This is a genomic window from Pseudomonas sp. NPDC008258, assembly GCF_042956345.1.
GTDB lineage: Bacteria > Pseudomonadota > Gammaproteobacteria > Pseudomonadales > Pseudomonadaceae > Aquipseudomonas.
Genome location: NZ_JBIBGE010000011.1, coordinates 115,343 through 171,374 on the forward strand (window position 1 = coordinate 115,343; position 56,032 = coordinate 171,374).

At 63.3% G+C, this 56,032-nt stretch carries 52 protein-coding genes, 1 pseudogene and 2 riboswitches (2 of these 55 cut by a window edge); of the genes and pseudogenes, 39 read left to right on the top strand and 14 right to left on the bottom strand.

Annotated elements, in window-relative coordinates; genetic code table 11:
- Together sfnR and ACFY9W_RS11445 are read left to right on the top strand one after the other, a co-directional pair.
- Nucleotides 1-5: the end of a sigma54-dependent transcriptional activator SfnR gene (sfnR, locus tag ACFY9W_RS11440; RefSeq protein WP_391129879.1), read on the top strand. 1,096 nt of this gene lie to the left of the window's left edge; 5 of the gene's 1,101 nt are visible here — the last part of the coding sequence; the start codon falls outside the window, past its left edge; its stop codon occupies nt 3-5.
- A 173-nt stretch (nt 6-178) separates the two neighbouring features.
- Complete coding sequence (locus ACFY9W_RS11445) at nt 179-1,111, top strand: RHS repeat-associated core domain-containing protein (protein ID WP_391129882.1); 933 nt, start codon at nt 179-181, stop codon at nt 1,109-1,111.
- A gap of 24 nt (nt 1,112-1,135) precedes the next feature.
- Here ACFY9W_RS11445 and ACFY9W_RS11450 read toward each other — a convergent pair whose 3' ends face one another.
- Nucleotides 1,136-1,765, bottom strand: coding sequence for a glutathione binding-like protein (locus ACFY9W_RS11450; RefSeq protein ID WP_391129885.1), 630 nt, complete (start codon nt 1,763-1,765; stop codon nt 1,136-1,138).
- Between the two features lie 175 nt (nt 1,766-1,940).
- Between ACFY9W_RS11450 and ACFY9W_RS11455 the strand changes: the two are divergent.
- Nucleotides 1,941-2,528 (top strand): annotated as a pseudogene (locus ACFY9W_RS11455) (aldehyde dehydrogenase family protein); the annotation flags it as partial.
- Between the two features lie 105 nt (nt 2,529-2,633).
- Nucleotides 2,634-2,951 (top strand): DUF2388 domain-containing protein, encoded by a 318-nt coding sequence (locus tag ACFY9W_RS11460; RefSeq protein ID WP_391129888.1) that lies wholly within the window; start codon nt 2,634-2,636, stop codon nt 2,949-2,951.
- Between the two features lie 121 nt (nt 2,952-3,072).
- Here ACFY9W_RS11460 and glcC read toward each other — a convergent pair whose 3' ends face one another.
- The gene (gene glcC / locus ACFY9W_RS11465) at nt 3,073-3,837 is read right to left on the bottom strand and encodes a transcriptional regulator GlcC (protein ID WP_391129891.1); all 765 of its coding nucleotides are present in this window, start codon (nt 3,835-3,837) and stop codon (nt 3,073-3,075) included.
- A gap of 194 nt (nt 3,838-4,031) precedes the next feature.
- Here glcC and glcD point away from each other — a divergent pair, with 194 nt between their 5' ends.
- From glcD to ACFY9W_RS11490, 5 genes are all read left to right on the top strand, one after another.
- Nucleotides 4,032-5,531: a glycolate oxidase subunit GlcD gene (gene glcD, locus ACFY9W_RS11470; RefSeq protein ID WP_391129894.1), complete on the top strand. Its 1,500-nt coding sequence runs from the start codon at nt 4,032-4,034 to the stop codon at nt 5,529-5,531.
- Complete coding sequence (gene glcE / locus ACFY9W_RS11475) at nt 5,531-6,583, top strand: glycolate oxidase subunit GlcE (RefSeq protein WP_391129897.1); 1,053 nt, start codon at nt 5,531-5,533, stop codon at nt 6,581-6,583. The genes glcD and glcE overlap by 1 nt, the downstream gene beginning before the upstream one ends.
- A gap of 9 nt (nt 6,584-6,592) precedes the next feature.
- The gene (gene glcF / locus ACFY9W_RS11480) at nt 6,593-7,828 is read left to right on the top strand and encodes a glycolate oxidase subunit GlcF (protein ID WP_391129900.1); all 1,236 of its coding nucleotides are present in this window, start codon (nt 6,593-6,595) and stop codon (nt 7,826-7,828) included.
- A complete protein-coding gene (locus ACFY9W_RS11485; RefSeq protein WP_391129902.1) occupies nt 7,821-8,219 on the top strand; it encodes a heme-binding protein in 399 nt (132 codons plus the stop codon). The genes glcF and ACFY9W_RS11485 overlap by 8 nt, the downstream gene beginning before the upstream one ends.
- Nucleotides 8,220-8,360: 141 nt before the next feature.
- Entirely contained in the window at nt 8,361-10,529 is a 2,169-nt protein-coding gene (locus tag ACFY9W_RS11490) for a malate synthase G (protein ID WP_391129905.1), read from the top strand.
- Between the two features lie 35 nt (nt 10,530-10,564).
- On the opposite strand, the gene nfsB is transcribed toward ACFY9W_RS11490, so the two are convergent.
- Nucleotides 10,565-11,218, bottom strand: coding sequence for an oxygen-insensitive NAD(P)H nitroreductase (gene nfsB / locus ACFY9W_RS11495; RefSeq protein WP_391129908.1), 654 nt, complete (start codon nt 11,216-11,218; stop codon nt 10,565-10,567).
- A gap of 104 nt (nt 11,219-11,322) precedes the next feature.
- Between nfsB and ACFY9W_RS11500 the strand changes: the two genes are divergently transcribed.
- From ACFY9W_RS11500 to ACFY9W_RS11510, 3 genes are all read left to right on the top strand, one after another.
- A complete protein-coding gene (locus tag ACFY9W_RS11500; protein WP_391129911.1) occupies nt 11,323-12,243 on the top strand; it encodes a LysR substrate-binding domain-containing protein in 921 nt (306 codons plus the stop codon).
- 205 nt (nt 12,244-12,448) lie between these two features.
- Nucleotides 12,449-13,240, top strand: coding sequence for a hypothetical protein (locus tag ACFY9W_RS11505; protein WP_391129914.1), 792 nt, complete (start codon nt 12,449-12,451; stop codon nt 13,238-13,240).
- Nucleotides 13,215-14,843, top strand: a complete 1,629-nt coding sequence (locus tag ACFY9W_RS11510) for an ATP-binding protein (protein WP_391129917.1) — start codon at nt 13,215-13,217, stop codon at nt 14,841-14,843. The genes ACFY9W_RS11505 and ACFY9W_RS11510 overlap by 26 nt, the downstream gene beginning before the upstream one ends.
- 67 nt (nt 14,844-14,910) lie before the next feature.
- On the opposite strand, the gene ACFY9W_RS11515 is transcribed toward ACFY9W_RS11510, so the two are convergent.
- A complete protein-coding gene (locus ACFY9W_RS11515) occupies nt 14,911-15,363 on the bottom strand; it encodes a hypothetical protein (protein WP_391129920.1) in 453 nt (150 codons plus the stop codon).
- 168 nt (nt 15,364-15,531) lie between these two features.
- On the opposite strand from ACFY9W_RS11515, the gene ACFY9W_RS11520 reads away from it, so the two are divergent.
- On the top strand, nt 15,532-16,362 hold the full coding sequence (locus tag ACFY9W_RS11520) for an AraC family ligand binding domain-containing protein (protein ID WP_391129922.1): 831 nt from the start codon (nt 15,532-15,534) through the stop codon (nt 16,360-16,362).
- 50 nt (nt 16,363-16,412) lie between these two features.
- Nucleotides 16,413-16,997, top strand: coding sequence for a LysE family transporter (locus ACFY9W_RS11525; protein ID WP_391129925.1), 585 nt, complete (start codon nt 16,413-16,415; stop codon nt 16,995-16,997).
- Between the two features lie 131 nt (nt 16,998-17,128).
- Here the strand turns inward: ACFY9W_RS11525 and ACFY9W_RS11530 are convergent, their stop codons facing one another.
- Complete coding sequence (locus tag ACFY9W_RS11530; protein ID WP_391129928.1) at nt 17,129-18,343, bottom strand: sugar transporter; 1,215 nt, start codon at nt 18,341-18,343, stop codon at nt 17,129-17,131.
- A 205-nt stretch (nt 18,344-18,548) separates the two neighbouring features.
- Here ACFY9W_RS11530 and ACFY9W_RS11535 point away from each other — a divergent pair, with 205 nt between their 5' ends.
- Nucleotides 18,549-19,865, top strand: a complete 1,317-nt coding sequence (locus tag ACFY9W_RS11535) for a hypothetical protein (RefSeq protein WP_391129931.1) — start codon at nt 18,549-18,551, stop codon at nt 19,863-19,865.
- Nucleotides 19,866-20,006: 141 nt separating this feature from the next.
- On the opposite strand, the gene calA is transcribed toward ACFY9W_RS11535, so the two are convergent.
- Complete coding sequence (gene calA, locus ACFY9W_RS11540; RefSeq protein WP_391129934.1) at nt 20,007-21,059, bottom strand: vanillin reductase; 1,053 nt, start codon at nt 21,057-21,059, stop codon at nt 20,007-20,009.
- Between the two features lie 182 nt (nt 21,060-21,241).
- Here calA and ACFY9W_RS11545 point away from each other — a divergent pair, with 182 nt between their 5' ends.
- From ACFY9W_RS11545 to ACFY9W_RS11560, 4 genes are all read left to right on the top strand, one after another.
- On the top strand, nt 21,242-22,147 hold the full coding sequence (locus ACFY9W_RS11545; protein WP_391129938.1) for an AraC family transcriptional regulator N-terminal domain-containing protein: 906 nt from the start codon (nt 21,242-21,244) through the stop codon (nt 22,145-22,147).
- Between the two features lie 79 nt (nt 22,148-22,226).
- Nucleotides 22,227-22,712, top strand: coding sequence for a sigma-70 family RNA polymerase sigma factor (locus tag ACFY9W_RS11550; protein WP_391129941.1), 486 nt, complete (start codon nt 22,227-22,229; stop codon nt 22,710-22,712).
- Between the two features lie 17 nt (nt 22,713-22,729).
- On the top strand, nt 22,730-23,704 hold the full coding sequence (locus tag ACFY9W_RS11555) for a FecR domain-containing protein (RefSeq protein ID WP_391129944.1): 975 nt from the start codon (nt 22,730-22,732) through the stop codon (nt 23,702-23,704).
- A 93-nt stretch (nt 23,705-23,797) separates the two neighbouring features.
- Nucleotides 23,798-26,230 carry a TonB-dependent siderophore receptor gene (locus ACFY9W_RS11560; protein WP_391129947.1) on the top strand — a complete coding sequence of 811 codons (2,433 nt, stop codon included), beginning with the start codon at nt 23,798-23,800 and terminating at the stop codon, nt 26,228-26,230.
- A gap of 3 nt (nt 26,231-26,233) precedes the next feature.
- On the opposite strand, the gene thpR is transcribed toward ACFY9W_RS11560, so the two are convergent.
- On the bottom strand, nt 26,234-26,779 hold the full coding sequence (gene thpR, locus ACFY9W_RS11565) for an RNA 2',3'-cyclic phosphodiesterase (RefSeq protein WP_391129950.1): 546 nt from the start codon (nt 26,777-26,779) through the stop codon (nt 26,234-26,236).
- Between the two features lie 158 nt (nt 26,780-26,937).
- On the opposite strand from thpR, the gene lpxO reads away from it, so the two are divergent.
- From lpxO to ACFY9W_RS11615, 10 genes are all read left to right on the top strand, one after another.
- Nucleotides 26,938-27,837 carry a lipid A hydroxylase LpxO gene (gene lpxO, locus ACFY9W_RS11570; protein WP_391129953.1) on the top strand — a complete coding sequence of 300 codons (900 nt, stop codon included), beginning with the start codon at nt 26,938-26,940 and terminating at the stop codon, nt 27,835-27,837.
- A 120-nt stretch (nt 27,838-27,957) separates the two neighbouring features.
- Complete coding sequence (locus tag ACFY9W_RS11575) at nt 27,958-28,302, top strand: carboxymuconolactone decarboxylase family protein (protein WP_391129956.1); 345 nt, start codon at nt 27,958-27,960, stop codon at nt 28,300-28,302.
- 78 nt (nt 28,303-28,380) lie between these two features.
- The gene (locus ACFY9W_RS11580; protein WP_391129959.1) at nt 28,381-28,950 is read left to right on the top strand and encodes a GNAT family N-acetyltransferase; all 570 of its coding nucleotides are present in this window, start codon (nt 28,381-28,383) and stop codon (nt 28,948-28,950) included.
- 155 nt (nt 28,951-29,105) lie between these two features.
- Nucleotides 29,106-29,314: riboswitch (cobalamin riboswitch) on the top strand.
- A 108-nt stretch (nt 29,315-29,422) separates the two neighbouring features.
- Nucleotides 29,423-31,549: a TonB-dependent siderophore receptor gene (locus tag ACFY9W_RS11585; protein WP_391129962.1), complete on the top strand. Its 2,127-nt coding sequence runs from the start codon at nt 29,423-29,425 to the stop codon at nt 31,547-31,549.
- A gap of 193 nt (nt 31,550-31,742) precedes the next feature.
- Nucleotides 31,743-32,909 carry a heparan-alpha-glucosaminide N-acetyltransferase domain-containing protein gene (locus ACFY9W_RS11590; RefSeq protein WP_391129965.1) on the top strand — a complete coding sequence of 389 codons (1,167 nt, stop codon included), beginning with the start codon at nt 31,743-31,745 and terminating at the stop codon, nt 32,907-32,909.
- Between the two features lie 28 nt (nt 32,910-32,937).
- Nucleotides 32,938-33,137: riboswitch (cobalamin riboswitch) on the top strand.
- Between the two features lie 109 nt (nt 33,138-33,246).
- Nucleotides 33,247-34,257, top strand: coding sequence for an ABC transporter substrate-binding protein (locus ACFY9W_RS11595; protein ID WP_391129968.1), 1,011 nt, complete (start codon nt 33,247-33,249; stop codon nt 34,255-34,257).
- Nucleotides 34,257-35,273, top strand: coding sequence for an iron chelate uptake ABC transporter family permease subunit (locus ACFY9W_RS11600; protein ID WP_391129971.1), 1,017 nt, complete (start codon nt 34,257-34,259; stop codon nt 35,271-35,273). The genes ACFY9W_RS11595 and ACFY9W_RS11600 overlap by 1 nt, the downstream gene beginning before the upstream one ends.
- Entirely contained in the window at nt 35,270-36,058 is a 789-nt protein-coding gene (locus tag ACFY9W_RS11605) for an ATP-binding cassette domain-containing protein (protein WP_391129974.1), read from the top strand. Before ACFY9W_RS11600 ends, ACFY9W_RS11605 begins: the two co-directional genes overlap by 4 nt.
- 17 nt (nt 36,059-36,075) lie before the next feature.
- Complete coding sequence (locus ACFY9W_RS11610; RefSeq protein WP_391129977.1) at nt 36,076-36,510, top strand: pseudoazurin; 435 nt, start codon at nt 36,076-36,078, stop codon at nt 36,508-36,510.
- The gene (locus tag ACFY9W_RS11615; RefSeq protein ID WP_391129981.1) at nt 36,507-37,844 is read left to right on the top strand and encodes an OprD family outer membrane porin; all 1,338 of its coding nucleotides are present in this window, start codon (nt 36,507-36,509) and stop codon (nt 37,842-37,844) included. Before ACFY9W_RS11610 ends, ACFY9W_RS11615 begins: the two co-directional genes overlap by 4 nt.
- 142 nt (nt 37,845-37,986) lie before the next feature.
- Here ACFY9W_RS11615 and ACFY9W_RS11620 read toward each other — a convergent pair whose 3' ends face one another.
- Both ACFY9W_RS11620 and ACFY9W_RS11625 read right to left on the bottom strand, forming a co-directional pair.
- The gene (locus ACFY9W_RS11620) at nt 37,987-38,310 is read right to left on the bottom strand and encodes a hypothetical protein (protein WP_391129984.1); all 324 of its coding nucleotides are present in this window, start codon (nt 38,308-38,310) and stop codon (nt 37,987-37,989) included.
- Between the two features lie 122 nt (nt 38,311-38,432).
- Nucleotides 38,433-38,930 carry a GNAT family N-acetyltransferase gene (locus ACFY9W_RS11625; protein ID WP_391129987.1) on the bottom strand — a complete coding sequence of 166 codons (498 nt, stop codon included), beginning with the start codon at nt 38,928-38,930 and terminating at the stop codon, nt 38,433-38,435.
- 129 nt (nt 38,931-39,059) lie between these two features.
- On the opposite strand from ACFY9W_RS11625, the gene ACFY9W_RS11630 reads away from it, so the two are divergent.
- From ACFY9W_RS11630 to ACFY9W_RS11660, 7 genes are all read left to right on the top strand, one after another.
- Nucleotides 39,060-39,539: a hypothetical protein gene (locus ACFY9W_RS11630; RefSeq protein WP_391129990.1), complete on the top strand. Its 480-nt coding sequence runs from the start codon at nt 39,060-39,062 to the stop codon at nt 39,537-39,539.
- Between the two features lie 59 nt (nt 39,540-39,598).
- Entirely contained in the window at nt 39,599-40,639 is a 1,041-nt protein-coding gene (locus ACFY9W_RS11635; protein WP_391129993.1) for a diguanylate cyclase, read from the top strand.
- 289 nt (nt 40,640-40,928) lie between these two features.
- Nucleotides 40,929-41,705 carry an AAA family ATPase gene (locus ACFY9W_RS11640; RefSeq protein ID WP_391129996.1) on the top strand — a complete coding sequence of 259 codons (777 nt, stop codon included), beginning with the start codon at nt 40,929-40,931 and terminating at the stop codon, nt 41,703-41,705.
- A gap of 167 nt (nt 41,706-41,872) precedes the next feature.
- Complete coding sequence (locus ACFY9W_RS11645; RefSeq protein ID WP_391129999.1) at nt 41,873-42,283, top strand: DUF2946 family protein; 411 nt, start codon at nt 41,873-41,875, stop codon at nt 42,281-42,283.
- Nucleotides 42,284-42,351: 68 nt separating this feature from the next.
- A complete protein-coding gene (locus ACFY9W_RS11650; RefSeq protein WP_391130002.1) occupies nt 42,352-44,502 on the top strand; it encodes a TonB-dependent siderophore receptor in 2,151 nt (716 codons plus the stop codon).
- 249 nt (nt 44,503-44,751) lie between these two features.
- Nucleotides 44,752-45,510 carry a hypothetical protein gene (locus tag ACFY9W_RS11655; RefSeq protein WP_391130005.1) on the top strand — a complete coding sequence of 253 codons (759 nt, stop codon included), beginning with the start codon at nt 44,752-44,754 and terminating at the stop codon, nt 45,508-45,510.
- Nucleotides 45,511-45,662: 152 nt separating this feature from the next.
- Nucleotides 45,663-47,000 (top strand): MFS transporter, encoded by a 1,338-nt coding sequence (locus ACFY9W_RS11660; RefSeq protein WP_391130008.1) that lies wholly within the window; start codon nt 45,663-45,665, stop codon nt 46,998-47,000.
- Between the two features lie 130 nt (nt 47,001-47,130).
- Here the strand turns inward: ACFY9W_RS11660 and ACFY9W_RS11665 are convergent, their stop codons facing one another.
- From ACFY9W_RS11665 to ACFY9W_RS11675, 3 genes are read right to left on the bottom strand one after another with little or no spacing between them, the layout of a single operon-like run.
- Complete coding sequence (locus ACFY9W_RS11665; RefSeq protein ID WP_391130011.1) at nt 47,131-50,277, bottom strand: CusA/CzcA family heavy metal efflux RND transporter; 3,147 nt, start codon at nt 50,275-50,277, stop codon at nt 47,131-47,133.
- Nucleotides 50,278-50,293: 16 nt separating this feature from the next.
- Entirely contained in the window at nt 50,294-51,508 is a 1,215-nt protein-coding gene (locus tag ACFY9W_RS11670; protein WP_391130014.1) for an efflux RND transporter periplasmic adaptor subunit, read from the bottom strand.
- Nucleotides 51,501-52,754 (bottom strand): TolC family protein, encoded by a 1,254-nt coding sequence (locus tag ACFY9W_RS11675; RefSeq protein ID WP_391130017.1) that lies wholly within the window; start codon nt 52,752-52,754, stop codon nt 51,501-51,503. Before ACFY9W_RS11675 ends, ACFY9W_RS11670 begins: the two co-directional genes overlap by 8 nt.
- 205 nt (nt 52,755-52,959) lie before the next feature.
- Here ACFY9W_RS11675 and aroQ point away from each other — a divergent pair, with 205 nt between their 5' ends.
- Together aroQ and ACFY9W_RS11685 are read left to right on the top strand one after the other, a co-directional pair.
- Complete coding sequence (gene aroQ / locus ACFY9W_RS11680) at nt 52,960-53,409, top strand: type II 3-dehydroquinate dehydratase (protein WP_391130020.1); 450 nt, start codon at nt 52,960-52,962, stop codon at nt 53,407-53,409.
- A complete protein-coding gene (locus ACFY9W_RS11685) occupies nt 53,406-54,254 on the top strand; it encodes a shikimate dehydrogenase (RefSeq protein ID WP_391130023.1) in 849 nt (282 codons plus the stop codon). The genes aroQ and ACFY9W_RS11685 overlap by 4 nt, the downstream gene beginning before the upstream one ends.
- A gap of 117 nt (nt 54,255-54,371) precedes the next feature.
- Here the strand turns inward: ACFY9W_RS11685 and ACFY9W_RS11690 are convergent, their stop codons facing one another.
- Together ACFY9W_RS11690 and ACFY9W_RS11695 are read right to left on the bottom strand one after the other, a co-directional pair.
- Nucleotides 54,372-54,908: a redoxin domain-containing protein gene (locus tag ACFY9W_RS11690; protein ID WP_391130026.1), complete on the bottom strand. Its 537-nt coding sequence runs from the start codon at nt 54,906-54,908 to the stop codon at nt 54,372-54,374.
- Nucleotides 54,898-55,173 carry a DUF2790 domain-containing protein gene (locus ACFY9W_RS11695; protein WP_391130028.1) on the bottom strand — a complete coding sequence of 92 codons (276 nt, stop codon included), beginning with the start codon at nt 55,171-55,173 and terminating at the stop codon, nt 54,898-54,900. The genes ACFY9W_RS11690 and ACFY9W_RS11695 overlap by 11 nt, the downstream gene beginning before the upstream one ends.
- 220 nt (nt 55,174-55,393) lie before the next feature.
- Between ACFY9W_RS11695 and ACFY9W_RS11700 the strand changes: the two genes are divergently transcribed.
- Nucleotides 55,394-56,032 carry the 5' portion of a response regulator gene (locus tag ACFY9W_RS11700; protein ID WP_391130031.1) on the top strand. It continues 102 nt past the right edge of the window, so the window shows 639 of its 741 coding nt (coding positions 1-639); the start codon lies at nt 55,394-55,396; its stop codon lies off the right edge, out of view.

Consider the following 56,032-nt stretch of genomic DNA (forward strand, 5'->3'; position numbering starts at 1 on the left):
TCTGAGCCTTGCAGTGCCTGCACTGGCCTCTTCGCGGCTAAAGCCGCTCCCACAGGTACAGTGCAGGGCTCCCGAACCGGGAGGTCTGTGGAGGCAATCCATCCATACCTGCAATTTTTGTCAGTAGTGACTGCAAGCCACGACGTTTTATGCTCAAGGCTCCGAGAGGCATAAAACGATGCGAGTCTTCTACAAACATAATGTGGCAAGCACACGGGTTGATCAGAGCGGCGCCACTCAAGCACTGACTTACGGTCGGCAAACCTTGGCCATCACACAGCTACCCCTGCTTCCTGCCTGCCTTGTTGCCAACAATAGTCTGAATACACCCACAGCCATTGCAAGCTCAGGAAAGATGGCAACCACTGCTTACACGCCCTTCGGTTTTGCCAGGCATGAGCACCAGGCCAGCGTCGGATTCAATGGCGACCCCTGCGACCCACTCACTGGGAATTACGGTTTGGGCCAGGGCTATCGTTGGTACTCGCCGGCCCTCAGGCGATTCCAGGCAGCTGATGACATCAGCCCATTCGGCCTGGGCGGAGTCAACAGCTATGCCTTCACGCATAACGATCCTGTCAACAAGAACGACCCCGATGGCCATCAGGAGCGCAAATATTTCAGAAATCTTTCACTAATCAAACCCAACCCAGCCGAAGGGAAGCGGCTTGGTTTTTTCAGATCCCAGCCCCGGCAAGGAAAACCGTCACTGTTCGTTCACCTGCATAGCGATAAAGAGGCAGTATCGTTCCAGGGGGTTGATTACAACCCCAAACAATTTATCGAGCTGCTGGGCAAACTGAACATCAGCCTTGGCGATTATAAAAAACTTATTTTTACATCATGTTACGCTGGCAACACTTTTGCACCAGAGGTAGCGCGTGCCATCCAAATAACGGTTATGGCCCCCTCGGGCATTCTGACTGCTGCCGTTGACTTCAATAAGAAAAGCGACACCTACAATCTCAGCTACCTCAGCAAACCTCAGGCTGGTTTTTTTCCTCAAGATCAGTTGGCGCCGCCTGAAGATTACGTGTTTGGCTTAATGAAATTCGTCCCCGTACAACACATGTCTCACACTATCAGGGGTTTTGCAGAAACCGGCCGTTGAATGCTCAACGGCCAACATCCTCGCTCACACGGATGCCGTGCGCGGCATCAGGTCATAAGGATGCTTCCACCCGGGCAGCGCCTTTATCCGCGCCTTCCAGGCCTCGATATGGGTGAAGTCGGCCAGTGCAATACCGGTATCCTCCGGCATGAACACATACCCCGCCAGCGACAGGTCAGCGATGGTCAGCCGGCCACCGACCATGAACGGCGTCTTCGCCAGGTGAGCATCAACAATGCGGTAGGCCGCCGTGGCACGCTCACGCAAAAACCGGGTCACGTCCGTTTCGCCGGTGTTCTTCAGGCAGAACAGGAAGCGCAGCGCAGCGTAATAACTGGTGAACTTGTGGTTGTCGAACAGCATCCAGCGCCAGATCTCGCGTTTTTCGTCTTCATCACGCGGGCCGAACTGGCCGGTCTGTTCGGCAAGGTATTGCAGGATCAGCGCAGACTGGGTGAAGGTTTTGCCCGCGTGCTCCAGCACCGGCACCTCGCCCTGCTCATTCACCTCGTCACGCCAGGTTTGCTCACGGGTCTGGCCATGGAAAAAGTCGACGAATACCGGCTGCCAGTCCTGGCCGGTGAGTTCAAGCATGAGCGCGGCCTTGTAGGCGTTGCCGGATTCGGCGAAGCAATGCAGCGTGTAGTCGGGCATGGGCGAACCTTCATTTTCCTTTGAATGATCGTGTTCAGGCCATCCACGGGCAAACCCGCGCCTACAGGCGACGCTAAACCTGTGGGAGCGGGCTTGCCCGCGAAGAGGCCGTAGAGCCGAGCAAATCACGCCCGGCCCGACGCGGTCAATCCATGCCCTCAGGCAATCTGGAACCAGCTCGCGGGTGATCGTGACAGAAGGTATTCACGATGCCTTCGTCGCACGCCTGGCCGAACGTACCCGTGCGTTGAAGGTGGGCGATGCGCTGCAGGCCAGTACCGACATCGGCCCGGTGGTCGACAGCCGGCAACTGGAGCAGAACCTGTCTTATGTAGCCGCCGGTGTTGAACAGGGTGCGAAGCTGGTATGCGGTGGCGAGCGTATCGACAACCAGGCGGGGGCGTATTTCTTTACCCCGGCGCTGTTTACCGGGGTAACGCCGCACATGCGCATCTACCGGGAAGAAATCTTCGGGCCGGTGCTGTGCGTGCTCAAGGTGCGTGACTACGCCGAGGCGTTCGCCGCGGCCGAGGACACGCCGTTCGGCCTGTCCGCTGGCATCGTCACCACCTCGTTGCGCCAGGCCGAGCATTTCAAGCGCAACAGTTCGGCGGGGATGGTGATGGTCAACCTGCCGACAGCCGGCGTGGATTACCACGTGCCATTTGGCGGGAATGGGGCATCGAGCCTGGGCTCGCGCGAGCAAGGCACGCATGCGCGGCAGTTCTTTACCCGGGTCAAAACCACTTACCAGCTGGCTTGATCTTTCCTTTTCGTGAAACCCCCAAGGGAACTACCAGCACCTGCGTGCTTTCTTAACCACTGAGTGGTTTATTCCCTTGGGCTTCACGCTACTGGAGAACACGACATGCGCCACCTACTCATCGCCCCTGCGCTGCTGCTCCTGCTGCCTGCCGGTGCTGCCCTGGCCCGCGTCGATGCGGGCGACGTCGCCACCTCGGCCGGTGTTTCCGCTTCGCTTTACTCGACCTTCAAGGACGATAAACGGATCATCCCGGCCCGTGACGAGCTTTCTGCGTTCGTCGCCAGCGGTGGTGCAATCCGTGGCGCCTATGTGGAGTCTGCGCTGGAACAGGCCCGCAAGGATCACCCTGGGTTGCAGGCCAGTGATGAAGAACTGGCGCAGGCCATTCTGTCCCAGGATGACCGTATAGCCGATCATTGAGGCAATCCGGTACCGGCCTCTTCGCGGGCTTGCCCGCTCCCACAAGCACTGCGCCGCTTTCAAGGGCGGTGCAGTCCCTGTGGGAGCGGGCAAGCCCGCGAAAGGGCCGGCACAGGCAACTTCACCCCCACCCGTCCATGCGCATGGTCGCCCTGACCAACCGCTGCTCTTCCTGCTCGATCTCCCGCAAACTGTCGCGTATGCCGTTGATATGCTCCCGCGCCGCCCGCTGCGCCTGCTCCGGCAGCTGCTCCATCACCGCCTGATACAACCGCGCATGCTGCCGGTCGATCTGGCGCTTCTGCGCCGGCCGGCAATACAGGTTGTTGACCGAGGCAAACACCGTGCTCAGGGTCAGGTCACTGAGCGATTGCAAGGTATGCACCAGCACCGGGTTGTGCGACGCCTCGCTGATCGCCCGATGAAAGGCATGGTCGCGCCGTGCATGCTCGCGGGCATCAAGCGCTTCAGGGGCGTCATGCGCGGCCAGCATCTCTTCGTAGCGGCGGCGAATCAGCAGGCGGTCAACCTCGGTGGCGCGCAGCGCTGCCAGCCGCGCCGACTCGGCCTCCAGCAACGCCCGTACCTCCAGCAAGTCGAACAGCGTGCGCGGCTGCGAGCTGAACAGGTGCATCAACGGTGTGCCGCCCGCCTGCCCTGTCAGGTCAGCGACGAACGAGCCCCGCCCCTGCTCGGTGTCGATGATCCCGCGCCCGCGCAACACGCGTAGCCCTTCGCGCAGGGCCGAGCGTGAACACCCCAGTTTCTCCACCAGCCGCCGCTCCGACGGCAGCGCCTGCCCCACCTTGAGCACACCGTCGACGATCAGCCGCTCGACCCGCTCGGCCACCTGGTCGGCAACCTTGGCCTTGCCATCAGCACCCATCATGCCTCCATCACTGGTAGGACCACTTTGACCACTGGCTCCAATCTAGCCGGGTAAAGCCATCAATAACCAGTACCCGGCACAAAAACTGGTAGGACCAGTGCCAGCCGCACTCGACCACAGCCGCCAGCGGGCGCAGGCTGCAACGGTGACCGCTTTGCCAACAACAACAAAAACCGTTGCCGAGTGAGCCGATGAATATCCTGTACGACGAACGCGTCGATGGTGCGCTGCCCGCTATAGACAAGGCAGCCCTGCTGCAGGCGCTGCACAGTGCCCTGCCAGACCTCGAAATCCTGCACCGCGAAGAAGACCTCAAACCCTACGAATGCGATGGCCTGTCGGCCTACCGCACAGTACCGCTGCTGGTGGTACTGCCCGAGCGCCTGCAACAGGTACAGGCCTTGCTCAAGCTCTGCCACCAGCGCGGGGTGCCGGTGGTGGCGCGGGGTGCCGGCACCGGCCTGTCGGGCGGCGCCCTGCCGCTGGCCAAGGGCATCCTGCTGGTGATGGCGCGCTTCAACCGCATCCTGGAGGTGAACCCGCAGGGTCGCTACGCCCGTGTGCAGCCCGGCGTGCGCAACCTCGCCATTTCCCAGGCCGCCGCCCCCCATGGGCTGTACTACGCGCCCGACCCGTCGTCGCAAATTGCCTGTTCCATCGGTGGCAACGTTGCCGAAAACGCAGGGGGTGTGCACTGCCTCAAGTACGGCCTGACCGTGCACAACCTGCTCAAGATCGACATCCTCACCGTCGAAGGTGAGCACCTGAGCTTGGGCAGCGATGCCCTGGACAGCCCCGGCTTCGACCTGCTGGCGCTGTTCACCGGCTCCGAAGGCATGCTCGGCATCGTCACCGAAGTCACCGTGAAACTGTTGCCCAAGCCTCAGGTGGCGCGGGTGCTGCTGGCCAGTTTCGGCAGCGTCGAGGACGCCGGCCGTGCAGTGGCCGAGATCATCGCCGCCGGCATCATTCCCGGTGGCCTGGAGATGATGGACAACCTGGCCATCCGCGCCGCCGAAGACTTCATCCACGCCGGCTACCCGGTGGACGCAGCGGCCATTCTGTTATGCGAGCTGGACGGCGTGGAGGCCGATGTGCATGACGACTGCGAACGGGTAGCTGCGGTGCTGACACAAGCCGGCGCACGCGAAGTGCGGTTGGCCTGCGACGAAGCCGAGCGCGTGCGTTTCTGGGCCGGGCGCAAGAACGCCTTCCCGGCCGTAGGGCGGATCTCCCCGGACTACTACTGCATGGACGGCACCATCCCGCGTCGGGAACTGCCACGGGTACTCAAGGGCATCAGTGACTTGTCTGCGCAATACGGCCTGCGCGTGGCCAACGTGTTCCATGCCGGCGACGGCAACATGCACCCGCTGATCCTGTTCGACGCCAACCTGCCTGGCGAACTGGAACGTGCCGAAGCCATCGGCGGCAAGATCCTCGAACTGTGCGTGGCGGTGGGCGGCAGCATCACCGGCGAACACGGCGTAGGCCGCGAGAAGATCAACCAGATGTGCGCACAGTTCAACAGCGACGAAATCACCCTGTTCCACGCGGTCAAGGCTGCCTTCGACCCGCAGGGCCTGCTCAACCCCGGCAAGAACATCCCCACCCTGCACCGCTGCGCCGAGTTCGGCGCCCTGCATGTGCACCATGGGCAACTGCCCTTCCCCGAGCTGGAGCGTTTCTGATGAGCATGGACCGCGACAACAGCCAGGCGCTGCTGGAACAGGTCAGCCAGGCGCTGGCACAAGGCACGCCACTGCGTATCCAGGGCAGCAACAGCAAGGCAATGCTCGGCAACCCGGTTGCCGGCGAAGTGCTCGACACCCGCAGCCACCGCGGCATCGTCAGCTACGACCCGACCGAACTGGTGCTCACCGCCCGCGCAGGCACGCCGCTGCGCGAGATCGAAGCGGCCCTGCACGAAGCTGGCCAGATGCTGCCCTGCGAGCCACCGCACCTGGGCCCCGAGGCCACCTTGGGCGGCATGGTTGCCGCCGGGTTGTCGGGCCCACGGCGACCGTGGGCCGGATCGGTGCGTGACTACGTGCTGGGCACGCGGGTGATCACTGGCCACGGCAAGCTGCTGCGTTTTGGTGGCGAGGTGATGAAGAACGTGGCCGGTTACGACGTATCACGCCTGATGACGGGCAGTTTCGGATGCCTTGGGGTGCTGACCGAGGTGTCATTGAAAGTGCTGCCGCGGCCACGCCAATGCCTGAGCCTGTGCCTGCCGATGGGCCGCCACCAAGCGCTGGCCGAGTTGGCCGAATGGGGCCAGCAACCCCTGCCGATCAGCGCAGCCTGCCATGCCGACGACGCGCTGTACCTGCGCCTGGAAGGCGGCGAAGGCTCGGTGCAGTCCGCACGCCAGCGCCTGGGTGGCGAAACCCTCGACAGCCGCTTCTGGAGCGACCTGCGCGAGCAGCGCCTGGCGTTCTTTGACGACCCTGCACCGCTGTGGCGCCTGTCACTGCCCAACGCCACCGGCGAGCTGGACCTGCCCGGCCAGCAACTGATCGACTGGGGCGGTGCGCAGCGCTGGCTCAAGTCCGGTGCACCGGCACAGGCCATTCGCGACCAGGTCGCCAAGGTGGGGGGCCACGCCACCTGCTACGCCCCTGGTTCGGCCAGTAGCCCGCCGCTGGCGGAAGCACTGATGCGCTACCACCGCGCCCTCAAGCAGCAGCTCGACCCCCAGGGCATATTCAACCCTGGCCGCCTGTACCCGGACCTGTGAGGCTAGACCATGCAAACCACCCTGAGCGAAACCTCCAGGCGCCTGCCCCGCGCCGACGAAGCCGAAAGTATCCTGCGGTCCTGCGTGCACTGTGGCTTCTGCACCGCCACCTGCCCCACCTACCAGTTGCTGGGTGACGAACTGGACGGCCCGCGGGGGCGCATCTACCTGATCAAGCAACTGCTCGAAGGCGAACCCGTCACCGCCAGCACCCAACTGCACCTGGACCGCTGCCTGACCTGCCGCAACTGCGAAACCACCTGCCCTTCCGGGGTGAAGTACCACGACCTGCTGGACATCGGCCGCGCCGTGGTTGAACAGCAGGTGCCGCGCCCGCTCGGCCAGCGCCTGCTGCGCCAAGGGCTGCGCGCCGTGGTGCCGCGCCCGGCGCTGTTCAAGGCCCTGACCCGCAGCGGCCAGGCCCTGCGCCCGCTGCTGCCGGCCACGCTCAAACGCAAGCTGCCGGCGCGGGTGAACGCGCCCGGCCAGCGTCCGGCGCCCCGCCATGCACGTCGGGTACTGATGCTGGAAGGCTGCGTGCAGCCGGCCCTTTCACCCAATACCAATGCCGCCGCTGCGCGCCTGCTTGACCGCCTGGGCATCAGCGTCGAACCGGTCCATCAGGCCGGCTGCTGTGGCGCGGTGGACTACCACCTCAATGCCCAGGAACAAGGCCTGCAACGTGCCCGGCGCAACATCGACGCCTGGTGGCCGGCCATCGAGGCAGGTGCCGAGGCGCTCGTGCAAACGGCCAGCGGCTGTGGCGCGTTCGTGAAGGATTACGGCCACCTGCTGGAAAAAGATCCGCTGTACGCAGCCAAGGCCGCACGGGTCAGCGCCCTGTCCCGCGATCTGGTAGAAGTACTGCGCGATGAGCCCGTCGAGCAACTGGGCCTGTGCGCCGAACAACGCCTGGCCTTCCATTGCCCGTGCACACTGCAACATGCCCTGAAGCTGGGCGGCGCCGTGGAAGCGCTGCTGACGCGCCTGGGCTTTACCCTGACTTCGGTGCCGGATGGCCACCTGTGCTGCGGCTCGGCGGGCACTTATTCGCTGACCCAGCCTGAACTGTCGCTGCAACTGCGTGACAACCGCCTGAACGCACTGGAAAGCGGAAAACCGCACGTCATCGCCACCGCCAACATCGGCTGCCAGGCCCACCTCGACGGGGCCGGACGCACGCCGGTACGGCACTGGATAGAAATTGTCGAAGCAGCCCTGAACCCGGAGAACACCCATGCTTAGCAAGTTCGTGATCGGCCAGGCCGAAGTCGCCCGCGTATTGGCCGCCGCCCGCCAGGAAGCCCTGGCCCGGCAATGGAACGTGACCATCGCCGTGGTCGACGACGGCGGCCACCCCTTGGCCCTGGAACGCATGGATGGCTGTGCGCCGGCCAGTGCTTACATTGCCGTGGAAAAAGCGCGCACCTCTGCGCTAGGCCGCAAGGAAACACGGGATTACGAAGAGATGGTCAATGGTGGCCGCACTGCATTCGTTACCGCTCCGCTGCTGACCAGCCTGGAGGGCGGTGTACCCCTGCGGGTAGAAGGCCAGGTGGTGGGCGCCATTGGCGTGTCCGGGGTCAAATCCGAACAGGATGCCCAAGTGGCCAAGGCCGGGGCGGCAGCCCTGTAAATCCTGTGTTGGCTTCTTCGCGGGCTTGCCCGCTCCCACAGGTTCCGAATCCCACGCAGTACCTGTGGGAGCGGGCAAGCCCGCGAAGAGGCCAACACAGGCGACTGAATTCCCGAAGACAGAAAATCGAGCAAACAGACAATGACCAACGAACTTCAGATCGCCCCCATTCTCCAGCGCTTCATCGAAGACGATGTCCTCCCCGGCACCGGCATCGAAGCCACCCCCTTCTGGCAAGGTTTCAGCACCTTGGTCCACGACCTCGCCCCGCAAAACCGCGCCCTGCTCGCCGAACGCGAGCGCCTGCAGACCGAGCTGGACAGCTGGCACCGCCAGCACCCCGGCCCGATCCACGACATGGCCGCCTACCAGCACTTCCTGCAAGGCATCGGCTACCTGGTCGACACCCCCGCAAACGTGCAAATCAGCACCCGTAACGTCGACCGCGAAATCGCCGTCCAGGCAGGCCCGCAACTGGTCGTACCGTTAAGCAACGCCCGGTACGCACTCAACGCCGCCAATGCCCGCTGGGGTTCACTGTACGACGCGTTGTACGGCACCGATGCCATCGCCGAAACTGCCGGTGCCGAGCGCGGCCAGGGCTACAACCCGGTGCGCGGTGCCAAGGTCATTGCCTTTGGCCGCCAGTTCCTCGACGCCAGCACGCCCCTCGACGGTGCCTCACACCGCGACGCCAGGGCCTACGCGATCAAGCAGGGCACACTTCAGGTCACCCTTGCCGATGGCAGCCAGGTCGGGTTGCAGAACCCCGGGCAATTACGTGGCTACCAGGGCGACGCTGGCACGCCAACCGCGATCCTGCTTGAGCATCATCACCTGCATTTCGAAATCCAGATCGACCCGGCCAGCCCGATCGGCCAGCAAGACCTGGCCGGGGTCAAGGACATTCTCCTGGAAGCCGCACTGACCACCATCATCGACTGCGAAGACTCGGTAGCCGCCGTGGACGCCAGCGACAAGGTCAACGTCTACCGCAACTGGTTGGGGCTGATGAAGGGTGACCTTAGCGAACAGGTCAGCAAAGGCGGTAGAACCTTCAGCCGCACCCTGGCCGCAGACCGCCACTACCTCGGCGCAGGCGGCCAGCCCTTGACCCTGCCAGGCCGCTCGCTGCTGTTCATCCGCAACGTCGGCCACCTGATGACCAACCCCGCCATCCACGACCGCGATGGCCGGGAAATCCCCGAAGGTATCCTTGATGCAGTAGTCACCAGCCTGATCGGCCTGCACGACCTCAAACGCCGCGGCAACTCCCGCGAGGGTAGCCTGTACATCGTCAAGCCGAAGATGCACGGGCCGGCCGAAGTGGCCTTCGCCGACCAGCTGTTCGGCCGCGTCGAAGCCTTGCTCGGCCTGCCTGCGCATACCCTGAAGATGGGCATCATGGACGAGGAGCGGCGCACCAGCGTCAACCTCCAGGCCTGTATCGCCAGCGCAGCATCAAGGGTGGTGTTCATCAACACCGGTTTCCTCGACCGCACCGGTGACGAAATGCACACCGCCATGGAGGCCGGCGCCATGCTGCGCAAGGGCGACATGAAAGGCAGTGCGTGGATCCAGGCCTACGAACGCAGCAACGTGCTAGTGGGGCTGGCCTGCGGCTTGCGTGGCAAGGCGCAGATCGGCAAGGGCATGTGGGCCATGCCCGACCTGATGGCAGCCATGCTCGAACAGAAAGTTGCTCAACCCAAGGCCGGTGCCAACACCGCCTGGGTGCCCTCGCCCACTGCCGCAACGCTGCATGCGCTGCATTACCACCAGGTGGACGTGGCAGCCGTGCAGCAGGCGCTGGAACAGGTCGACCTGCATGCCCAGCGCCAGGCGTTGCTGCACGACCTGCTCAGCGTGCCGGTCAGCGCGCAGCGGCCCTGGAGCGCCGACGACATACAGGCCGAGCTGGACAACAATTGCCAGGGCATCCTCGGTTACGTGGTGCGCTGGGTCGAGCAAGGCGTGGGCTGCTCCAAGGTGCCGGACATCCACGATGTCGGCCTGATGGAGGACCGCGCCACCCTGCGAATCTCGGCCCAGCACATCGCCAACTGGCTGCACCATGGTGTGGTGAATGCCGGGCAGGTCGAGGCGACGTTGCAGCGAATGGCGGCGGTGGTGGACCAGCAGAACGCCGGGGATCCTGCGTATCGGCCGATGGCGGCCGGCTTCGAGGCATCGCATGCGTTCCGTGCGGCCCGTGAGCTGGTGTTCAAGGGCCGCGAGCAGCCAAGTGGCTATACCGAGCCGCTGTTACATGGCTGGCGGCTGCGCTTCAAGCAGGAGGTTCAACAGTAAGGGCCGCTTGCACTGGCTTGTGCAAGCCGGCGACCTCACAGGAACGTGAACACCTGCGAGGCCGGCAGACGCGACTTGTTCAGCCCGGCGTTGAAGTCCGTTTCGGCGCGATAGCCGAGGCAGAGGATCACCACACTGGTAAAGCCACGCTCACGCAGCCCCAGTTCGGCGTCGAGGACCTTGCTGTCGAAGCCTTCGATCGGCGTGGCATCCAGGCCATGGGCCGCTGCGCCCAGCAACGCCGTACCCAAGGCAAGATACGTCTGCTTTTCCATCCAGTGCTGCACGTCCTTGTGGTCATGGCGGTGCAGGTTGACGTAGTGGCGGCGGCTCTGGTTCTGCCCGGCACGCGCCTGCTCATCACGGAACCGGCCATCGGCAGCTTCCTGGTCGAGCACTGCGTTCAAGTGCGCCTCGGTCATTTCGGTGCGGGTGCAGAATACGATCACGTGCGAGGCATCAAGCAGCTTCGGCGTGTTGTAGGCGTAGCCATCCGTGGTGCTTTTGGCCAGGCGAGCCTTGCCTTCGGCACTGTCGGCAACAATGAAGTGCCAAGGCTGGGAGTTGACCGAGGACGGGCTGTGGCGCAGTTGTTCCAGCAGGGCGTCGACAGTGGCTTGGGGGATACGGCGCGAGGCATCGTAGGCTTTGGTGGTATAGCGGCGCTTGGCCAGGGAGACGGTATCCATGCAACAACTCCAGCAATGAACAGGGGATTTGCCGGCCATCTTATAATTCCCGCAAAAAAGAAAAAGTGGGAAGATTCAGCAACACTTTCATCATTGGAGTGAAAATGCTGCGCATCACCGACCTTGAACTGTTCGCCCGCAGCAGCGTGCTGGGCAGCTTTACCGCTGCGGCCCATGAAGCAGGCCTGCTGCCTGGCCAGGTAGCCGCCGCGATCAAGCGCCTGGAGCGTGACCTGGACGTGCGCCTGTTTGCCCGCACCACCCGCAGCTTGCGCCTGACCGCCGAAGGCGAACTTTACCTGCCAACTGCACTTAATGTGCTGGAAAGCCTTCGCCAAGGGCGAGATAACCTGCACGGCGCATGCAGCAACCTGCGCGGCGTGCTACAGGTGTCGGCCCCTTCCGACCTGGGGCGTAATATCCTGCTACCGTGGTTAAGCGGCTTTCGCCGCCAACATCCAGACCTGAGCTTGCGCTTCTTGCTTTCCGACCAGGTAGCCGATCTGTTCCGCGACCCGGTGGACGTAGCTGTGCGCTATGGCCAGAACGAAGACGCAAATTACATTGCCTTGCCACTGGCGCCCTGGAATCGTCGGGTACTGGTGGCCTCCCCTGACTACCTCGCACGGCATGGCAGGCCGCAGACGCTGGACGATCTGAAACACCACGCTTGCCTTCTGTACCTGCAACTGGGCCGCGTCTATGACAAGTGGCGTTTGGGCAATCGCATCGTAAAAGTCAGCGGGCCGCTGTTCAGCGATGATGCCGACGCGGTTCGACGTTGGGCACTGCTGGGTGAAGGGATCGCGTACAAGTCGTGGCTGGATGTAAGTAGTGATGTGAGCGCGGGTGAACTGGAAGTCCTGTTGCCCGAGCATCCTGGGGAAAGCACACCTGTCACGCTGGTATGTCCCCATCGCAAACAGTTGACGCCCGCCGTTTCGCAGTTGCACATGTGGTTGCGTGCGAAGTTCGAAACACTGCATGGCCAGGCTGAGGCCAATGTTACCGATACCGAGCGATGACATTTGGCTATCACCCTACTTATACTGACCAGCTCTCAGGATTTTTGCCAGGCAGCCACATGGATACGTATAAGCAGTCATCACTCTGGAAGAATGCGTTTGCGCCAAAGGAAGATGGCTTTGACGAGCAGCGCAAAAAACTGGTCTTCGCTTATGAGGCGTTTCGGGCCGAGTAGCGATACTCGCCAGCCACATAGACAAGGATATGGGCAGCCTGACGGTTCATGACATCACCCACGTCGATGCGCTCTGGTGGACGGCTTCAGAAATTATTGGCCCAGATTACGAGGTCAATCCGGCAGAAGCGTTTGTTCTCGGCGGTGCGTTTCTTCTGCATGATGCCGGGCACTGCATCGCGGCCTACCCAGGCGGTATTGCAGAAATCATGGCATTGCCTGAATGGCAAGTGTTCTGCAGTACCTTAGAAGTCGATGCCGAAACGCTGGAAAGAGGGAGTGAGGATTACCAGAGCGTATTGTTTGAGGTTCTTCGCGCCTTACACCCTAAACGGGCCAAGGCTCTGGCCCGCGCACAATGGTATTCACCCGAAGAAAACAAGCCGCTTTACTTACTGGAACACGACGACTTGCGCAATGACTTCGCCGATGTCATTGGCATTATTGCCGAAAGCCATTGGCACCACCCACACCAACTTGAAGTTCTAAGCGACAGGATTGTGCAGCCAATTGTTTTTCTTAGCCCGGCGCCATGGAAAGTCGATGTCTTGAAACTCGCATTGATTTTGCGAGCGGCTGACGCCGCACATATTGATGGCCGGAGGGCCCCTCGTTTTCTGCAGGCAATGAAAAAGCCGGTAGGTATATCTCTGCATCACTGGAAGTTCCAAGCGCGCTTCAACCACCCGAGTCGTGATATTGACCCCGCACGTAAGGAGCTATGCCTTTCATCATCGCCCTTCACTGTAGAAGACGCAAGAAGCGTGGTGGCTGGCGTACGATGCGGCGAAACTATTGGATTCAGAGCTGGAATCTTGTGAACGCCTGCTGCTCGATCACAAAAGACAACCCTTCGCAGTCCGAACGGTTGCCAACATCCACAGCACAGAACGCTTTTCAAGAAACGTTCCTACCGCCGGCTGGCACCCCGTCGACACCAGCGTAAAGATTTCCAAAATCAGCGAAATTGTAGAGCGCTTCGGCGGAGCACAGCTTTATGGGGATGACCCAAGTCTGGCGGTTAGGGAGCTGATTCAGAATGCAAGGGACGCAGTGAATGCATGCCGTAGCCTTGAAGGGCTATACCCAACGGAGGGGCGGATTGATGTTGCGCTCAGGCCTACAGATGAAGGTGTGTGGCTTGATGTAATCGACACCGGCATCGGTATGAGCCGCTATGTACTCACCGAGGTACTTCTTGACTTTGGAAACTCGCTATGGAAAAGCAGCGAGCTACGAGGAGAGTGGGAACACCTTGGCGCAACCGGGTTTGAGCCAGTTGGCAAGTTCGGCATTGGGTTCTTTTCTGTTTTCATGCTGGGTTCACGCGTGGTGCTCACCACATCACGCTACGAAGCAAAAGCCAATGAGGCTCCTCAATGGCTGTTAGATTTCTCGAACACCTACAAGCTTCGACCAACACTTAGGGAACCTAGCGGCAGCGAAAAACTCAAACGGCACGGAACCAAAGTATCTGTGCTCCTGCATCAAAATCAATTACACAAACTACTAAGATCACACCCGAACAACAGGATAAAACCACGAAACCTTACGCTCTCTGAGCTTTGCGCACAACTCGCCCCTGCACTTGACGTCGACTTATTCACCACTACTGAAGAAAAAACAACTCAAACAATCAGAGCTAACGACTGGCTTGACATTGACGATCTAACACTTTTAAAGCGTATCGCACCACGTCTCGCAAATAACGACAAGCGCCTAGAAAGCATCGCCCCACTGCATAAAATATTAAATGAAGCCGGGGAAACAATCGGGCGTATTGGTCTTCCTATCCGCGGTCATCGGCACGCGTACATAAGCTGCACCGGAACCTATAAAGGCATATATACTGGTGACGTGGAGGGAATAACCGGAATAATTAACTGCATCAACCAAAGCGATCTCGCACGCCACGACACCCAACCAGCACTAAAACTAAAAGAATACTTAGGGTGGCTAACCGAGCACATCGAACCGCTCACAAACAACAAAAACCTTACACTTCAAGACCACGCAATACTTGCAGGCATAGGCGTCAATAAAAATAAAGTCCTAATCGGCAGCCTCACTGACACACTCGTCAATAAGCACGAACTCGCAGAGCACTGCAAAGAACTAGAAAAATTAATACACCACGACTTTCAAATTATATTTGAAGAAGATGACGAAGTTCTACCCAACGAATTTCGCTCTTCTCTTGCACTTTTTGACAACCTCTTGCTCACTGATAGCTTAGCACCTGAAGATTGGATCGAAGAGCTTCTATCCGAAGACCCCGGCCTTAGCTTCTCAATCCACGACACTATTGAAGAGGCTCTTCACCTTTCTTGGAAAGCGTTCACCACCAGCGAAGAAGATGCAGTAATAGGCACTGTGCAAGGGAAAGAAATAATTAGAGCGTGCACAGTTTACAAACGAACCTGAGGACAAAGAACAGCTGCTGTGTTGTTCTATATAAATAGCGATGCCCAGCCGGGCATCGCTCGATGCTTCAGGACGCAAAAATCGGAAAAACATACTTCAAATGAACCCAAACCCCTAACCCACCAACCACCAAAACAAACACTACAAGGTAGGTCTCATACCAACAAAGCAAACTTCTCCACTTGATCGCATCCTTCGGCACACCCAGTACCTCGTGCTCTATCTCGGACTCATCATCACGATAGCCTTTCCAGGACAAAACCCCACCCACCAACAACGCGAGGATCAACACCGAGACCATGATGAACAGACCCAGCAGCATATAGCTCGACGGCAGCGCCCAGGCAGGCTTCAGTTGCGCCTTGTCATACGCGGTCACTACCGTGTACTGGCCAGCAGCAAGCGCCAGAACCAACGCCTGGTACACCGCCACAATCTTGAAGGTCGCTTCATTCAGCGCCTGCTTTTGTGCCAGCACGTACCGGTATTTTTCCAGCTTCAGCTCTTCCTTCAGCTCCACAACCCCACCCCTTTCAGTAACCCCATGCGGCAACCCGCCGAACAAGCGCCGCAATATATCGGCCGCCAGGCGACATCACAATGCCAGTAGCACACTGGCTGCACATTTGTTCCAGACGCTCATACCCCGCTGAAGTAGACTGAACACTCCTGTTTCCGGCCCTACACCATGAGCAACTGGATCGACCTCAAGCAAGACGCCGACACCGGCATCGAGTCGGTCCGTGCGCATTTCGTCGGGCATGCCTACGACCCGCACTGGCACGACAGCTTTCTGGTTGGCGTGACCGAGCAGGGCGTGCAGCAGTTCGATTGCCGGCGCGTACGCCACCGCAGCACGCCGGGGCACGTATTCCTGCTGGAACCTGGCGAAATTCACAACGGCCACGCCCCCACCGAGGACGGTTTCACCTATTCCACCCTTTACCTGGAACCGGCCTGGGTAGACAGCCAACTGCGGGCACTGTTCGAACATGCACCGGGCGACAGCCTGCCCAGCTTTGCCGATACCCTGTGCCACGACGAACGCCTGGCGCGGGCCACCGCCCTCGCCTTCCAGGCCGTGCACACCCAGGACTTGCGAATCGTCCGGCAAACGGCCATGGACGACCTGCTGGCCTGCCTGACCCGCCACCTGCACTGGCGCCGCCGCTTCAACCCCGACCCGCGCCTGCCGCTGACCGCGCAGCGGGCGCGTGACTACCTGCACGCCAACCTGGAGCGCGACATCGGCCTGGAAGACCTGGCCCAGGCCTGTGGCATCGACCGCTTCCGCCTGACCCGCGCCTTCAAGGCCGCGTTCGGCCTGGCGCCGCATGCCTACCTGATCCAGCTGCGCCTCGCACGGGCCCGGCGCCTGCTCGCCCGGGGCCAGACACCTGCCGAAGTGGCCATGGCCTTGGGCTTTGCCGATCAAAGCCACCTGGGGCGCTGGTTCCGCCGCGCCTATCAGCTGACGCCGGCCGACTACCGCAAGCGCTGCTCAAACCTTCCAGACTGAGCGCCTGCCGGCGGCGAGCATGGTGCTTCGATATCCCGGAGCCCTGAACCATGTCGCAGTCGTTGTTACCCTTCATTCTGTTCGCCCTGGTGTCCAGCATCAGCCCGGGGCCGACCAACCTGTTGGTCCTGGCCCATGGTGCACGCGTGGGGCTACGTGCGAGCCTGGCACCTATCGTGGCGGCCTGTGGCGCGGCGGCGGGGATCGTGCTGGTGGTGGGCCTGGGGCTGGGTGAGCTGCTGTTGCGTCACCCCATGGCTCAACAGTTGATGAGCTGGGCCGGGGTGTTGTGGCTGAGCTGGCTGGCGTGGAAAATGTTGCGCAGTGCTGCCGCACCGCTGCAGGCGGCTACCGCGCAAGGGTTCAGTGCGTTCAGCGCAGCCTCGTTGCAGGTAGTGAACCCCAAGGTGTGGCTGATGGCCGTGGCGGTGGTCGGGGTGTTTGCCGCACCGACGCTGCCGGTGTGGCAGCTGGCGCTGGTGTTCTTGCTGATTGCCCTGCCGAGCATGACGGCTTGGGCGATGCTGGGGGTGGGTAGCGCCCGGTGGTTACAGACGCCGAGGCGGTTGCAGGTGTTCAACCAGGTGTTGGCGGGGGTGTTGCTGGTGTCTGCATGGGCTGCCGTGCTGGCTTGAGCCTTGAATCCTGAGTTGCCAATACCGGCCTCTTCGCGGGCTAGCCCGCTCCCACAGGTACTGCATCACCCTCAAGAGCGATGCATGCCCTGTGGGGGCGGGTTTACCCGCGAAGAGGCCGGCACTGTCATTCAGAGGCCTTGAGGCCGCCCCCCCAGTGCCTCACGGAAGCGCCGGGTGCTGGCCACCGCCAGCAGCAACCCGACCACCGCCACGCTACCGCCCACCAGGCCGATATCCGCCACGTTCATCTGGCTGCTGACGATACTGCCCAGCAGCGCACCACCGCCAATACCAATGTTGTAGATGCCCGAGAACAAGGCCATGGCCACGTCGGTGGCATCGGATGCCAGCTTCAAGGTCTTGGACTGCAACGACAGGCTGAAGCTGAGAATCGCCACGCCCCAGAACATGCTCAGCACCGCGAACGCATAGAAGTTGCCCGACAGCGGCAGCAGCAACAGCAGGCACAGCGCCAACAGGCCAATCGAACCCACCAGGAACCCATGGGGGAAGCGGTCGCTGTAGCGGCTGAACAGCAACGAACCGAATACCCCGGCGCCCCCAAACAGCAACAGCAGCAGCGTGGTGCGCTCACCGCCGATCTGCGCCACGTGCAGGGCGAACGGCTCGATGTAGCTGTAGGCGGTGAACTGCGCGGTAATCACCAGCGTCACCAGCACATAGGTAATGACCAGCGCCGGGCGCTTGAACAGGATCGGCAGGCTACGCAGCGAGCCGGAGTTCTGGCTGGGCAGCAGTGGCAGCGACTTCATCAGGCACAGCATGGTGGCCAACGCCACGCCGGCAATACTCAGGAACGTGATGCGCCAGCCCAACGCTTCGCCCACCACACGCCCCAGCGGAATGCCCAGGACCATGGCCAGGGTGGTGCCGGTGGCCAGCAAGCCCAACGCCTTGGCCTGCTGCCCGGGTGGCGCCACACGCACCGCCAGCGAGGCGGTGATCGCCCAGAACACCGCATGCGACAGGGCAATGCCGATACGGCTGACCAGCAACATGGCAAAGCTCTGCGACAGCCACGACAGCAAGTGGCTGACAATGAACACCAGGAACACGAACAGCAGCAGGCGCCGCCGTTCGATGTTGCGGGTCAGCAGCATCATCGGCAGCGAAGCCAGCGCCACTACCCAGGCATAGATAGTCAGCATCAGGCCGACCTGGGCAGTGGTCATGTCGAAGCTGCGGCCAATATCACTCAATAACGCCACCGGAACGAACTCGGTGGTGTTGAAGATAAAAGCCGCCAGGGCCAGGGCGATGACGCTCAGCCAGCTACCAGTGCCCGTGGTGGGTGGTACATGGGTGGGTATGGGTCCGTTCATGGCTGGAAACTGCTTCTCCGCAGGCAAGGCAACAGGTCGCACGCCAGCCACCCGTTTGCAGGGCTGCCGATGTGCGCTTTGTTATTGATAGGAATGCCCGGCATGGTACGCGTCAAGCCAGAGCCTCACAACCGCGAGGCAGGCAGAAGGAGTACCATGCGCGCTTTGCTTGAAACGCGTGTGCAACAAGGAGCCCGATTCGCTCATGGACAAGCAGCCCCCCCAGCAACAGTGGCGGCAGGCGGTAACCGCCTATGCCCAGGCCGTCAACGACTATGTCGCGCAGGGCCGTGCGCAAGGCTGGGACAACCTCGAAGAGCCGCAAGTACCCGCCACCGGGCACCTGCTCGACGCCTGGCTGGCAGCCCTGCAGGCAGCCAATCGCCCTGGCGCCGACGAACAGCAGCGCCAGGCCTTCCGCGAAGCCTGGCCACCTGCACATCACCCCTTGATACCGTTGCTCGATGACCACGGCCAGGGAATCGGCAAAGTCCTGCTGCTGGACGATGGCAGCCTGCTGGCCCGCATCGGCATGCCCGGCGACAAGGGCCAGGTCGTGCGTATCGACCACCATGGGGTAACCCCGGTCATCGGCATCGAGCACTTTGGCCGTTGCCCGGCCCGGCGCTACTTTGCCCTGGCCAATGCCGAGGGCCTGCGTGTGACCGATGGCTGGGGCGGCCCGCAGGTGCAGCGCCTGGCCTGGCCCACCGGGTTGGAAGGGTTGCCAGCGGGGTACCCGTTCGAGCCATTCGACCTGCCGCCCCCGCCGACCGCGCTGATCCCCTTCCCGGACGGCCAGCGGGTGCTGCTGGTCAGTGCCGAGGGTATTTTTGTACTGACCGCTGAGGGCGCAATTCGCCTTCTGCCGCATCAAACGCGGGTGCTCGATGAGCTGGCCGAAGGTACCGAGCCGGAAGACATCAGCCTGGCGCTGAGCATGGAGCATGGTGCAGTGTCGGCGGACGGCCGCCTGATCGTGGTGGGTGAGCAAGGCAGCCGACACCTGGTATTGGACGACCAGTACAGGCTTGTGGCTGAAATCGGTCCCGGCAGCGAGTACCCCCACTTTGCGCTGTTCAACAGTGCCGGTGACCAATTGATCCTCAATGCCTGCCACTTCTACAGCGGTGCCACGTTGGCGGTCACGGTGGCCGACCTGCCGGGGCTGCGAACCGATTACTACAGCCAGGACCCGCGCACTCCGCTGGTGCAGGATGGGGCACGGGTGTACGCCGGCGTGGCGCGCACTGGCGAGTACATCGTCGGGGATGCCTACGGCTACCTGCGGGCGTTTGGCGAAGATGGCGAGGAACACTGGCAGCATTACCTGGGGTCGACCATCAGTGCGATGGACATCAGCGCCGACGGGCGCACGCTGGTGGCGGCGAGCCATGCGGGGGTGGTGTCGGTGATTACGCTGGGGAGCGGTCGGCCTGAGTGGCAGATCGGCACCGGGGCGCATGGCGAGGTGCGGCGGTGGTTGTTCTGGCGCGGGTGGGACAAGGCAATGGTCTGGTAAAAGGCCCAGCAACTTTGCTGTCTGTACCGGCCTCTTCGCGGGCTTGCCCGCTCCCACAGGGACCGCAGCAACTTCGAAAGCGGTGCAGTAACTGTGGGAGCGGGCAAGCCCGCGAAGAGGCCAGTGCAGGCAACCGACCAATCAGCCTTGTAGCGTGGCCATGTCGATCACGAACCGGTACTTCACATCTCCGGCAATCATCCGCTCATAGGCCTGGTTGATATTGCGAATGTCCAGCAGTTCGATATCGCAACGGATGCCGTGCTCGGCACAGAAGTCCAGCACTTCCTGGGTCTCGGCAATGCCCCCGATCAACGACCCCGCCAGCACCCGGCGCTTGATCACCAGGTTGGCCGCATGCACTGGCGGATCAATCGGTTCGATCAGGCCGACCAGGATGTGCACGCCATCGAACTTCAGCGTTTCCAGGTACGGGTTGAGGTCGTGCTGCACCGGGATGGTGTCGAGCAGGAAATCGAATCGGCCGGCAGCAGCGCGCATCTGTTCGGCATTGGTGGACACGATCACATGGTCAGCCCCCTGGCGGCGGGCTTCTTCGGCCTTGGCCTGCGAGCGGGTGAACAAGGTCACTTCGGCACCCAAGGCCTTGGCCAGCTTGATGCCCATGTGGCCCAGGCCGCCCATGCCGAGGATGCCGACCTTGTGGCCCGGGCCCACGCCGTGGTGCTTGAGCGGCGAATAGGTGGTAATGCCGGCGCACAGGATAGGCGCGGCGCTGGGCAGGTCCATGCCGGCCGGGATGCGCAGCACGAAGTGCTCGCTGACCACGATGCTGCTGGAGTAACCGCCCATGGTGTTGCTACCGTCGACCCGGTCCGGGGTGGCGTAGGTCATGGTCGGGCCTTCCAGGCAGTACTGCTCCAGGTCCTTGGCGCAGGCCTCGCAGTGGCGGCATGAATCGACCATGCAGCCGACACCGACCAGGTCACCGACCTTGTGCCCGGTGACCTGGTCGCCCACCGCCGTGACCCGGCCGATGATTTCGTGGCCAGGCATCAGCGGATACACGGCAATGCCCCATTCGTTGCGTGCCTGGTGGATGTCGGAGTGGCACACGCCGCAGTAGAGGATCTCGATGGCGACATCGTCCGGGCGCGGGCTGCGGCGCTCGAAGGTCATGGGGGCCAAGGGGCTGGTGGGGGTTTGGGCGGCGTAACCGATCGCGGTGTACATGCAGGGCCTCGCTGTAAAGTGAAACGATTCAGGCGGCGCATTCTGCGCGCCCAACTGCGTTACGCCCACGGCTGATTCTCCGGCATCCATGCCTGATTCTCCGAACATGCCACCCAGCGCCTGGCACCCAGCCGCCAATCTGCGATGATTAAGCTGTCTGATTCTCTGCCACCTGGTTCACCATGCAACTGACCCGCCACGTCGACGCCAATGCGCCGCTTTGCGCGCTAATCCGCAGCCTTGCCACGCGCCCAGGCTTCGTACCCACGCACCTGCCTCAGGTGCAGGTGCTGAGCTGGGACCACTATGTAGCCAGCAGCCCACAGATCTACGAGCCCAGCCTGATGATCCTGGCCCAGGGCAGCAAACTGGCGCGTCTGGGGCCGCGCACCCTGGAGTACGGCGCCGGGCATTACCTGGTGCAGGCCTTGTCGGTGCCATTCATGTGCGAAACCTTCGCCACCCCTGACGCGCCATTGCTGGGCGTGGCAGTGGACATCGACCGTGGCGTGCTGGCTGAACTGGTGCAGAGCATGGACCTGGCGCCAGAAGCTGCAGTGCAGGCACAAACACCGCAGTCGATGACCTCGGCAGCACTGGATGCCCCCATGCGCGACAGCGTTGAACGGCTGCTGCACTGCTTGCAGCACCCGCTGGACGCCAAGGTGCTGGGCCCGGCGCGTGTACGCGAGGTGCTGTATACCGCGCTACGCGGCCCGCAGGCCGGCGTGTTGCTGGCACTGGTGGAGCAACAGGGGCACTTTGCCCGTATCGGCGCCGCCCTCGCCCACCTGCGTGAGCACTACGCCGAGCCGCTGAGCGTAGAAGCACTGGCCGCACGGGCCAACATGAGCGTTTCGACCTTCCACGAGCACTTCAAGCGCTGCACCGACATGGCGCCGATGCAGTACCTGAAGCGCTTGCGGCTACTCAAAGCGCAGCAGATGCTGATCGGCGAAGGCTTGGGGGTGGCTCAGGCCGCGCACCGGGTGGGCTACCAGAGCACATCGCAGTTCAGCCGCGAGTACAAGCGCCAGTTCGAGCGCAGCCCGGGGGATGAACTGCCGTACCAGAGCCTGCCGGTTTAATTGGGTGGCCCCGTTGCAGGAAATCAGACGACCCGGCTACCATTGAGAGCGATTCTCACTCACAGCCGGAAGCCAGGCGTTGGACAGCATATCGAGCCGTAAACTGGGCTTTTTCTTCAGCGACCACCATCGCTGGTTGCTCCAGCACATCCACAAACGCCTGCGCAACCACGCCGACGCCGAGGACACCGCCGCCGAAACGTTCTGCCAGATGCTCGGTGCACGTGTCGACCCAGACAGCATTCAGCAGCCGCGCGCCTACCTCACCATCATCGCTCGCCGGCTGATCTTCGACCGCTATCGCCGCCGCCAGCTGGAGCAAGCCTATCTGGAACACCTGGCGCGGCTGCCGGAGGCCGTAGCGCCCTCGGCCGAGGAGCAACTGCTGCTGATCGAGGCCCTGGTGACCATCGATCAGGCACTGGACGGCTTGCCAGCCGTGGTCAAAGCCACCTTCCTGTATAGCCAGCTCGATGGCATGCACTACGCCGACATTGCCGCAAAGCTGCAGATCAGCGAGCGTTCTGTAAGCCGCTACATGAAACAGGCGCTGCGCCAATGCTAGCTGTGCGAAGTGCAGGCATGAGCAGGCCAGCCCTCGACCGGGTCAGCGAGCAGGCCATCGACTGGATGGTCGAGCTCAGGTCCGCCACGCCCGACCCAGCGCTGCTGCAACGGGTCAGGCTGTGGTTGCAGCAGGACCCTGCTCACCAACAGGCCTGGAGCCGCCTGGAACAACGCCTTGGCCAGCCGTTCGCCGCGTTGCACGCGCTGGATCAGCGGGCCCCCGGCCAAGCCGCAGAGGCACGCCGATTGCTGATGCAACCTACCCGCTCACGGCGTGACGTACTGGGCGCCATGGCCAGCCTCGGGCTGTTCGGCGCAGCGTTGTGGGGTGGATGGCGCAGCGACACCACCCAAGGCTGGCTGGCCGACTTGCACACAGGCCGTGGCGAGCGACGCACCTTTACCTTGGCAGACGGCAGCCGCCTGAGCCTGAACAGCGCCAGTGCTGTCGACGTGCAGTTCGATGCCGGGCAGCGGCTGCTGGTACTTCGTCACGGCGAGTTGCTGATCCAGGTGGCGCGCGATCCGCTCCGCCCTCTGCGTGTGCGCACCGCGCAAGGGCAAGTGCAGGCATTGGGGACACGTTTTCTGGTCAGCCAGGAGCAGGACGCCACCCGGGTGGTGGTGCTGGAGCACAGTGTCCGCGCCAGCCTCGCCGATGGGCAGTGGGCCGAGCTGCAACAAGGCCAGGCTGCCCTGCTGCGCAGTCATGCCATTGAGCGGCTGACGGGCGAGCAACAGCAACGAGCTGCCTGGCTGGAGGGCCGCCTGGAAGTTCTCGACCAACCCCTGCATGTAGTGGTCGACGCGCTGCGCCCCTACCAGCGTGGTTACATCCGGCTAGCCCCCGCAGTACGCGACCTGCGGGTACAAGGCGTGTTTCCTCTGGACCAGCCACATCAAGCGTTGAAGGCGTTGGCCGAAGCCCTGCCGATCAGCGTTGAGCGCTATGGCCCGTGGCTGATGCTGATCGACCTGAAAAGCGCTTGATAAAAATATTTATCAAAATCATTCGCAATCGTGGCAAGTTTTTCGGGTTCGTCCCACATACCTCCTGACAGCCACTTCATTCGGGAGTAATCCGTGTACAACCCCTTGCCCCGCGCCCTGCCGCTGGTCGTTGCCCTGGCCAGCTTCAACGTGCTTGCCCAGGCGCAAACCCAGATGTTCGACCTGCCACCCGCCAGCCTGGCCCACACGCTCAACCGCATCGCCAGCCAGAGCGGCCACATCATCGCGCTGGAGCCCGAACTGGTGCGCGGCAAGCAGGCGCCTGCCGTGGTCGGCCAGATGAGTGCCGAGCAGGCCATGCAAGCCGCCTTGGCCGGTAGCGGCTTGCAGTTGCGGGTTTCCGCCGAAGGCCATTTCAGTGTGGCTCCCGGCAACCTGGGCAGCGACGTCATGGAGCTGGGCAGCACCAACATCACCGACAACTATGTGGGTGCGACCAGTGAAGGCACCGGCTCGTATGCCGCGCGCGCCGTTACCCTGGGCAAGGGCACACACACGCTCAAGGAGATACCGCAGTCGGTCACCGTCATCACCCGCAAGCAACTGGATGACCAGGGCATTACCGACTTGCAGGACGCGCTCAACCACACCACCGGTATTGTCGGCGCACAGGGCATTGGCCCGGGCGTGGTGGTGACCTCGCGTGGTTTCCAGATTGATGACTGGCAGTACGACGGTGTGCCGATTCAGCGAAACAACTATTCGCTGGGCAACTGGGCGACCCAGGACCTGGTGTTCTTCGACCGGGTAGAAGTGCTGCGCGGTGCCTCTGGCCTGTTGCAAGGCACAGGCAGCCCAGGCGGGGCAATCAACCTTGTGCGCAAGCGTGGCCAGGCGGCGCCGACCGTTACGCTGACAGGCAAAGCCGGCTCTTGGGACCACTATGGCCTACAACTGGATGCTGGCGGCCCGCTGACGAGCGATGGCCGGGTGCGCGGGCGGGTAGTCGCTGACGAAGACCAGAGTGACAGCTTCATCGACTACGTCTGGACAAAAAACCATTCGTTGTATGGTGCGCTCGACATCGACCTGAACGATGCAACCACGGTAGGCGGCGGTATCAGCTACAGCCGTCAGCAGTCCCGGCCGATGCTGCGCGGCATCCCGCGCTATGCCACCGGCCAGGCAGTGGACCTGCCACGTTCGACCTACACCGGCGCACGCTGGAGCCGCGCAGAAAACGATGTCACTACCTACTATCTGGACCTTGAACACCGCTTCAACGATGACTGGACGTTCAAGGCCGCAGCCGTTCGCATGGATGAAGTGAACACATCCACTCACCAGCGCGTCCAGAGCACCGGGGTCGGGGTTCAACCAGACGGCAGCGGCATCACCTACGCCGACTGGCTTACCGATTTTCACTCGACCAAGCTGGGCCTGGACATGAACGTGGTGGGCCACTTCGACACCGGACCGCTGGCCCATGAAATCACCGTGGGCGGCAACTATGCCAAGCTGACATCGGATGACGCCTACTGGCGCAATTTCGACGCGGGCGGCAACATCTTCGACATCGACCATGACCGCCCAGAGCCCAGCCGTGACAGTGTGTTCGACGGCAACCTGGCGCGCTCCAACCGGGCCAGCTACGACATTCGCCAAAAAGGCCTGTACGGCGCCTGGCGCGTCAAACCTACCCAGGACCTGACGTTGATCCTTGGTTCGCGTGTCAGTTGGTTCGACTACCGCTGGGACTCGATCGATTTCAACAGCCTGACCGACCCGGGTACCCGCTATCCCACCAGCCGCATGACCGAATCGGGCGAAGTCACCCCTTATGCCGGCTTCATCTATGACCTGACCCGCGAATGGGCCTGGTACGCCAGCTATACCGATGTGTTCGTGCCACAAACAGAACGCGCGGTGGGCAACACGCCGCTCAAACCGGTCATCGGCAGCAACTATGAAACCGGCCTGAAGGGTGAGCTGCTCGACGGCCGGGTCAACGCCTCGATTGCCCTGTTCCGCTATGACCAGGAAAACCGTGCCGTCACCGATGTGGCCTCGGGCTTCGCCTGCGATGACTGGTATTGCTCTACCGCAGCGGGCAAGGTGCGCAGCCAGGGCGTGGAAGCCGAAATCAGCGGAGAAGTGCTCAGTGGCCTGCAACTGTTCGCAGGCTACACCTACAACACCACCAAGTTCCTCGATGACCCCGATAACAAAGGCCGTACATTCAGCCAGTGGACACCCAAGCACATGCTGCGCGCATGGGCCGATTACACCCTGCCGCTGGACGGCCAGCGCTGGAGCACAGGCCTCGGCTTTACCACCCAGAGCCACACGCTGGGTTACGAGCGCACTTACACCGTGCCTGGCTACACCGTGTGGAGCGCTCGCCTGGCCTATCAGTTGACACCGGAAGTGAACGTTGCCGTCAACGCCAACAACCTGTTCGACAAGAAGTACTGGGTCGCCGGCTTCAACCAGCTCAATGGCAGCAACAACTATGGCGACCCACGCAACTTCATGCTGACGGTCAAGTACACCCCGACATTCTGAGGGTCAGTCTGCCAGTGGCCACTGCGCCAAGGGCCAGTAAGCGCCCTTGCGCGACTCGTAGAGCGTGAAGTGGCGCGCAGTGAGGTAGAAGTCCGGCGCGCTAGTGGCCTCGGGCGGTTGCCCGCGGTAATCCCTGGACAGCGTCAAGTGCGGCCGATATTCCCGGTTGGCCGCCTCCACCCCCAACGGCAGCAATGCCTGCTGCAACCCGTAAACCAGGTGCAACAGGGCCGGCGGCACCTGCTGTGCCTCCAGCACCAGGGCGCTGGCGCGCTGCCACACCTGCAAACGGTCGAGCAACAGCCTTGGTGCCGTGGCCGGCAGTGCCAATTGGTCGACCGCCGCGCAGATGGCCGGTACCTGGGCGGCATCCACATCGCCGAGGAACAGCAGCGTGACATGGAAGTTGGCTGCCGGCACCGGTTTGCCGCTGCGCAGGTTCAGGCCCCGTCGCCACTGGGCCAGGGCACGCTGCTGGGCATCGCTGACCGGCAAGGCGAAGAACAGCCGTTTGAACGGGCTACCGCTGGGGCGTGTATCCTGAACCATACAATTTCCCTGACATGAAACGTTTGCGCATGACTGTAGGGCATTACACCAATGTCGCCCCACCGTTTCGTAACAATAAGTACAAAGTACCCCCATGATTGTTTATGCTGGCGGGCTTATGCCATGGCGCATGGCCATTTTTCGACAAGTAAACGTCCATGAAAATTGCACTCGTACTTATTTTCGCCCTCTCGATCGCCTATGTTCACCTACGCGGTCGGGTTCGTCACAAGCTGTCCCGCCAGCTGGGTGACCACTCCAGCTTCCTGGCCCCGGTCAACAGCTTCCTGTACCTGTTTTCCAGGCTCCCGGCCAAGCCTTACCTGCCGGTCGAGGCCTTCCCTGAACTGAAGCCGCTGCAGGACCACTGGCAGGAAATCCGCGAGGAAGGCCGCCAACTGCTGCACGTGGGCGAAATCAAGAAGTCCGACAACTACGACGACGTCGGTTTCAACTCGTTCTTCAAGACCGGCTGGAAGCGCTTTTACCTGAAGTGGTATGGCGAAAGCCACCCGTCGGCGATGGCCCTGTGCCCACGCACCACCGAACTGCTGCAAGGCATCGGCACGGTCAAGGCCGCCATGTTCGCCACCCTGCCACCGGGCGCCAAGCTGGTGCGGCACCGCGACCCCTATGCCGGTTCGTACCGCTATCACCTTGGGCTGGACACGCCAAACGACGACGGTTGCTACATCGACGTGGACGGCGAGAAGTATTCGTGGCGCGATGGCGAGGGCGTGATCTTCGACGAAACCTACATCCACTACGCCGCCAACACCACCGAACACAACCGCATCATCCTGTTCTGTGACGTCGAGCGCCCGCTCAAGTATCGCTGGGCAACCGCCTTCAACCGCTGGTTCAGCCGCAACGTCATGGCCGCCGCTGCCGCGCCCAACGATGCCGGCGACAAGACCGGCGGCATCAACCGGCTGTTCACCCGCATCTACAAGATCCGCGAGCGCGGCAAAGCGATGAAAAAGCGCAACCGCATGCGCTACTACCTGGAAAAGTGGGCGGTGGTTGCAGCGCTGGTGCTGGTGTTCATCTACATCTGACCGCCCAACGCAGGCCCTTGTACCATTGGCCTGCGTATACCCACCAAAGTACAAGCCTCACACTTCCCGTGCTTCGACTAGCCTGATAGCTCCACTCGCAACCACCCCAAGGTGAAGACGATGAGCATGATGGACTGGGACGCCTACCGTAAGCAGTTGATGGCCGGCATCGGCGATCTCAAGCAACTCTCCCCCGACACCGTTGCCGGCTACATGACTGCCAGCGGTGCAGGGGCCAAGACCAACCACCTGGACGCCAAGACCCGTGAGCTGATCTCACTGGCCGTAGCCGTGACCACCCGCTGCGACGGCTGCATCGCCGTGCATTCGCAGCAGGCGGTGAAACACGGCGCCAGCCGCGAGGAAATTGCCGAGGCACTCGGTGTGGCCGTGGCGATGAACGCCGGTGCCGCGCTGGTCTACTCGGCACGGGCCATGGACGCTGTGGGCAAGGTCAACGGCTGAGCACAAACGGCGTCGCCGCCCTTGCGCGACGGCGCCGTGCACCACAGACTGGGCGGCCCAGCCCTTGCAGGAACCCGCATGATCCATATCCGCCACATGATGCCCGAAGACTTTGAACGCTTCTGGCCCACTTTCCAGGGCATCGTCCAGGCCCGCGAAACCTACGCGTTCGACCCCGCCCTGACCTTCGAACAAGGGCGCCAGTTGTGGCTGGAGCTGCCATTGCACACGCTGGTGGCCGAAGAGGATGGCGCGTTGCTGGGTTCGTATTACCTCAAGGCCAATGCCGCCGGGCCTGGTGCGCACGTGGGCAATTGCGGCTACATGGTCTGCGAACAGGCACGTGGCCGAGGCGTGGCGCGGCTGATGTGCGAGCACTCGCAAAAGCTGGCACGCCAGGAGGGCTTTCTGGCCCTGCAGTTCAACTCGGTGGTGGCCAGCAATGAAGTGGCGGTGGCACTGTGGCACAAGCTGGGTTTCGAGACGGTCGGCCGCTTGCCCAAGGCGTATCGCCATGCGCGCCTGGGGCTGGTGGACTGCCTGGTGATGTACAAATGGCTGGCGGATGAGCCGGTGGTGGAGAAACCGCCCCTGCTGATCGGGCGCAAGAATATCGAAGCGCGGGTGTCGCGGCGGCGCGGGCGCTAGCCCTCCAAGGCAGGTTCGGCCTCTTCGCGGGCTTGCCCGCTCCCACAGGTACAACACAGATTTCGAGCCTGTGCAGTACCTGTGGGAGCGGGCAAGCCCGCGAAAGGGCCTGGCCTGCTCTACTGCGCATTTGACGCCCCACTGTTTCAATGGTCTGATGCGCGCCAGTTTCAGGTGCCCTGCGCCGCCGTGCGCAAGGTGAAACGGGAAGCCGGTGCGTCGTGTTGCCCACGACAAGTCCGGCGCTGCCCCCGCAACGGTAAGCGAGCGAACCCTTCGAGATACCACTGTGCACGTGCATGGGAAGGTGAAGGTTTCATGCCCCTCGCAAGCCCGGAGACCGGCCTGAGGCTTCACTTGGCAACCCGCGGTGGGCGGGCGCAGGCCGGTATCCGTGCTCGCGCTTGCCTGTACGGTACGCCTTTGCGTGTTTTCCACCGGGATCCATTCATTCCTGCAGCAATGGAACGACATGTCCCGTATGTTCAAGCTTCATCCCCTGGCGGCCTGCCTGGCCGTCGCCCTGCCGGCCTTGGCCGATGACCAGGCCCCGCAACCCCTGGCCCTGCCCTCCACGGCCATTACCGACACCCTCGACAGCCGCGCCATCGACCTGGCCACGCCAACCCAGGCGGGCTCGCGGCTTGGCCTCAGTGCCCTGGAAACGCCAGCCAGTACCAGCAGCATCAGCGCCGAGCAAATCCAGCAACGTAACAACCTCACGGTGCAGGATGCAGTAACCCGCTCGCCGGGCATCACCTTCGTCGGCTCCCCGGGCGACGGCGGCACCGGCCTCTCTGCGCGCGGTTTTGCCGGGCACAGTTCGGTGATGACGCTGTTCGACGGCGCACGCCTGTACACCGGTGCCGGCACCCAGACCTTCCCGGTCGACCCGTGGATGGTCGAGCGTATCGATGTCATACGTGGCCCGGCGTCGGTGCTGCATGGCGAAGGCGCTACCGGTGCGGTGGTCAACGTAATCCCGAAAAAACCGTTAGCGGGTGAAGTGCGTAACCACCTGCGCCTGGGCTACGGCTCGTGGGACCGCCAGCAGCTGGGCCTGGACAGCGGCGGTAGCCTCAGCGAGCGCCTGAGCTACCGCCTGACCCTGAACCAGCAGGCGGGTAACGGCTGGGTCGACCGCACCCCTTCGCGCAGCCTTGCCCTGAGCGCCGCGCTGCGCTTCGATGCCAGTGACGACCTCAGCTTCACCCTTGCCCACGACCGTGGCGATGCGGACCCGGCCAACTACTACGGCACCCCGCTGATCGACGGCCACTACCGCAGCAGCCTGCGCAAGAAAAACTACAACGTGCACAACGACGTGCAGCACTACGTCGATGAGTGGACCCGGCTGAACACCGACTGGACGCTGAACGACCACCTCAGCGCCAGCAACCAGCTGTACTACATCAAGAGCCGCCGCCACTGGCGCAACGCCGAGAACTATGACTGGGACGCCGAGCGCCAGCAGTTGCTGCGCGGCAGCTACCTGGAAATCAAGCACAACCAGGAACAGGTCGGCGACCGCCAGACCTTCACTTTCGACCACACGCTGCTCGGCCTGGCCAGCAAGACCGTGGTCGGCGCCGAGTACAACAAGGTGCGTTTCAACGTCGACAGCAACGCACCCTACAACGATGTGGGCGGCGACTACATCGACCCGTGGCAACCGCAACCCGGCGGGTTCCACAGTGCCTCGCCACTGCGCCCGCAAACCTTGTCCACCACCCACACCTTCGCCTTGTTCGCCGAGAACCGCCTGCAGCTGAGTGACAAGCTGTCGTTGGTCACAGGCGTGCGCCGCGACCAGAACCACATCGACCGCGACAACCTGGTCGACGGCAGCCGCAGCGACCGCAGCCTGCAAGGGGGCAACTGGCGCGTCGGGCTGGTGTATGCACTTAGCGACGACCTGTCGCTGTACGGCCAGTACTCCACCAGCGAGGAAGGGGTGAACAACCTCATCAGCCTCAGCCCGAGCCAGATGCACTACGACCTGACCGAAGCGAAGCAGACCGAGGCAGGCGTGAAGCAACGCTTCTGGGAAGGCCGTGGCGAATGGACGTTGGCGGCCTACCACATCGTCAAGAAGAAGCTGCTGGTGGACGACCCGCTCACCCACGAGAAACAGCAGGCTGGGCAGCAGACCTCCGACGGCCTGGAGGCGACCCTGGAACTGGCGTTGGCGCACCAATGGCAGGTGTCGGCCAACGCATCGCTGGTGCGCGCCCGGTATGACGACTTCGACGAAATGGTCGGCGGCGTGGCCCAGGACCGCGCGGGGAATCGGACGGCCAATGTGCCACGGCGCACTGCCAACCTGTGGCTGAGCAAAGGCTTTGGGCAGCAGGTGGAGGCCGGGATTGGTGCGCGCTATGTGGATGAGCGTTTTGCCGATACTGCCAATACCCAGAGCGCGCCCGGGTACACCGTGGTGGATGCCAATATTGCCTGGCAGGTGTTGCCGGATGTGCGGCTGGGGTTGCAGTTGAACAACCTGTTCGACCGTGAGTATGTGCAGTCGGCGTTCAGTGGGCAGCAATGGTTGATGGGGATGCCCCGGTCGTATTTTGCGACGGTGGACTACAGCTTCTGATCTGAGCCTGCCTGTACCGGCCTCTTCGCGGGCACGCCCGCTCCCACAGGGATATCGCAGCCATTGAGAACTGTGGGAGCGGGCGTGCCCGCGAAGAGGCCCGCTCTGGCAACACAAAAACCTCTACCAACAGATAACCAATTAGTTATAAGATAACGTTTCACTTGACACTCATTCCTATCAGCGACCCTCCATGACAAGCGCCAGTGCCACTCCTACCCTGCTCACCCAACGCCTGCAGAGCATCGACGCCCTGCGCGGCCTGGTGATCCTGTTCATGCTTCTGGACCACGTCCGCGAAACGTTCTTCCTGCACCGCCAGGTCAGCGACCCGATGAGCATCGACACCACCGAGCCGTCGCTGTTCGTCAGCCGCACCCTGGCCCACCTGTGCGCACCGGTGTTCGTCCTGCTGACCGGCCTGTCGGCCTGGCTGTACGGCGAGAAGTATCAGGGCCGTGGCGATGTGTCGGCGTTCCTGTTCAAGCGCGGGCTGTTCCTGGTAGCCCTGGAGTTCACCCTGGTCAACTTCGCCTGGACCTTCCAGCTGCCGCCCAGCGTGATCTACCTGCAAGTCATCTGGGCCATCGGCATCAGCATGATCGCCCTGTCGCTGCTGGTATGGCTGCCACGCGCCGCCCTGCTTGCCCTGGGTGCCGCCATCGTCGCCGGCCACAACCTGCTGGATGGCCTGCACTTTGGCGTGGAATCGGCCTTGCACGTGCCGTGGGCGATCCTGCATGACCGTGGCTGGCTGGAATTTTCCGACACCCTGCGCCTGCGCACGTCCTACCCGGTGCTGCCGTGGATCGGCGTCATCGCCCTGGGCTACGGCCTTGGCCCCTGGTTCGCCCGTGGCAGCGAGGCCGGCCAACGCCAGCATCGCTTGCTGCTGGCCGGGCTGATTGCATTGCTGGGCTTTGTCGTGCTGCGCCTGTTCAACGGCTATGGCGAGGCGCCGTGGAGTGGCTACCCAACCTTCACGCAAACCCTGATGAGCTTCTTCAACATCACCAAATACCCGCCATCCCTGCTGTTCCTCGCCCTTACGCTCGGCTGCGGCCTGCTGTTGCTACGCGCCTTCGAGCGCGCCGGCCAGGCACGCTGGATCAGCGCCCTGGCGGTGTTTGGTGCAGCGCCGATGTTCTTCTACCTGTTGCACCTGTATGTACTGAAGTTGCTGTACCTGGCCAGCGTGGCGCTGTTCGGCCTCAACCAGGGTGACTATTTCGGCTTCGACAGCATCGCCTCGGTGTGGCTGGGCGCCCTTCTGCTGGCCGTTTCGCTCTACCTGCCGGTGCGCGGGTTCGCCCGCCTGAAGGCGCGCCGCCGCGACATCACCTGGCTGAAGTACTTCTGAAAAGCGTTTTCACCCGGCGGTGCGATGGTCTACCATGCGGGCCGCCGGTTTCCGCCACGGAATTAATAGGGAATCCCAGGCCCGCCAACACGGGCCAAACGGAACTGCCCCCGCAACTGTAGGTGCCGAGCCTGCTCCATCAATGCCACTGGGCGTAATTGCCCGGGAAGGCTGGAGCCGGGCCATGACGCACCAGTCAGGAGACCTGCCGGCCTACATTCACCAACCGGCGGGGTGTCCGGGATTGGCCATCAGTGTTGCCCCTGCCAACGGCGGGGCGCGGCGATGCCTGTCCGTGCGTTCCTCACCCGAACTGTCCGATAGGAGATCGCCCAGCATGCTACCCCGTTTCGCCACCCTTCTCGCCGGCCTTGGCCTCACTGGCATGGCCCAGGCCGCTGCCACCCACTACCCGCTGACGGTCGAAAACTGCGGCAGGCCGCAAACCTTCGCCCAGGCGCCGCAACGCGCGGTCACCATCGGGCAGGCCGGCACTGAAATGCTCTACGCGCTGGGCCTGGGCGACAAACTGGCGGGCACCTCGTTGTGGTTCAACAACGTATTGCCCGAATACAAGGCACAAAACGACAAGGTGCCGCGCCTGGCCGACAACGACCCCAGCTTCGAGGCCGTAGTCGGCAAGCGACCGCAACTGGTGACGGTGCAGTTCGAGTGGATGGTTGGCGCACAGGGCGTGGTCGCTACCCGCGAGCAGTTCGACGAACTGAAAATACCCACCTACCTGCTGCCGTCGGACTGCGAAGGCAAGGACAACCTGGTCGGCGCCGACGGTACGCGCTTGCAAGCATTCCAGGTAGGCAGCATCTACAAAAGCGTCAGCCAGCTGGCCGAGATCTTCGATGTGCAGGACCGCGGCACTGCCCTGAATGCCGAGCTCAAAGGCCGCCTGGACGGTGCCAAGGCACAGCTTGCCGGCAAAGACCTGGCCGCCACATCGGCGCTGTTCTGGTTCTCCAGCGCCGACCTGGACATCGATCCTTACGTGGCCGGCCGCCAGGGCGTTGCCGACTTCATGCTGCGCACCCTGGGCGTGCGCAACGTGGTCGAATCCACCGAGGAATGGCCCACCGTAGGCTGGGAAACCCTGGCCAAGGCCAACCCTACCTGGCTGATCATCGCCCGCATGGACCGCCGCCGCTTCCCCGCCGACGACTACCAGAAGAAGCTGGAATTCCTGCGCAGTGACCCGGTAACCCGCAACATGGACGCGGTAAAGCACAACCGCATCATCATCCTCGACGCCGACGCCATGCAGGCCGGCATCCGCCTGTTCAGCAGCCTGCAAACATTGTCCGCGGCCTTCGCCAGCGGTAAAGCGGCCCAGTGATGATTCGCCTGTTACCTTACATGGCACTCGCCCTGGCGGCACTGCTGGTCGCCCTGCTGGCCGGCACTGCCATCGGCGAAACCAACCTGTCGCCCAGCGTGGTCGGCCAGGTGCTGGCCAATCACTTGTGGCAGGCTGGCTACCCGGTCGACCCGATCGACGCCGGCATCGTCTGGAACTACCGCCTTACCCGCACTTTGGTCGCCGCCGCTTGCGGTGCCGGGCTGGCCACTTGCGGGGTGATCCTTCAGGCGCTGCTGCGCAACCCGCTGGCCGAGCCGTACTTGCTGGGGCTATCCGCCGGCGCCTCCACCGGCGCCGTGCTGGTCGGCCTGCTGGGGCTGGGCAGCCTGACGTTGAGCATGTCTGCCGGGGCCTTCATCGGGGCCTTGGGTGCATTCGCGCTGGTGCTGGTGCTGGCGCGCGCAGCCGGGCCAGGCAGCAACAACGCCCAGGTGATCCTCGCCGGCATCGCCGGCTCGCAACTGTTCAACGCGCTTACCGCCTTTCTCATCACCAAGTCGGCCACCGCCGAGCAGGCCCGCGGCATCCTGTTCTGGTTGATGGGCAACCTCAGCGGCGTGCGCTGGCCGTCGGTGTGGCTGGCCGTGCCGGTGGCACTGTTCGGGCTGGTGGTGTGCCTGTTGCACCGCCGCGCGCTGGATGCGTTTACTTTCGGCGCCGATTCGGCTGCGTCGCTGGGCATTGCGGTGCGGCGCACCCAGCTACTGCTGATCAGCTGCGCGGCGCTGGTGACAGCCGTGATGGTCTCGATCGTGGGCGCCATCGGTTTTGTCGGGCTGGTGATTCCCCATGCCCTGCGCCTGCTGCTGGGCCCCGGCCACAGCCGCCTGCTGCCCGCCAGCGCCTTGGGCGGCGCGCTGTTCCTGATTGCCGCCGACATGCTGTCGCGCACGTTGATCACCGGCCAGGTGATCCCTGTGGGCGTGGTCACCGCGCTGATCGGTGCGCCAGTGTTCGCGCTGATCCTGGTCAGCCGCCGGGGGCGCCCATGACCGTGATGACGGCATTGCAATTGCCGCCCCTGAGTTGCCAGGGCCTGGGCTTGAAACTGGCCGAAAGCACCGTGCTCAGTGACATCGAGTTGAGCGTTGTTGCGGGTGAAACACTGGGCATCGTCGGCCCCAACGGGTCGGGCAAATCGTCCTTGCTAAAGGTGCTGGCCGGGTTGCGCAAGCCAGCCAGTGGCAGTGTGCACCTGCTTGGCGAACCGCTGGCGAAAATGCCCCGCCGCCGCATTGCCCAGGCCCTGGCGCTGGTCGAGCAGCAAGCCGATACACTCGATGCGATCAGCGTGTTTGACGCCGTTGCCCTGGGCCGTACGCCCTGGCTTTCAGCGTTGACGCCGTTCGGCGTGCAAGACCGCGCCATCGTCGAGCAAGCGCTCGCCGACCTCGACGCCCTGTACCTTCGCACACGCCTGTGGGGTTCGCTGTCGGGTGGCGAGCGCCAGCGCGTGCACATCGCCCGTGCCTTGGCGCAGCGCCCGCAGGTACTGCTGCTGGACGAGCCGACCAACCACCTGGACATCCAGCACCAGCTCAGCCTGCTGCAACAGGTTCAAACGCTGCCGGTGACCACCCTGGTGGCCCTGCACGACCTCAACCAGGCGCTCACCTGCGACCGCCTTGCAGTGCTCGACAAGGGCCGCCTGGTGGCCCTGGGCAAACCGATTGACGTCCTCACCCCCGAGCGCCTGCTGAGCACTTTCGGCGTGCATGCGCACTACCTCACCGACCCTTTCGACGGCGCGCGCATCCTGCGCTTTCGCGCCCCCTGAACCAGGAAGTTCTGCTGATGCTGTTGCGCCCTGCCGCCTTGCTGCTTGCCAGCGCCCTGCTTACCCCTGCCGCACTGGCCGAGGTGCATGAAGTGAAAATGCTCAACCGCGGCAGCGCGGGTGCGATGGTGTACGAGCCGGACCACCTGCGCATTGCCCCCGGCGACACCGTGCGCTTTCTGCCCACCCAGAGCGGGCACAATGCGGCCAGCGTGAGCGGCCTGCTGCCCAGCGGGGCCGAGCCATTCAAGAGCAAACTGAATCAGCCGTTCGAGCAGACCTTCAGCGTACCAGGCGTGTACGGCATCCAGTGCATTCCGCACCTGGCAATGGGCATGGTGATGGTGATCCAGGTGGGTGATGCGCCGGCTGCCGAGCTGCCGTCCAGCCTGCCCGCACGGGCCAAGGCCCGCTTCGCTGAGCAGTTGCAGAAGCTTGGGGGCGGCCAATGACCCGGCTTTTCTGGGCACTGCCACTACTGGGGCTGGCACCCGTTGCCCTGGCCGACTCCGCGCAGTCGCAAAGCCCCGGTTTTGTCGAAGGTAGCAGTTGGAACATTCTCAACCGCAGCGTATTCGACCAGCGCGACTACAAACACGGTGGGCGCAACAGTGCCGGGCGCAACGCCTACAAACCGCGCAGCGAACGTAATGGCAAGGCTGAGGAATGGGCCTACGGCCTGATGGGGACTTTTCAGTCCGGCTTCACCCAGGGCCTGATCGGTGTCGGTGTCGACGCCCATGCCTATCTGGGCGTACAACTCGACAGTGGCGGCGGACGTGCAGGCAAAGCGCGCTTGCTGGGCGTGGATAACGACGGGCACCCGAAAAACGAATACAGCCGTGCGGGCGCGGCGCTGAAACTGCGGGTATCCAACACTGTGCTGTCCTATGGCGAGCAACGGGTGAAAACCCCGGTGTTCAGCTCCTCCGACAGCCGCCTGCTGCCCGAGACGGCAACCGGCTTTTTCCTCACCAGCAACGAATTCGACACGCTGAAGATGGTGGCCGGGCACTTCAACGAAAGCACCGACCGCAATGCCTCCAGCCACGACCAGGGGTTCGTGGTGAACTACTCCAACGCCAAGCAGGGCAACAGCTTCGACCTGGCCGGTGTGGCCTGGAACCCCGGCGCCGCCTTCAGCGGCAGCCTGTACACCTCGCGCTACGAGGACAGCTGGAACCAGCACTACCTGGGCAGCACCCTCAGCCATGTGCTGGATGACCGTCGCAGCCTCAGCCTGGACCTTAACCTGTACCGCACCACCGATACCGGCAAGGCGCTGTCCGGGCGCATCGACAACACCACCTGGAGCCTGGTCTCGCGCTACAACCAGGGGCCGCACGGTTTCAGCCTGGGCTGGCAGCAGGTAGACGGCAACACCCCGTTCGACTATGTGACGCGTGGGGCAATTTTCATTGCCAACGCCGTGCAGATGTCGGACTTCAACGCACCGAACGAGAAGTCATGGCAGGCACGTTATGACCTGAACATGGGGGCTTATGGAGTACCGGGGCTGAACCTGACGGCGTTGTACGTGCGCGGGTTCGATATCGACGGCACACATGTCGACCCCAATGGTGGGTATGCGTACCTGGGGTATGGCAAGGGCGGCAAGCATTGGGAACGGGACCTGGAGGCGCGCTACGTGGTGCAGAGCGGCAAGGCCAAGGGGACGACGTTCTCGGTGCGGCATAACGTACATCGGGGCAACACGGCGCAGGCGGAGCTGGACGGCGACCAGATACGGTTGGCGGTGGAGTGGCCGCTTTCTGGGGGGTTCTGATAGATCGAGTCGCCTGGGTTGGGGCTGCTTTGCAGCCCATCGCGACACAAGGCCGCTCCCACAGGGATCGCGATAACCCCGGATTGCGCGATCCCTGTGGGAGCGGCCTTGTGTCGCGAAAGGGCCGCAAAGCGGCCCCCGTTCAGGCAACCGAACTGCCAGCAGGCAGCAGCCCCCACTCCGCCCGCTCCTGCTCACTCATCATCACCACCACCTCGGCGAACGTCCGTGCCAGCTCGGAACTGACATTGCCAAACACCCGATAATTGGTCAGCAAGTAGCGCTTCACAGCCCTTGGCCAGCGCCCCTCCTTGTGGGCCATGTTGATGATGCCTTTGGCGTCGTGACGTGACGCCCCACGCCACAGTTCCGCCAGCCTGTTCTCGAAATCACCGAAGGTCCACGGGTCAGCGCGGTCTTCGAATTCGTCCAGCAGCTTGAGTTTGTACAGGGCCATGTATGGCATCAAGAATCTCCCTTGGGTGCAATGAGTCAGCGGTGCACACAGGAAGGTAAGCAAGCCGGGCCGCTTTTGAAATGAACGCGTCGGTCACGTCCAAGGCGCCGTTGTAGGCACTTTCCCACAAATCAGCGTAATTGCAGTTGCATGTGCGTGGTTTGCCAGACCGGGTCTTGTTCCACATCCACCACCGCAAACCCTTGCCGCTCCCAGAACGCAATCGCACCCGGCAGAAACGGATGCGTATGCAGGTACAGGCAGCCGATACCCGCCTGTTCCGCCCGAGCACGCAAGGCACCGAACAACGCGCCAGCCAGGCCATGCCTGCGGTACTCTGGCAGCACGAACAGGCGGACCACCTCGACAACCCGCTCAGCATGGTAATCAAGCTGGGCAAAACGGTGGTCATAGGGCAGGTAACCGATCACCGCGACCAGCCGCCCTTCATCACGGGCTTCAAGAAAGCATCCCGCACCGTCCAGGTAGGCGTCGGCAAAGTGCGCAAGGTCACGCGGCAATGGCGCCTGGGCAAGCATCGGGAACAGCTCGCGGCGAGCGCTGTCGACAAATGCGACGACTTCGGCAATGGCGGCGCGCGCCACAGGTTGCAAGGTCCAGTTCGGCATGGGGCTGCTGGCAATGGTTGGAGGCCACGGTTCTACCCCAGCACGCCGCACAAGGCAAATCACAAAGCGCGCCTGGCCAGGCGCAGATCGGTATAATCGGCCGTCTTCACTGCCCGACCAGGCCACGCCATGCCTCGCTTCCAGAAGTTGCTGTTGCCCCTGCTGCTGACTGCCGCCCTCGCCGCCTGTGACCAGAAGCCCTCCCGTGAAGAGCAGATCCTTGCCCAGCTTCCGCTGCAGGACGCCTATACGCACAACATCGAGCGCATGGCCGCGTTGCTTGGCCGTACCCACCCGCAGCTGCCGCAAGCCACCATCCAGGATGTACTGCGCAAGCACCTCACCGTCGAGGACCAGCGCCAGGACCTGTTCCGGCTGTACAGCGAAAAGAACTTCAGCGACGCCGAGTTCGCCACCATCGTTGCTGCCACCCAGGACCCGGCCAAGGCCCGCGCCCTGGAAAACACCGAAGCCGGCAAGCACCTGAGCGAAAAACTCACGGCCCTGATGCGCGAAACAGCACGCGATGCAAAGGTGCAGGCCTTGGTCGAGCAGCGTATGCAACAGGTGGAAGACGAACTGGATGCGCTGGAAAAGGCAGGTTCTTGAACGCGACACGCAAGGTCATCCCCATTGCGTAGCCTTTACCCGATACCTCGAGGTCAGGATTGCCACACGCCAAGCACGGACTGCGCCTGGATCTGCGCACACTCATTCTGGTGCTCTGCGCCCTCACTGCGTTGGTCATGCTGTGCGCCAGCTATTTTGCCAGCTACCGGGTACAGCGCCAGTTGCTGATCGACCATTCGCTGGAAGCCAACCGGGTTTACGCAGCGAAGCTGGCAGCCATCACCGAAACCTTTATCGGTAACGCGCTTCAGCAACTTTCGTTCAGCGCGGGTGTACAGGGTCGGCAACTGGCTGATGCCCAGGCCATGCAGGCGGAGACTGACCGTGTACTGGGCCAGAGCATGGCTTTCAATTCTACGTTCGTGCTCGATGCCGACGGCGTGCTGCTGGCAATTTCCCCGGCCCCACTGAGCCACCTGGTGCTCAACGTGGTGGGCACGTCTGCGCCCTTGGCGCTGGTGGGCTGCCTACTGCTGTGGTGGCTGGCCATGACCATCGCCCGGCCACTGTGGCAGTTGGCGGCCGGCGCCCGCTCGATGGACCACGCAGGCACCGCCGAGCGCTTGCATCGCGTGCGGGCGTGGTACTTCGAGGCGGCCGAACTCAAGCGCGCCCTGCTGTTCGGGCTGAACCTGCTGCAGGAACGCATCGGCCGGCTCAACCGCGACGCCCAGACCGACCCGCTGACTGGTCTCGGCAACCGCCGCAGCATGGAACTCAGCCTGTCGTTACTGGAAGCCGAAGGGCGGGCATTTGCGGCCACTGCGCTGGACATCGACCATTTCAAGCGGGTCAACGACAACCATGGGCACGACGTCGGCGACCAGGTGCTGCGAAAGCTGGCAGAGCTGATGCGCCGTTGTTGCCGCGAGGGCGACCTGCTGTGCCGCACCGGCGGCGAGGAGTTCTTGATGCTGTTACCGGGGGCCAGCCTGGAGGCGGCGGCAGTAGTGGGCGAGCGGCTGCGCGTAACGGTTAAGGATACGCCGTTGGAGCCTGTGGGTGCGGTGACCATTTCGCTGGGGGTGGCGCGCTGGGATGGCGAGGCGGGTGCTGAGCCTGCGCAAGCATTGGGCTAGGCTGACCGGGCGCTGTACCGGGCCAAGCAGGAGGGGCGCAATCGGCTGGTGGTTGGCTGAGTTTCTTGTTTCTTCTGTGCCGGCCCTTTCGCGGGCTTGCCCGCTCCCACAGGGTTCTGCTCAGGGTTTGAAACTTGTGTAGTACCTGTGGGAGCGGGCAAGCCCGCGAAGAGGCCGGCACAGGCAAGTATGAAACCTGCAGTTGTAACAATGCTTGTCATAAAACTGTCGTGTTGCCGTCATAGGATTGACCCCAACCTGACATTTTCTCTTCATGGATGAGCATCTCATGCGTCGTGTGGTTTTCAATCAGAAAGGTGGCGTCGGTAAATCCAGCATCGCCTGTAACCTCGCCGCCGCCAGTGCCGCCGAGGGCTACCGCACCTTGCTGGTCGACCTCGACCCGCAGGCCAATGCCACCTACTACCTGACCGGCCTGGTCAACGACGCCATACCTGCCGGCATCGCCGATTTCTTCCGCCAGACCTTGTCGCCGGTCACCGCCGCCGGCAAAAAGCACCGCGTGGCAATCACCGAAACCCGCTACAGCAACCTGCACCTGGTTACCGCGAGCCCCGACCTCAGCGACCTGCAAAGCAAGCTGGAGAGCAAGTTCAAGATCAACAAACTGCGCAAGCTGCTGGTGGAGCTTGGCGAGGACTACGAACGCATCTACATCGACACCCCGCCGGCGCTCAATTTCTACACTTTCAGCGCGCTGGTGGCGGCCGAGCGCCTGCTTATCCCGTTTGACTGCGACAGCTTCTCGCGCCAGGCCCTGCACAGTGTCATGGCCGAGGTCGAAGAACTGCGCCAGGACCACAACCCGGCGCTGCAAGTGGAGGGCGTAGTGGTCAACCAGTTTGCCGGGCGCACTGCCCTGCACCAGACCCTGGTCGACCAGTTGCGCGGCGAAGGTTTGCCCGTGCTGCCGGTGTACCTGAGCAGTTCGATCAAGATGCGTGAATCGCACCAGGCGTCGGTGCCGTTGGTACACCTGGCGCCGCGGCACAAACTGGCGATGGAGTTTGTCGATTTGCTGGATGTGCTGGAGCGCGCGGCCTGACAGACCCTGGGGCGCTTTGCGCCCCTATCGCGACACAAGGCCGCTCCCACAGGAACCGAGGTCTCCTGTGGGAGCGGCCTTGTGTCGCGATAGGGCTGCAAAGCAACCCCAGAATCTCGCAGCAAAAGAGCTACCCGACCGTTCATCCGAATGGTAGATTCCCCGCCATGAAAACCACCCGCCATACACGCGCACTGACGGCCTGGACGCTCTACGCCAGCGTCCTGTTCAGCCTGTTGCTGTGCGGCCTGCACCATGGCCAGATGGGCGGCCTGCGCCTGGCCGGCCTGGAAGGTGGCTTCTGCTCGGTCAACAGCGAGCACGGCGTGGCCATCGACCTGGACGGCGCGGGTGGTGACCAGCACATGGCCCAGCTCGACTGCCCGGTGTGCTCCTCGTTCGGCCTGGCCGTACCACTGAGCAGCGGCGGCTGGTCGTTCACCCCGTCGCAGGCCGTGGCCAACTCACCCATTGTGGTGCGCAGCTGGGCGCAGCCGCCACCGCGCTATCAACGCCCCGCCCTCAATCCCCGCGCCTCCCCCAGCGTCATTCCCGCAGCCGTACTTCATTTCGCCTGACCTCAGCCGGGCGCGCCTGCGTGCGCGCTCGCCGTCAGCCATGGCCTTTGCGTGGAAGACACACCAACATGCTTCGCAAAACCTCCCTGGTGCTCCTGATGGGCACCTGCAGCTTTGCCTGCGCTGAAAACGCCCCCGTGGAACTGGGCGCCACCACCATCGACGGCGAGCGCGACGCCGCCACCGGCGTACAACTGGACGAGCCGATCCGCACCGGCTCGCGCCTGGGCCTGACTGCGCGAGAAACACCTGCCTCGGTCAGTGTTTCGGACCGCCGCCTGATCGAAGAACGCGGTGCCAAGGACAGCCAGGACGTGGTCAACGCCATGACCGGGGTGAATGCCTCGGCCAACCCGGGTTTTGGCGGCTTCGTCGCCTACCGCGGCTTCACCCAGAACCAGGTCACCCAGTTGTACAATGGCATCAACCTGGGCTACAGCAGTGCTACCCGGCCCGTGGATGCCTGGGTGCTCGACCGCGTCGAGCTGATTGGCGGGCCATCCTCGTTCCTGCATGGTGCAGGCGCAGTAGGCGGTTCGATCAACTACATCACCAAGCTCGCCAGCCGCGACCAGCAGACCATTGACGGGCGGATACGCTATGGCAGTTTCGACGACAGCGAGGTGGCGTTCGGTATCAACCAGGCACTGGCCAGCAACCCCGCCGATGCCCGCCATTTCATGCGCCTGGACTTCAGCCGTGGGCACGGTAACGGCTACGTCGACCGCAACGAACGGCACACCGACAGCCTGGCTTTTTCGCTGCTCAGCGACATGGCCCCCAACCTCACCCACACCCTGGCGCTGGAGTACCAGGAAGACCGCGAAGACAGCCCCTACTGGGGCTCGCCGATCCTGCCCGGGCGCAGCACCATGAAGATCGACAACAGCCGCCGCTTCGAAAACTACAACGTCGCTGACGGCCGCTATGAGCAACGGGTACGCTGGCTACGCTCGATCCTCGACTACCAGGTCAGCGACAGCACCAGCGTGCAGAACACGCTTTACCACTACAACGCCCAGCGCGACTACCGCAACCTTGAACGTTACGCCTACACCCGCGATGGCCAGGTGCAACGCAGCAGCCCGTACCTGCAACGCCACGACCAGAACCTGCTGGGCGACCGCATCGAGCTGCGCCACGACAACCAGTTGTTCGGCCTGGCCAGCCAATGGTCACTGGGGCTGGAGTACTCGCGCATGCGCCAGACCCTGTACCCCACCTCGGGCAGCTGGAGCGATGTGGTCGATGCCGATCACTTCGACCCCGGCAGCTTCGATGACATCCCGGGCGTGAACGCCGGCCTGACCAAGCAACGCCGCCACGAGGTGACCAACCGTGCGCTGTTTGCCGAAAACCGCCTGCAACTCACCGAGCGCCTGGCGCTGCTGACCGCCTTGCGCTACGACTACCTGGACATGGAAGTCACCAACTACGGCGCAGTCACCCCCACCTCACCGGCCTACTTCGAGCGGCGCTGGGAACCGCTGTCCGGGCGCATCGGCCTGACCTATGCCCTGACGCCTTCGGCCAGCCTGTATGCGCAGTACAGCACCTCCGCCGACCTGCCCGCCGGTTCGCTGGCGGCGGCGACCTACTCCAATGTGGGGCTGTTCGACCTGTCCAAGGGCGAGCAATGGGAAGTGGGCAGCAAGTTCGACTTCCTCGACGGGCGCGGTGCGGCCACGCTGGCGCTGTACCAGATCGTGCGCAAGGACTTTGCCGTGCGTGACTCGAACGACGCCAACCTGACGGTGCAGGCCGGGCAGCAGACCTCGCGCGGGGTCGAACTGTCCGGGCGCCTGCAAGTCACCCCGAAGTTGCTGGCCGAAGCCAACTACGCCTACGTCGATGCGCAATACGATGAGTTCAACGAAGCGGTCAACGGCGTGTCGGTGTCACGCAAGGGCAATGCACCGACCAACGTACCGGCCAATGTCGCCAACCTGTGGCTGACCTACAGCTTGTCACCGGCCTGGTCGGTGGGCGCGGATGGGCGCTACGTGGGCTCGGTGTATGCCGACAACGCCAACAGCCTCAAGGCCCCGGCCTACACCCTGTTCGGCGCGTTCGCCCGCTACCGGCTGGATGAACACACCACGCTGACCGGGCGGGTGCGCAACCTGACCGACGAGGTGTATGCCAAGCAGGCCTACAACAGCCAGTACTACATGGGGCCACCGCGCACCTTCGAGCTGGCGCTGGACATGCGCTTCTAAGCGCAAGCGGGTTCCCTGTGGGAGCGGGCGCGTCGAGGCGTCGAACCGCCGCGAAGTATCCAACGCGGTGCATGGCACCGGCTGCGCCGGTATTCGCGGGCGCGCCCGCTCCCACAGGTATCTTGCAGGTTTCAGGCTCCCCCGATTCTCCACAACAACTACACAAAAGTATCGGGCAGTTTGAGTGATAATATTGGTTCTCAACAACGCCGGCATGTAGGCCGGCTCCATCACATCAAGGAAGTTTCTGTGTTCAGATCGTTGTCTCCGGCAATCATGGCTGCCGCACTCATCGCCTTGGCAGGTTGCCAGAACCGGCCTGCCTCCGAGGAAGACAAACAGGCGCGCCAGACTTTCGTCAGCGACATGCAAAACGTCTTGAGGCTGGGTATTGCCACAGCCGATACCGGCAAGCAGATCGGCGTGGTCATGCTGAATGTCAAACTCGACCGGAACTCCGCGCCCACCAGTTGCAAAGCCAGCAAGCCACCGATGAAATACGAAACGGTATTGCCAGCCGACCTTGTCCGCTCGGACTTCAATGCCTTGGCAAGCATGGTCGAGGCGCAGTGCTGGAAGACCATCTACCCCGTGGTGCCCAAGTCGATGCGCGATGAGGACGGCACGGTGGAAGTACGGGCGCCGATGTTCGTGGTGCTGCCTTCATACGCCCAGGCACCCGACACCGCAAGGCGCCAGGCCAATGCACAGCGCGAATTCTTCTGGCAGCACCTGTTCCGCGACCAGCCGGTAGACAGCATTGGCAGGGCCTCGCTCTACTACGAAGCAAACGCACAGGGCAACGTCCAGGGCTGCCTGGTACAGATTTACCCCCACCCGAACCGGCCAGATGATTTCCGCCTCGATGGCAAACTGCAGGCCGAACTGAACAGCCGCTGCATGGCGCTGAACCTGAGCCAGCTGCCTGGCTTCAGCACCGACGCGCACGGCCAGGCCAAGGGCTACAGTGAACTGGAGTACGCCCCCTGGAAAGTGGGCCGGCTGTAACCCGCCACAGCGGTTGAATCAGGTATCCCGAGGTCGCCCTCGACAAAGCGCCCTGCTGCGCCCGACGATCTACTGGCAAGCACAACAAATGATGGCGCGGCCCGACCGCGCCACGTTCATCATGGCTGCCAATGGAACCGGAGAGCTCCCGCATGTCCGCACCTCATGAGGTATCCCCCGCCACCTTGCGCCGGGTGATCGCCGCCTCGGCAATCGGCAACTTCGTCGAATGGTTCGACTTTGCCGTCTATGGCTTTCTCGCCACGCTGATCGCCAGCCAGTTCTTTGCCAGCGAAGACACCAGCGTGGCCTTGCTCAAGACCTTTGCGGTGTTCGCCGTGGCCTTTGCCCTGCGCCCGCTGGGCGGGATCGTGTTCGGTGCGCTGGGCGACCGCCTGGGGCGCAAGCGCATCCTGTCGCTGACCATCCTCTTGATGGCAGGCTCCACCACCCTGATCGGCCTGCTGCCCACCTACGCCAGCATCGGCCTGGCCGCCCCTGCGCTGCTTACCCTGGCGCGTTGCCTGCAAGGCTTTTCTGCCGGTGGCGAGTACGCCGGGGCCTGCGCCTACCTGATGGAGCACGCACCCAGCGACAAACGTGCCTTCTATGGCAGCTTCGTGCCGGTCTCGACCTTTTCCGCCTTTGCCTGCGCCGCCGTGATTGCCTATGGCCTGGAGGCCAGCCTGTCGGCCGAAGCGATGAATGCCTGGGGTTGGCGCGTTCCGTTCCTGATCGCCGCACCGCTGGGGCTGGTTGGCTTGTACCTGCGCTGGCGCATGGAAGAAACCCCGGCATTTCGCGAAGCCGTCGCCCAGGGCAAGGAGCACGAGCATTCGCCGCTCAAGGAAACCCTGCGCAACCATGGCCGGGTCATTCGCAACCTGGGGGCGTTCATCTCGCTGACCGCGCTGTCGTTCTACATGTTCACCACCTACTTCGCCACCTACCTGCAACTGGTGGGTAACCTGACCCGCGCGCAATCGCTGCTGGTGACCACCGTGGCGCTGTTGTTCGCCGCCGTTGGCTGCCCGCTGGCCGGGGTGTTCTCGGACCGAGTCGGGCGGCGCAAGACCATCGGCTTTACCTGCCTATGGGTGATGCTGTGCGTGTTCCCGGCGTACTGGCTGGCCAGCTCGGGCTCGATGTCCGGCGCTCTGATCGGGGTGATCCTGCTGGCGGTGGGGGCGCTGTGCAGCGGCGTGGTGACCGCGGCGTTGCTGTCGGAAAGTTTCCCAACCCGAACCCGCTATACCGCTTCGGCGATTACCTACAACGTGGCCTATACGCTGTTTGGCGGTACCGCGCCGCTGGTGGCAACCTGGCTGATCGGGCAGACCGGCAGCAGCCTGGCTCCGGCGTTCTACCTGGTGGTGATTGCGCTGGTGGCGTTGGTGGGCGGGTTGGCGTTGCCGGAGACTTCGCGGATATCGCTGCATGATGAGGTGGGAGCTGACCGCGTACAGCCTGGAGCCCGTAGTACCGCCTGAGATTTTTGGGGCTGCTTTGCAGCCCATCGCAGGCAAGCCAGCTCCTGCAGGGACCGCGTAATCTTCCGGCTGACGCGGTCCCTGTAGGAGCTGGCTTGCCTGCGATGGGCCGCACAGCGGCCCCAAATTCTCAGCCCTCCTGCACCTCCTCGCGCCGGTACGCCCACTGGTACAACGCCGGCAACACCAACAACGTCAAGGCGGTAGAAGACAAGATCCCGCCAATCACCACCGTCGCCAGCGGCCGCTGCACCTCAGCCCCGGTCCCGGTCGCCAACGCCATCGGGATGAACCCCAGCGAAGCCACCAGCGCCGTCATCAGTACCGGCCGCAAGCGCGTCAGCGCGCCCTCCTCAACCGCTACCCGCAGCGGGCGCCCTTCTTCGCGCAAACTGCGGATAAAGGCAATCATCACCAGCCCGTTGAGTACCGCCACCCCCGACAAGGCAATAAACCCCACCCCCGCAGAAATGGACAGCGGAATATCCCGCAACCACAGCGCCAGCACCCCGCCGGTCAGGGCAAACGGAATACCGGTGAACACCAGCAAGCCATCCTTGAGGTTGTTGAACATCATCAGCAACAGCGCCATGACCAGCAGCAAGGCCACCGGCACTACCACCTGCAAACGCTCGGCCGCCGACTGCAACTGCTCGAACTGCCCACCCCAGCGCGTCCAGTAACCCGGTGGAATCTGCACCTGCTGTATCAGCGTCTGTTCGGCATCCTTCACGAACGAGCCCAGGTCACGCCCTCGCACATTGGCACTGACCACCACCACCCGTTTGCCATCTTCGCGGCTGACCTGGTTAGGCCCCAGTTGCAGGTTCAACGTGGCCACCTGCGACAGCGGGATGAAGCCGATTTGCGCAGCGCCCGCAGCGGCACTGGCCGGTACCGGAATCAGCAGGCTGCCCAAGCCGTCCACATCGGTACGCAAGGTTTCGGGCAGGCGCACCACCATGTCGAAACGGCGATCGCCTTCATACAGCGTGCCCGCCGTGCGGCCCCCCACTGCAATCGCGATGGCATCCTGCACATCACCCACGTTCAGGCCGTGACGGGCCGCCTTGTCGCGGTCGATGTCGATGGTCAGCACGGGCAGGCCGGTGGTCTGCTCAACCTTCACCTCGGACGCACCCGGTACCCCTTGCAGGCTGCTGGCGATCTGCGCGGCGGTGCGGTTGAGCACGTCCATGTCATCACCGAACAGCTTAACCGCCACATCGCTGCGCACCCCGGAAATCAGCTCGTTGAAACGCAACTGGATAGGCTGCGACAGCTCGTGGTTGCTGCCCGGTACGCTGGCGGCCGCACGTTGAACCTCCGCGATCAGTTCGTCACGCGGTTTGCCCGGGTCTACCCACTGCTCGCGCGGGCGCAACATCACATAGGCGTCGGAAATGTTCGGCGGCATCGGGTCGGAGGCGATCTCGGCGGTGCCGGTACGCGCAAACACCCGCTCCACTTCCGGCACCTGGGCGATGATCGCTCGCTCCAGGCGCTGTTGCATGTCCACCGACTGCGACAGGCTGGTACCCGGCACGCGCAACGCCTGCAAGGCAAAGTCGCCCTCGCTGAGGCTGGGGATGAACTCACTGCCCATGCGGCTGGCCATGACTCCGGACAGCAGCACCAAAGTAGCCGCCGCGGCAAACGCCAGCTTGCGCCGGCCCAGCACCCAGGCCAGCACCGGGGCATAGCGCTGGCGCGCCGTGCGCATCACCAGGCCTTCTTCTTCCTTGACCTTGCCGGTAACGAACAGGGCGATGGCTGCCGGCACGAAGGTGACCGAGAGAATCATCGCACCCAGCAGGGCCATGACCACGGTAAAGGCCATGGGGTGGAACATCTTGCCCTCGACCCCGGTCAGGGCAAAGATCGGCAGGTACACCACCATGATGATCAGCTGCCCGTAGATCAGCGGCCGGCGCGCCTCGCGGGCTGCGGCAAACACTTCATGGAAGCGCTCGCTGCGGGTGAGCATGCGGCCATGGCGTTGCTGGGCGTGGGCCAGGCGGCGGATGGCGTTTTCCACGATGACCACGGCACCGTCGACAATGATGCCGAAGTCCAGCGCCCCCAGGCTCATGAGGTTGGCGCTGACCTTGTTACTGAACATGCCGGTAAAGGTGAACAGCATCGACAACGGGATGACCATGGCGGTGATCAGCGCGGCACGGATGTTACCCAGGAACAGGAACAGCACGGCGATGACCAGGATGGCGCCTTCGACCAGGTTCTTCTTCACCGTGGCGATGGCTTTTTCCACCAGGTTGGTGCGGTCGTACACCGTCACCGCCACCACGCCCTTGGGCAGGTTGCGGTTGATCTCGACCAGTTTGGCCGCAACCGCCTGGGACACCGTGCGGCTGTTCTCGCCAATCAGCATGAACACCGTGCCCAGCACCACTTCCCGGCCATTCTCGGTGGCCGCACCCGAGCGCAGCTCTTCGCCCAGGCCAACCTCGGCCACATGGCTGACGCGAATCGGTGTGCCGTCGACGCTGGAAATGACGATATTGGCGATGTCTGCGGCCGAGGCCACCTGGCCCGGCGCCCGGATCAGCAACTGCTCGCCGTTGCGCTCGATGTAACCGGCACCCACGTTGGCGTTGTTGCGCTCCAGCGCCGCGATCAGGTCGTTGAGGGTAATCTTGTAGGCCGCCAGTCGCTTGGGCTCTGGTGCAATCAGGTATTGCTTGGCGTGGCCACCGATGCTGTTCACTTCAGCCACCCCTGGCACATTGCGCAACTGCGGCTTGATGATCCAGTCCTGGATCACCCGCAGGTCGGTCGGCGTGTAGGGCGTGCCGTCCTCCTTCAGGGCCCCCTGTTCGGCTTCCACGGTCCACAGGAAGATCTCGCCCAGGCCGGTGGAAATCGGCCCCATGCCTGCTTCGATCCCTTCGGGCAATTGCTCGCGGGCCACTTGCAGGCGCTCGTTGACCAGCTGACGCGCGAAGAACAGGTCGGTGCCATCATCGAAAATGACCGTGACCTGCGACAGGCCCGAGCGCGACAGCGAACGGGTCTGCTTCAGCCCAGGCAGGCCGGCCATGGCCGTCTCGATGGCGAAGGTGATGCGTTGCTCGGTCTCCAGCGGCGAGTAGCCGGGCGCGGCGGTGTTGATCTGCACCTGGACGTTGGTGATGTCCGGCACAGCGTCGATCGGCAGTTTCTGGTAGCTGTGGATACCCACCGCGGCCATCAGGACCACGGCCAGCATCACCACCAGGCGCTGCTCGATGGCGAATTGGATCAGGCGTTCGAACATGCAGGTGTCCCCGTGATCAATGGCTGTGCTCGGCCGAGCCCTTGCCCAGTTCCGACTTGAGGACAAAGCTGCCAGCGGCGGCCACCTGGGTACCGGCGGCCAGGCCGCTGGTGATTTCCACCTGGCCGGCATCGCGGCGGCCGGCCTTTACCGGGCGGGCCTCGAAGCCCTGCTCAGTGCGGGCAAACACCACCGTCTGTTCCTCCCAGGTTTGCAGGGCGCTTTCCGGCACCACCACGGCGGCATTGAAGCGCTCGACACTGACTGCAACATTGACGAACAGCCCGGGGCGCCAGGCGCCGTTGGGGTTGGCCAGGGTGGCACGCACGGTGGCGGCCCGGTTCTGCTCGCCGAGCAGGCTGCCAACGTAGTTGACCTTGCCCTCGACCTGGGCGCCCAGGTCCGGGGCGCTGACGGTGACCTTGCGGCCGGTCACCACCTTGTCCAGGTCACGCGGGGCGACAGCAAAAGTGGCCCAGACCCGGCTCAGGTCCGACAAGGTGAACGCATTGCTGGTCTCGTCGACCACCTCGCCCACCGTCAGGTGCTTCTCCACCACCACGGCATCAAAGGGCGCCCGCAATTCGTAGCGATTGCCGGCACCGGCCGGGCCCACGGCGGCGACTTTCTGCCGGGCGTTGGCCAAGGCAATTTCGGCCTCCTGCAATGCCTGGCGCGCCTGCAGGTAATCCTGCTCGGCGCTGATGCGTTCCTGCCACAGCTGCTGTTCGCGCTGGAACGTCAGGCGCGCCAGTTCCAGGCGGCGCTGGGCGGCCTGCTGTTCGCTGCGCAGGTCCGAGATCTGCTGGCTGGCGATCACCGCCAGTACCTGGCCGCGCTTGACCGCCTGGCCCAGCTCAGCCTGCACGGCTTCTACCACGCCGGGCACACGGGGCACGACATGGGCAGTGCGGTCTTCGTCGAAGCGGATTTCCCCCGGGAAGCTGATGGCGGTACCCAGTTCACGCGGGCCGGCGGCAGCCAGCTGCACACCGGCAGCTTCGATCTGGGCAATGGACAGGTGCAACTGGCCCTCTTCTTCGCCATGCCCCTCTTCTTCGTGGCCTTCGGCGGTTTTCTCGGTGCCATGGCCATGGCTGTCTTCGCCGTGATCGTCGTGCCGGGCTTCAGCCTTCGACGCCTGGCCCAGGTTGCCGGTAAAGGCCAGGCCACCGAGGCCAAGCGCAGCCATGGCGGCGACCAGAAGGGCTATTTTGCGTGGGTTAGTCATTGTTGCTCCTGCTGTTCAATTGGGTGCTCAGGCCATCGAGGTCGCCGTAAATCCGCTCGACCTGCGCCCGCGCGTCGGTCGCCGAAGCCAGCGCTTGCAGATACAGCCCTCGGGCCTCGATCAGCGTGCGCTGGGCGTCGAGTACATCGAGGAAAGCGAACTTGCCCATTTCGAAACCTCGGGTGGCGGTGTCCACGGCCTGCTGTGCAGACGGCAGGATGGTGCGGTCGTAGGCGTCCACCTCCTGCATCGCTGTCTGCCATTGGCTGACGGCGCTACGGGTGTCGCTGCGCAGGCGCAGCTCCACGGCATTGCGCAGGTCACGCGCCTGGTCGGCACGGCGTGCGGCGGCCAGCACATTGCCCTGGTTGCGGTCGAACAACGGCAAGGGCATCGACAGGCCAACCACATTGACCCGCTCCCGGTCTTCGCGGCTGTACTGGCTACCAAGGCTGACGGTGAGGTTGGGAATGCGCTGGGCCTTTTCCGAGCCCAACGTGGCATCGCCGCGCTCGACCTGGGCGGCGGCCAGGCGCCATTCGGCCGTTTGTTCGACCTGGCCGAGCAAGGTGTCGGCACTGGGTGCGACGCCTGGTGAAAGGTTGGCCGCCTGCAACTGGTCGAACGCTGCCAGCGGGCTGCCGGTCAGGCGCGCCAAAGCCTGATAGGCCACGCTGCGTTGGGTTTGCGCCCGCCGCACTTCGGCCTGGGCCTGGGCAAGTTGTACGTGGGCACGGGTGGCCTCGACAGGCGATGACTGACCCGCAGTGACACGCCCCTGTACCACCCGCAGCCCGCGCTCGGTCAAGGCCTGCGACTGCTGCGCCTGTTCCAGCGCGGTCTGCGCGCGCAGGGCAGCGTGGAAGGCCTGCACCACATCGGCACGCAGGCCATTGCGCTGGCGCTCCAGGTCGAGCTGGGCAATCGCCTGACCGCTGCCGGCCACCGCGATACGTGCGCCGCGCTTGCCGCCTAGCTCCAGCGGCTGGCTAAGGGTAACGGTGGTGGTGCTGGTGCTGCGGCGGGTGTCCTCTACCTCCCAGGACAGCTCAGGGTTGGGTATCAAGCCGGCCTGGCGCCGCTCGCCGTCGGCGATGCCCAGCTCACGGCCCGCGGCGGCCAGCTCCGGGTTCTGGGCAAAGGCGGCGGCAAGCGCCTGGGGCAGGCTCAGGCTCTGGCTGGCCTGGGCGCTGGTGGCGCTGGCCAGCAACAGACAGAGCAAGGCGATCTTGCGGGGGATGGGCACGAACAAGTCCTCGTCGACGCATGTAGGCGAGGCACTGTAGAAAGCCGTGCTTATCGGGGTGGTGTCGGGAAAATTACAATTTTGTAAGAATTGACGGCGTTCGATAATCGCCCACTTTCCCGGTGCGACGATCTAGTCCAATTGACGAAACTAACCAGTCAGTACAAAACTACGCGCATCCAACAACAACAAAGTGATGCCCGTCATGAAGCCCCTTATTCTCGTGCTCAACGGCCCCAACCTGAACATGCTGGGCACCCGCGAGCCTGCACAATATGGCCACGAAACCCTTGCGGACCTGGCCCGAAGCTGTGCCGACACTGCCCATTCCCACGGCCTGGAAATCGAATTCCGCCAGACCAACCACGAAGGCGAACTGATCGACTGGATCCACGCCGCCCGCAACCGCTGCGCCGGTATCGTGATCAACCCCGGCGCCTGGACCCACACCTCGGTGGCCATTCGCGACGCCCTGGTGGCCAGCGAACTGCCGGTCATCGAGGTGCACTTGTCCAACGTGCACAAGCGCGAACCCTTCCGCCACCTGTCGTTCGTATCGTCCATCGCCGTGGGCGTGATCTGCGGCCTGGGCAGCCATGGCTACCGCATGGCCCTCAGCCACTTTGCCGAACTGTTCCAGGAGCGCATTGCATGAGCCAGCAAGCCATCCTTGCCGGCCTGATCGGCCGTGGCATCCAGCTATCGCGCACCCCTGCCCTGCATGAGCATGAAGGTGATGCCCAGGCCCTTCGCTACCTGTACCGGTTGATCGACGCCGACGCGCTGCAACTCGACGACAGCGCCTTGCCCGGGCTGCTCGATGCCGCGCAGCACACCGGTTTCACCGGCCTTAATATCACCTACCCGTTCAAGCAGGCGATCCTGCCGCTGCTCGACGAGCTGTCGGACGAAGCACGCGGCATCGGCGCGGTAAACACCGTGGTGCTCAAGGACGGCAAGCGGGTCGGCCACAACACCGACTGCCTGGGCTTTGCCGAAGGTTTGCGCCGTGGCCTGCCCGACGTGGCACGGCGCCAGGTGGTGCAGATGGGTGCCGGTGGCGCAGGTTCGGCCGTGGCCCATGCCCTGCTGGGTGAAGGCGTCGAGCGACTGGTGCTGTTTGAAGTGGACGCAGCCCGCGCTCAGGCTTTGGTGGATAACCTGAACACCCATTTCGGTGCCGGGCGTGCTGTTGTCGGCACCGACCTGGCCACAGCCTTGGCCGAGGCCGACGGCCTGGTAAACACTACGCCAGTGGGCATGGCCAAGCTGCCGGGTACACCGCTGCCGGTGGAACTGTTGCATGCGCGCTTGTGGGTGGCCGAGATCATTTACTTCCCGCTGGAGACCGAACTGCTGCGGGCGGCCCGGGCACTGGGTTGCCGCACGCTGGATGGCAGCAACATGGCGGTGTTCCAGGCGGTGAAGGCGTTCGAGCTGTTCAGCGGGCGGCAGGCGGATGCAGCGCGGATGCAGGCGCATTTTGCCAGCTTTACCTGATAGACAAGTGTTGGCTTTTTCGCGGGCATGCCCGCTCCCACAGGTACAGCGCAAACTTCACTGATTGCACTACCTTTGTGGGAGCGGGCTTGCCCGCGAAGAGGCCGGCACTAGGCATCACCCTTTCTCATCCAGCAACGCCTGTATCACCTGCTCCTGCCCCCCATAGTCCCCCTCGCCAAAATGCACATGGCGCACCTGCCCCTTGCGGTCGACAAAGTAATGCGCCGGCCAGAACTGGTTGCCCCAGGCATTCCACACCTCATGGTCGTTGTCCACCGCCACCGGGTATGCAATCCCTAACCTGGCCACCTTGTCCCGCAAGGTGCCCACATCGTGCTCGTAGTCGTATTCCGGCGTATGCACCCCGACCACCACCAGCCCCTGGTCGGCATAACGCCGCGCCCAATCGTTCACATGCGGCAGGCTGCGCTGGCAGTTGATACAGTCCCAGGTCCAGAAGTCCACCAGCACCACTTTGCCCTTGAGCCCCGGGGCATCCAGTGGCGCGGAATTCAGCCACTGGGTTGCGCCTGACAGCGACGGCATGGCGCCATAGCTGTCACGGGCCATCAGGTGGCCGGCCAGGCCCAGGCCGGTCAGGGCCAGGGCAATGCCACCTACCTTCAACAGCAAGCGCCGATCAATTCTCATGGCAACCGCCAGTTGCGTAGGTGCGGTACTGCACACTCTGCGGGTGGCCGTTGGAATCCAGGTAATCCATGCGGGTGTTTACCAGGCCGCAGGCGTTGCTCTGGTCATCCTGCACCGACAATACTTTCTTCACATCCAGGTGTTCACCATAGTGGTACTGCATGGCACCAGCACCCGCCATGGGTGCGGTGGCGGCTTGAGCGGCGATAGCGCCGAAGCTGAGCACGGCGAACAGGCTGGCGCTGGCGATAGTCTTGAAGTTCATGGCATCTCTCCTGTGTAACGCTTTGGGGGTGGGGAGTGGTGCTCCCCGGTCGAGAGCCATTTCACGCCCGCCAGGTATCCCGTATGTGTCGCCCGACACTGTGATGTGCTTCCTGCTGTATCTCGGCCTGCGCCAGATACACTGCAATACAAAACCCCGCAGGCAAGCGCGAACACGCTCGGTACACTGCGCCAACCCCACTTACACAGGAACGATGCGCATGGAACACGTCGATCACATCCTGATCGTCGACGACGACCGCGAAATACGCGAGCTGGTCGGCAATTACCTGAAGAAGAACGGCCTGCGCACCAGCATCGTCGCCGACGGCCGGCAAATGCGTGCCTTCCTCGAAGCCAACAGCGTCGACCTGATCGTCCTCGACATCATGATGCCCGGCGACGATGGCCTGTTGTTGTGCCGCGAACTGCGTGCCGGCAAGCACCGCAACACGCCCGTGTTGATGCTGACCGCCCGCAACGATGAAACCGACCGTATCATCGGCCTGGAAATGGGCGCCGACGACTACCTCACCAAGCCGTTCTCGGCACGCGAACTGCTCGCCCGGATCAATGCCGTGCTGCGCCGCACGCGCATGTTGCCCCCCAACCTCACCATCAGCGAAAGCAGCCGCCTGCTCCGCTTCGGCCAATGGCGGCTGGACACCACCGCACGCCACCTGCTCGACAGCGAAGGCACCCTGGTGGCGCTGAGCGGCGCCGAGTACCGCCTGTTGCGGGTGTTTCTCGACCACCCGCAACGGGTGCTCAGCCGGGAGCAGTTGCTCAACCTTACCCAAGGCCGCGAAGCCGACATCTTCGACCGCTCCATCGACCTGCTGGTCAGCCGCCTGCGCCAA

Excerpts from the sequence above, each read along its gene's own strand:
- ACFY9W_RS11445 (WP_391129882.1), top strand. The coding sequence starts at position 179 with ATGCGAGTCTTCTACAAACATAATGTGGCAAGCACACGGGTTGATCAG.
- ACFY9W_RS11450 (WP_391129885.1), bottom strand. The coding sequence starts at position 1,765 with ATGCCCGACTACACGCTGCATTGCTTCGCCGAATCCGGCAACGCCTAC.
- ACFY9W_RS11460 (WP_391129888.1), top strand. The coding sequence starts at position 2,634 with ATGCGCCACCTACTCATCGCCCCTGCGCTGCTGCTCCTGCTGCCTGCC.
- glcC (WP_391129891.1), bottom strand. The coding sequence starts at position 3,837 with ATGGGTGCTGATGGCAAGGCCAAGGTTGCCGACCAGGTGGCCGAGCGG.
- glcD (WP_391129894.1), top strand. The coding sequence starts at position 4,032 with ATGAATATCCTGTACGACGAACGCGTCGATGGTGCGCTGCCCGCTATA.
- glcE (WP_391129897.1), top strand. The coding sequence starts at position 5,531 with ATGAGCATGGACCGCGACAACAGCCAGGCGCTGCTGGAACAGGTCAGC.
- glcF (WP_391129900.1), top strand. The coding sequence starts at position 6,593 with ATGCAAACCACCCTGAGCGAAACCTCCAGGCGCCTGCCCCGCGCCGAC.
- ACFY9W_RS11485 (WP_391129902.1), top strand. The coding sequence starts at position 7,821 with ATGCTTAGCAAGTTCGTGATCGGCCAGGCCGAAGTCGCCCGCGTATTG.
- ACFY9W_RS11490 (WP_391129905.1), top strand. The coding sequence starts at position 8,361 with ATGACCAACGAACTTCAGATCGCCCCCATTCTCCAGCGCTTCATCGAA.
- nfsB (WP_391129908.1), bottom strand. The coding sequence starts at position 11,218 with ATGGATACCGTCTCCCTGGCCAAGCGCCGCTATACCACCAAAGCCTAC.
- ACFY9W_RS11500 (WP_391129911.1), top strand. The coding sequence starts at position 11,323 with ATGCTGCGCATCACCGACCTTGAACTGTTCGCCCGCAGCAGCGTGCTG.
- ACFY9W_RS11505 (WP_391129914.1), top strand. The coding sequence starts at position 12,449 with ATGGGCAGCCTGACGGTTCATGACATCACCCACGTCGATGCGCTCTGG.
- ACFY9W_RS11520 (WP_391129922.1), top strand. The coding sequence starts at position 15,532 with ATGAGCAACTGGATCGACCTCAAGCAAGACGCCGACACCGGCATCGAG.
- ACFY9W_RS11525 (WP_391129925.1), top strand. The coding sequence starts at position 16,413 with ATGTCGCAGTCGTTGTTACCCTTCATTCTGTTCGCCCTGGTGTCCAGC.
- ACFY9W_RS11530 (WP_391129928.1), bottom strand. The coding sequence starts at position 18,343 with ATGAACGGACCCATACCCACCCATGTACCACCCACCACGGGCACTGGT.
- ACFY9W_RS11535 (WP_391129931.1), top strand. The coding sequence starts at position 18,549 with ATGGACAAGCAGCCCCCCCAGCAACAGTGGCGGCAGGCGGTAACCGCC.
- calA (WP_391129934.1), bottom strand. The coding sequence starts at position 21,059 with ATGTACACCGCGATCGGTTACGCCGCCCAAACCCCCACCAGCCCCTTG.
- ACFY9W_RS11545 (WP_391129938.1), top strand. The coding sequence starts at position 21,242 with ATGCAACTGACCCGCCACGTCGACGCCAATGCGCCGCTTTGCGCGCTA.
- ACFY9W_RS11555 (WP_391129944.1), top strand. The coding sequence starts at position 22,730 with ATGAGCAGGCCAGCCCTCGACCGGGTCAGCGAGCAGGCCATCGACTGG.
- thpR (WP_391129950.1), bottom strand. The coding sequence starts at position 26,779 with ATGGTTCAGGATACACGCCCCAGCGGTAGCCCGTTCAAACGGCTGTTC.
- lpxO (WP_391129953.1), top strand. The coding sequence starts at position 26,938 with ATGAAAATTGCACTCGTACTTATTTTCGCCCTCTCGATCGCCTATGTT.
- ACFY9W_RS11575 (WP_391129956.1), top strand. The coding sequence starts at position 27,958 with ATGAGCATGATGGACTGGGACGCCTACCGTAAGCAGTTGATGGCCGGC.
- ACFY9W_RS11580 (WP_391129959.1), top strand. The coding sequence starts at position 28,381 with ATGATCCATATCCGCCACATGATGCCCGAAGACTTTGAACGCTTCTGG.
- ACFY9W_RS11585 (WP_391129962.1), top strand. The coding sequence starts at position 29,423 with ATGTCCCGTATGTTCAAGCTTCATCCCCTGGCGGCCTGCCTGGCCGTC.
- ACFY9W_RS11590 (WP_391129965.1), top strand. The coding sequence starts at position 31,743 with ATGACAAGCGCCAGTGCCACTCCTACCCTGCTCACCCAACGCCTGCAG.
- ACFY9W_RS11595 (WP_391129968.1), top strand. The coding sequence starts at position 33,247 with ATGCTACCCCGTTTCGCCACCCTTCTCGCCGGCCTTGGCCTCACTGGC.
- ACFY9W_RS11600 (WP_391129971.1), top strand. The coding sequence starts at position 34,257 with ATGATTCGCCTGTTACCTTACATGGCACTCGCCCTGGCGGCACTGCTG.
- ACFY9W_RS11605 (WP_391129974.1), top strand. The coding sequence starts at position 35,270 with ATGACCGTGATGACGGCATTGCAATTGCCGCCCCTGAGTTGCCAGGGC.
- ACFY9W_RS11610 (WP_391129977.1), top strand. The coding sequence starts at position 36,076 with ATGCTGTTGCGCCCTGCCGCCTTGCTGCTTGCCAGCGCCCTGCTTACC.
- ACFY9W_RS11615 (WP_391129981.1), top strand. The coding sequence starts at position 36,507 with ATGACCCGGCTTTTCTGGGCACTGCCACTACTGGGGCTGGCACCCGTT.
- ACFY9W_RS11620 (WP_391129984.1), bottom strand. The coding sequence starts at position 38,310 with ATGCCATACATGGCCCTGTACAAACTCAAGCTGCTGGACGAATTCGAA.
- ACFY9W_RS11625 (WP_391129987.1), bottom strand. The coding sequence starts at position 38,930 with ATGCCGAACTGGACCTTGCAACCTGTGGCGCGCGCCGCCATTGCCGAA.
- ACFY9W_RS11630 (WP_391129990.1), top strand. The coding sequence starts at position 39,060 with ATGCCTCGCTTCCAGAAGTTGCTGTTGCCCCTGCTGCTGACTGCCGCC.
- ACFY9W_RS11640 (WP_391129996.1), top strand. The coding sequence starts at position 40,929 with ATGCGTCGTGTGGTTTTCAATCAGAAAGGTGGCGTCGGTAAATCCAGC.
- ACFY9W_RS11645 (WP_391129999.1), top strand. The coding sequence starts at position 41,873 with ATGAAAACCACCCGCCATACACGCGCACTGACGGCCTGGACGCTCTAC.
- ACFY9W_RS11650 (WP_391130002.1), top strand. The coding sequence starts at position 42,352 with ATGCTTCGCAAAACCTCCCTGGTGCTCCTGATGGGCACCTGCAGCTTT.
- ACFY9W_RS11660 (WP_391130008.1), top strand. The coding sequence starts at position 45,663 with ATGTCCGCACCTCATGAGGTATCCCCCGCCACCTTGCGCCGGGTGATC.
- ACFY9W_RS11665 (WP_391130011.1), bottom strand. The coding sequence starts at position 50,277 with ATGTTCGAACGCCTGATCCAATTCGCCATCGAGCAGCGCCTGGTGGTG.
- ACFY9W_RS11670 (WP_391130014.1), bottom strand. The coding sequence starts at position 51,508 with ATGACTAACCCACGCAAAATAGCCCTTCTGGTCGCCGCCATGGCTGCG.
- aroQ (WP_391130020.1), top strand. The coding sequence starts at position 52,960 with ATGAAGCCCCTTATTCTCGTGCTCAACGGCCCCAACCTGAACATGCTG.
- ACFY9W_RS11685 (WP_391130023.1), top strand. The coding sequence starts at position 53,406 with ATGAGCCAGCAAGCCATCCTTGCCGGCCTGATCGGCCGTGGCATCCAG.
- ACFY9W_RS11690 (WP_391130026.1), bottom strand. The coding sequence starts at position 54,908 with ATGAGAATTGATCGGCGCTTGCTGTTGAAGGTAGGTGGCATTGCCCTG.
- ACFY9W_RS11695 (WP_391130028.1), bottom strand. The coding sequence starts at position 55,173 with ATGAACTTCAAGACTATCGCCAGCGCCAGCCTGTTCGCCGTGCTCAGC.